Genomic DNA, 52327 nt, shown 5'->3' with positions numbered 1-52327 from the left:
GGTGCGCCGTGCGCACCTTGTGAGTGTTCCGGTGCGCACGGCGCACCCTACGGGGTCGTAGCTTCGTGCATTGAGCGGAGCGATACCCGTCACCCCTAATGCAACGTATTCGAGGAGAGAAGGGCAGATGAGCAAATTCTGGAGCCCCTTCGTCAAGAACCTGGTGCCCTACGTGCCGGGCGAGCAGCCGAAACTGACCAAGCTGGTCAAGCTGAACACCAACGAGAACCCCTATGGCCCGTCGCCGAAAGCGATCGCCGCCATGCAGGCCGAGCTGGGCGACGCCCTGCGCCTGTACCCGGACCCGAACGGCGAGCGCCTCAAGCAGGCGGTCGCCGCGTTCCATGACGTGCGCGCGGAGCAGGTCTTCGTCGGCAACGGTTCCGACGAGGTCCTGGCCCACGCGTTCTACGGGCTGTTCCAGCACGGCCAGCCGCTGCTGTTCCCGGACATCAGCTACAGCTTCTATCCGGTCTATTGCGGCCTCTACGGCATCGATTACCGTACCGTGCCGCTGGATGACGCGTTCCAGATCCGCATCGAGGATTACGCGCAGCCCAACGGCGGCATCGTCTTCCCCAACCCGAACGCGCCGACCGGCTGCCTGCTCGGTCTCGACGCCATCGAGCGACTGCTCGGCGCCAACTCCGACTCGGTGGTGCTGGTCGATGAGGCGTACATCGACTTCGGCGGCGTGAGCGCGGTGAGCCTGGTGGATCGCTACCCGAACCTGCTGGTCTGCCAGACCCTGTCGAAATCGCGCTCGCTGGCCGGGTTGCGCGTCGGCCTGGCGATCGGTCACCCACAGCTGATCGAGGCGCTGGAACGGGTCAAGAACAGCTTCAACTCCTACCCGCTGGATCGCATCGCCATCGCCGGCGCGGCCGCGGCGTTCGAGGATCGGGCGTACTTCGAGCAGACCTGCGCGGCGGTGATCGACAGCCGCGAGAAGCTGGTGGGCGAGCTGAAGGGGCTGGGTTTCGAGGTGCTGCCGTCGGCGGCGAACTTCGTCTTCGCCCGGCATCCGCAGCGCGATGCGGCGCAGCTGGCGGCCGGGGTGCGCGAGCAGGGCGTCATCGTGCGGCACTTCACGGCGCCGCGCATCGCCCAGTTCCTGCGCATCAGCATCGGTACGCCGGAGCAGAACGCGGCGCTGATCGAGGCGCTGTCCGGGCTGGGCCTGCCGCAGGCCTGAGTGAAGCACGGGTAAGAAAAGGCCGGGGCGCGTCGAGCGTCCCGGTCTTTTTCGTTGCGGCGGGCCTACTTCTTGTTCGGCGTCGCGGCCGGGGCAGGGGGCGCCGGGGGCGGGCGCACGCCGACCGGAGCCTTGAAGCTCAGCGGCTTGCCGTTGCGCAGCACGTCGATGGTGACGTTCTCGCCGGGGTGCACGCGGGCGACCTGGTTCATCGCCGCGCGACCGTCCCGCGCGGTCACGCCGTCGATGCTGACGATCACGTCGCCGGGTTGCAGGCCGGCCTTCTGCGCGGGGCCTCCGTTATAGACGCCAGCCACCAGCACGCCGCTGTCCAGCTTGAACGAGGTCGCCAGTTCGGGCGTCAACTGCTGCACCTCGATCCCCAGCCAGCCGCGGATCACCTGGCCGTGTTCGATGATCGCCTCCATCACTTCCTGGGCCAGCTTCACCGGGATGGCGAAGCCGATGCCCAGCGAGCCGCCGCTGGTGCTGTTGGAGAAGATCGCGGTGTTGATGCCGATCAGATTGCCCTGCACGTCGACCAGGGCACCGCCGGAGTTGCCGGGGTTGATCGCGGCGTCGGTCTGGATGAAGTCGGCGTAGGTGTTCAGCTTCTGGTCCTGGTAGCGTCCGGTGGCGCTGATGATGCCCATGGTCACCGTCTGGCCGACGCCGAACGGGTTGCCGATGGCCAGCACTACGTCGCCGACGGCGATGTCGTCGGAGCGGCCGAGGGTGATCGCGGGCAGTTTCGGCAGGTCGATCTTGAGTACCGCGAGGTCGGTTTCCGGGTCGCTGCCGACCACTCGGGCGAGGGCGTCGCGGCCGTCCTTGAGGGCCACGATGATCTGGTCGGCGCCGGCGGTAACGTGGTTGTTGGTCAGCAGGTAGCCTTCGTGGCTCATGATCACCGCGGAGCCGAGGCTCGATTCCATGCGCCGCTGGCGGGGCATGTTGTCACCGAAGAAACGGCGGAACAGCGGGTCATCGAGCAATGGGTTGCTGGCCTTGTTGATCACCTTGGTGGTGTACAGGTTGGCCACCGCCGGCGCCGCGGCGACCACCGCGCTGGCGTAGGACACCGGGCCCTGCCGCTGCGGCAGGATCGAGATCGGCGCCTGCTGCAGGTTGACCTCGTGGCTGGGCATGCCGACCCATTCGGGATAGCGCTGAATGATCAGCATCGCCAGCAGCAAACCCACCACCAGGGGCCAGGCGAAGAAGCGCAGAGCCTTGAGCATCGCAGGAAAGTCTCGTCGGGAAATGGAGCGCGCCGTATCGGCGTCGCGGGTCGTACTGGCAGCGGTGCGGCGCGGATCGGTCCCCGCGCGGCGCCCGAAGTGGCGGCATTATAAGGGCTGTCCTGGTAAAAACGAGGGGCAGCGGTTTCACCTGCTGCCGCGCTTTTCCGTAGTATGGACAGCCCTTGCCGAAGCCTGCCTCCGGGCCGGCTTCTGGTCCCGAACCCTTGTGTGGAGAAGCCCATGGCCGTCGCCCTGAGTGCCCTGGTCGAAGAGGCCGACCGTTACCTGAATGCCGCACGCATCCAGGATTACTGCCCCAATGGCCTGCAGGTCGAAGGGCGACCGCAGGTGCAGCGGATCGTCAGCGGCGTGACCGCGAGCCAGGCCCTGCTGGACGCTGCCGCCGAGGTCGAGGCGGACGTGGTGCTGGTCCATCACGGTTACTTCTGGAAGAGCGAAGATCCCTGCGTGGTCGGCATGAAGCGCCGCCGCCTGAAGACCCTGCTGGCCCACGACATGAGCCTGCTGGCCTATCACCTGCCGCTGGACGTGCATGCCGAGGTCGGCAACAACGTGCAGCTGGCGCGCCAGCTCGACCTGATCGTCGAGGGCCCGCTGGAGCCGGACAATCCGCGCAACGTGGCGCTGGTGGGGTCGCTCGCCGAACCCATGGCGGCGCGCGATTTCGCCCGGCGCGTGCAGAACGTTCTGCTGCGCGAACCGCTGCTGATCGAGGGCGATACGCCGATCCAGCGGGTCGCCTGGTGCACGGGCGGGGCGCAGGGCTACATCGATCAGGCGATCGCCGCCGGCGTCGACCTGTACCTCACCGGCGAGGCGTCGGAGCAGACCTTCCACAGCGCGCGGGAAAATGGCGTGAGCTTCATCGCCGCCGGCCACCACGCCACGGAGCGCTACGGCGTGCAGGCGCTCGGCGATTATCTGGCGCGCCGATTCGCCCTCGAACACCTGTTCATCGATTGCCCCAACCCGATCTGAGCAGGCGTGTCCGAGGGCATAACGCTAGATCGTTTCGATCTAGATGGCTCCCTGAATAGAAGAAGGCGCTGTGCTAGAGTGCGCGCTCGTCCACGGCCCGCTGGCCGTATGTACCCCTATCCGTGAGTAGCCATGGTCGACAAACTGACGCATCTGAAGCAGCTGGAAGCCGAGAGCATCCACATCATTCGCGAGGTCGCCGCCGAGTTCGACAACCCGGTGATGCTGTATTCCATCGGCAAGGATTCCGCCGTGATGCTGCACCTGGCGCGCAAGGCCTTCTTCCCCGGCAAGCTGCCGTTCCCGGTCATGCACGTCGATACGCGCTGGAAATTCCAGGAGATGTACCGATTCCGCGACAAGATGGTCGCCGAGATGGGCCTCGATCTGATCACCCATATCAACCCTGACGGCGTGGCGCAGAACATCAACCCCTTCACCCACGGCAGTGCCAAGCACACCGACGTCATGAAGACCGAAGGGCTGAAGCAGGCGCTCGACAAATACGGTTTCGATGCCGCCTTCGGTGGCGCGCGGCGCGACGAAGAGAAGTCCCGCGCGAAAGAGCGCGTGTATTCCTTCCGCGACAGCAAGCACCGCTGGGACCCGAAGAACCAGCGCCCGGAGCTGTGGAACGTCTACAACGGAAAGGTGAAGAAGGGCGAGTCGATCCGCGTGTTCCCGCTCTCCAACTGGACCGAGCTGGATATCTGGCAGTACATCTATTTGGAACAGATCCCGATCGTGCCGCTGTATTTCGCGGCCGAGCGCGACGTCATCGAGAAGAACGGCACGCTGATCATGATCGACGACGATCGCATCCTCGAGCACCTTTCCGACGAAGAGAAAGCCCGTATCACCAAGAAGATGGTGCGTTTCCGCACCCTCGGCTGCTACCCGCTGACCGGCGCGGTGGAGTCCGAGGCGACCAGCCTCACCGACATCATCCAGGAAATGCTCCTGACCCGGACTTCCGAACGCCAGGGCCGCGTGATCGATCACGACGGCGCGGGCTCCATGGAAGAGAAAAAACGTCAGGGGTACTTTTGATATGTCGCACCAATCCGAGCTGATCAGCGAGGACATCCTCGCCTACCTGGCCCAGCACGAACGCAAGGAGCTGCTGCGCTTCCTCACCTGCGGCAACGTCGACGACGGCAAGAGCACCCTGATCGGGCGCCTGCTGCACGACTCCAAGATGATCTATGAGGACCATCTGGAAGCCATCACCCGCGACTCCAAGAAGGTCGGCACCACTGGTGACGACATCGACCTGGCGCTGCTGGTCGACGGTCTGCAGGCCGAGCGCGAGCAGGGCATCACCATCGATGTCGCCTACCGCTATTTCTCCACCGCCAAGCGCAAGTTCATCATCGCCGATACCCCCGGCCATGAGCAGTACACCCGCAACATGGCCACCGGTGCGTCCACCTGCGACCTGGCGATCATCCTCATCGATGCGCGCTACGGCGTGCAGACGCAGACCAAGCGCCATAGCTTCATCGCCTCCCTGCTGGGTATCCGTCACATCGTCGTGGCGATCAACAAGATGGACATCAACGGTTTCGACCAGTCGGTGTTCGAGCAGATCAAGGCCGATTACCTGGCGTTCGCCGAGCACATCCAGCTCAAGCCGACCACCCTCGAGTTCGTGCCGATGTCGGCGCTCAAGGGCGACAACGTGGTCAACCGCAGCGAGCGCTCGCCCTGGTACACCGGCAAGTCGCTGATGGAAATCCTCGAGACCGTAGAGATCGCCGGCGACCGCAATTTCGACGACATGCGCTTCCCGGTGCAGTACGTCAACCGGCCGAACCTGAACTTCCGCGGCTTCGCCGGCACCCTGGCCAGCGGCGTGGTGCACAAGGGTGACGACGTCGTCGTGCTGCCGTCGGGCAAGGGTAGCCGGGTCAAGTCCATCGTCACCTACGAGGGCGAACTGGAGCAGGCCGGGCCTGGCCAGGCGATCACCCTGACCCTGGAAGACGAGATCGACGTGTCGCGCGGCGACATGCTGGTGCACGCCGACAATCGTCCCCAGGTGGTCGACAGCTTCGACGCCATGCTGGTGTGGATGGCCGAAGAGCCGATGCTGCCGGGCAAGAAATACGACATCAAGCGCGCCACCAGCTACGTGCCGGGCTCGATTGCCAGCCTCGCCCACAAGATCGATATCAACGAACTGCAGGAAGTGCCGGCGAGCACCCTGGCGCTCAACGAGATCGGTAAGGTGCGCATCGCCCTGGATGCCTCCATCGCCCTCGACGGCTACGCGCAAAACCGCACCACCGGCGCCTTCATCGTCATCGACCGGCTCACCAACGGCACTGTCGGCGCCGGCATGATCGTCGCGCAGCCGCTCGGTAGCGGCGCTGGCGGTCATCACGGCGCGCTGGCGCACGTGTCCACCGAGGAGCGCGCCGCACGTTTCGGCCAGCAGCCGGCCACCGTGCTGTTCAGCGGCCTTTCCGGCGCGGGCAAGAGCACCCTGGCCTACGCGGTCGAGCGCAAGCTGTTCGATTCCGGCCGCGCTGTCTATGTGCTGGATGGCCAGAACCTGCGCCAAGACCTGAACAAGGGCCTGCCGCAGGACCGTTCCGGGCGCACCGAGAACTGGCGCCGTGCCGCCCACGTGGCACGCCAGTTCAACGAAGCCGGCCTGCTGACGCTGGCCGCGTTCGTCGCCCCGGACGCCGAAGGGCGCGAGCAGGCGAAGACCCTCATCGGCGCGCAGCGGCTGATCACCGTGCACGTCAAGGCGTCCCTGGACGCCTGCCGCGCGCGCGATCCGCAGGGGTTGTACGCCGCCGGGCAGGGCAACATTCCGGGCGATTCCTTCGCCTACGACGAGCCGCAGGATGCCGACTTGGTCATCGATACCGAACAGGTAACGTTGGAAGAGGGCGTCAGGCAGGTGCTGGAGTTGCTTCGCCAGCGCGGCGCGATCTGACAACTCTGTATACGGCCCCGCGGCGTCTATGGCCGCGGGATCGTCGTATAGGCGTCCGCGCAAAAGCCCCGCATGAGCGTGGTGCTGTTCACTTCAAGGTGGTCCCTGTTGCTCCCCTCGCCGATTTATGGGAGAGGGGCTGGGGAGGGACTGTTCGGGTTCGACCACCGCTACAGTGAACCGCATTACCACTCGGCGGGGCTTTTTCATGCCTGAAATCCACCGGGCGCCGCGCTTCTCACCAAGCCGATAGCGTTCGCGATCAGGCACCCGGCAGGCTTCCGCGGTGCTGGTTCCAGCGCTCGCAGCCAATGAGCCGCCAATAAAAAGCCCCGCATCGGCGGGGCTTTCGTCAACCGGTTTGCGACGTCAATGGCGATTCTTCAGGCCGTAGCCTTCGGCCAGTGTGCCGGCGGTGTCGGCGCTTTTCGGCGCGTAGTCCTTCGGCACTTCGACGCTCGCCGGCGGCGTCAGGCGTTCGCGCGGGCTGTACGCTTCGTCGGCGTGCAGCGCGGCGAGCAGGCGCTGGCGCGTCAGCTCGTCCAGGGCCAGACGGTTGGCGCCGTCGGACAGGTGCTCCTGCACGTCCTGATAGCTTTGGGTGAGTTTCTTCACCAGGCCGGCGGTGGTGTTGAAGTGGGTGACCACTTCGCTCTGATAGGTATCGAAGCGTTCCTGCAGATCGTCGAGTTGACGCTGCGTGCGATTGGGCGCGGCGTGCGGCAGCAGGCGGGCGACCAGAAAACCGATGGCGATGCCGGCGAGCAGGGTGAGGGCCGGTAGCAACCAGGCCGTAAGCGTCTGTTCCACGAGTCCTTCCTCTATAAACGGCTTTGCTTTACGTTACCGGCTCGGGCCTGGGCTGTATACCGCGATGCGTGTCGCCAGGCTTGTCGTCGCGGCTTTCATGACCGCGACGCCGGATGCGATCGAGGGATCTCGCGATCCCTCTGCCCGGTGGTTTTTCGCGCAGTCCGCTGAAATCCGCCGGGGTTCAACCAAGACGAGTCGACCCGCCACGAGGTCACGGAGTTCCCCCTTGCTCACCCGCGAAACCCCCTTGCTGCTCGACGGCCCCTGCGGCCAACTCGAAGCCCTTAACCTCGACCTGCCCGAGGCCCGTGGCCTGGCGCTGGTCTGCCATCCCAATCCGATCCAGGGCGGCACCATGCTGAACAAGGTGGTTTCCACCCTGCAGCGTTCCGCCCGCGATTGTGGCTATACGACGTTGCGTTTCAATTACCGCGGGGTCGGTGCCAGTGCCGGTGCCTCGGACATGCGCGAAGGCGAAGTGGACGATGCCGAGGCCGCGGCCGACTGGCTGCTTGCAAAGCATCCGGGATTGCCGCTGACGCTGCTCGGCTTCTCCTTCGGCGGCTTCGTCGTGGCCAGCCTGGCGGCGCGCCTCGAGGCCCGCGGCATCGCCGTGCAGAAGGTGTTCATGATCGCGCCGGCGGTGATGCGCCTGGGTGCGGACTTCGTCCTGCCGTCGCACGGGCAGATCACCCTGATCCAGCCTGAGCAGGACGAGGTGATCGAGCCGCAGCGGGTGTTCGACTGGAGCGCTGCGCAGGCGCGTGCCCATGAGCTGCTGAAAGTGGCAGAATGCGGCCACTTTTTTCACGGCAAACTGACCGATCTGAAAGATCTGCTGCTGCCTCGCCTCTGACCGAACGCCGCCAACAAGCGAACGCCATGACCACACGCATCCTCACCGGAATCACCACCACCGGCACGCCGCACCTGGGCAACTACGCCGGCGCCATTCGCCCGGCGATCGTCGCCAGCCGCGATCCGCAGGCGGATTCGTTCTATTTCCTCGCCGACTACCACGCGCTGATCAAGTGCGACGACCCGCTGCGCATCCAGCGCTCGCGCCTGGAGATCGCCGCCACCTGGCTGGCCTGCGGGCTGGACCCCGAGCGCGCGACCTTCTACCGGCAGTCGGACATCCCGGAAATCCCCGAGCTGACCTGGCTGCTCACCTGTGTCGCCGGCAAGGGCCTGCTCAACCGGGCGCACGCCTACAAGGCGTCGGTGGACAAGAACCTGGAGAACGGCGAGGACCCGGATGCCGGCGTGACCATGGGCCTGTTCAGCTACCCGATTCTGATGGCCGCCGACATCCTGATGTTCAACGCGCACAAGGTGCCGGTCGGGCGTGACCAGATCCAGCACGTGGAAATGGCTCGTGACATCGGCCAGCGCTTCAACCACCTGTTCGGTGCCGGCAGGGAGCTCTTCACCCTGCCAGAGGCGGTGATCGAAGAGGGCGTGGCGACGCTGCCGGGCCTGGACGGGAGAAAGATGTCGAAGAGTTACGACAACACTATCCCGCTGTTCGGCAGCGCCAGGCAGCTCAAGGATGCCATCGCCCGCATCGTCACCGACTCGCGCGCCCCTGGCGAGCCGAAGGACCCGGACAACTCGCACCTGTTCACCCTCTACCAGGCCTTCGCCACGCCCACCCAGTTGGCGGCTTTCCGCGACGAGCTGCTGAGCGGCCTGGCCTGGGGCGAAGCCAAGCAGCGCCTGTTCCAGCTGCTCGACGACGAGCTCGGCGAGGGGCGCGAACGCTACCACGCCCTGGTCGAGCGTCCGTCCGATCTGGAGGACATCCTCCTTGCCGGCGCCGCCAAGGCGCGCAGGACCGCCACGCCGTTCCTCGAGCAGTTGCGCGAGTCGGTCGGCCTGCGCTCGTTCCGCAGCCAGGCGCAGGGCCCCGCCGGCGGCAAGAAGAAGGCCGCCAAGGGGGCGCGGTTCGTCAGCTTCCGCGAGCGCGACGGCAGCTTCCAGTTCCGCTTTCTCGCCGCCGATGGCGAAGAGCTGCTGCTTTCGCGTGCCTTCGCCGACCCCAAGGCGGCGGGTGCCGCCAGCCAGCGCGTTGTCGAGGAGGGCGCCGACGCGCTCGACCTGCGCGCCGATGCCGATCGCTTCGCGCTGTGGCTCGATGGCGAGCTGCTGGCGCAGAGTCCGGCCTACGCCGACGCGTCGCAGCGTGATGCCGGCATGGCGCGGCTGCGCGAGGCGCTCTCCAGCCTCGTCGCCTGACGGAACATAGTGGCGCGCACGTTCTCCAACGACGTGCGCCACGCAACGCCGCGGTCCTCGCGGCGCCCTCATCGCTGGCAACCGTCCGCCTTATCTGCAACCGTGAGGACAGTGCCTTGAACGACCTCAGCCAATTGCCAACCCCGGAGGCCGCCGCTAAAGTGTCGGCCCCGCTTCACGACCCCGACCCGGCCATGACCCCTCTTGAGCGCTATCAGGCTGACCTGAAACGTCCCGACTTCTTCCACGATGCGGCGCAGGAAACAGCTGTGCGGCACCTGCAACGCCTGTACGACGACCTCGTGGCGGAGCAGAACAAATCCGGCCTGCTGGGCAAGCTGTTCGGCAAGAAGCGCCAGGGGCCGATCAAGGGCCTGTACTTCTGGGGCGGTGTCGGCCGCGGCAAGACCTACCTGGTCGATACCTTCTTCGACGCGTTGCCGTTCAAGGAAAAGACCCGCACGCACTTCCACCGCTTCATGAAGCGCGTGCACGAGGAAATGAAAACCCTCAAGGGCGAGAAGAACCCGCTGACCATCATCGGCAAGCGTTTCGCCGACGAGAGCCGGGTGATCTGCTTCGACGAGTTCTTTGTTTCAGACATCACCGACGCGATGATCCTGGCGACCCTGCTCGAGGAGCTGTTCAAGAATGGCGTGAGCCTGGTGGCGACCTCCAACATCGTTCCCGACGGCCTCTACAAGGACGGCCTGCAGCGCGCGCGCTTCCTGCCCGCCATCGAGCTGTTGAAGAAGCACACCGAGATCGTCAACGTCGACAGCGGCGTCGACTACCGCTTGCGCGCGCTGGAGCAGGCCGAGCTGTTCCACTGGCCGCTTTCCGCCGAGGTCGATGCGCTCATGGCGCAGAGCTTCGTCAGCCTGCTGCACGACTGCGAGCACGCCGAGGACGATGTCGACCTGATGGTCGAGAACCGTGCCATCCATGCGCGCCGTGTCTGCCAGGACGTCGCCTGGTTCGACTTCCGCGATATCTGCGACGGCCCGCGCAGCCAGAACGACTACATCGAGCTTGGCAAGGTCTACCACGCGGTGCTGGTCTCGAATGTCGAGAAGATGGACGCCGCGAAGGACGACATGGCGCGCCGCTTCATCAACCTCGTGGACGAGTTCTACGACCGCAACGTCAAGCTCATCCTCTCCGCCGAGGTCGAGTTGAAGGACCTCTATAGCGGCGGCCGGCTGACCTTCGAGTTCCAGCGCACCCTGAGCCGTTTGCTGGAAATGCAGTCGCACGAGTTCCTCGCGCGTCCGCACCGCCCCTGATCCGCAGCGCGGCGACCGTCCTGGTCGCCGCGCTCGTCGCCCGGCGACCCCAAGCTCTGCGCCCGCTCACATGTCCTTGTGGTGAAACTGCTGCCGATAGCGGTTCGGCGACAGTTCGGTGTGCTGACGGAACAACCGGGCGAAGAAGCTCGCGTCGTCGTAACCCACTTCGTAGCTGATCGTCTTGATGCTCTTGCGCGTCGCCGAGAGCAGGCCCTTGGCCGTCTCGATGCGCAGGCGTTGCAGGTAATGCAGCGGTTTGTCGCCGGTGGCGGCCTGGAAGCGGCGCATGAAATTGCGAATGCTCATGCCGTGTTCGCGGGCGACGTCCTCGAAACGGAACTTGTCGGCGAAGTGCTCCTCCAGCCAGTGCTGGATCTGCAGCACGGCGACGTCCTGGTGCAGCTTCTGCCCGCCGAAGCCGATTCTTCCCGGCGTGTAGCTGCGTTGCACCTCGAAGAGAATATCGCGCGACACGCCCTGCGCCACCGCGGCGCCGCAGAAACGTTCGATCAGGTAGATGTAGAGGTCGCAGGCGGACGTCACGCCGCCGGCGCAGTAGAGGTTGTCGGCGTCGGTGAGGTGCTTGTCCTGGTTCAGCTGCACGCGTGGATAACGGCGGGCGAACTCCTCATGGAAGCGCCAGTAGGTGGTCGCTTCCTTGCCATCGAGCAGCCCGGCTTCGGCCATCCAGAACACTCCGGTGGCCTCGCCGCAGATGGCACCTCCGGCGGTGTGGCAGTCGCGCAACCACTGCAGGACCTGCGGATGTCGCTCGCGCAGCGCATCGAAGTTGCCCCAGAACGCCGGCAGGATGATCGCGTCGGCGGCTTGCAGCCCGCCATTCACCGGGATGCTGACGTCGCTGAAGCTTCGTACCGGGCGGCCGTCGGGGCTCACAAGGTGGATTTCCAGCGTAGGGCCCAGGCCGAGCTGCTTGCCGTGGCGCACGCTGGCCATGTGGAAGAAGTCTTTTGCCTGCATCAGCGTCGAGCCGAAGGAGCCTTCGGTGGCGAGAATGCTGACCCGCAGGGGCACGGAGGTCGCGTTTGGCATGCTCTTGTTCTTATAGGTAAATAGTGGGGTATAAGCGTCAGTTTCCGGCAGGATCGTCTTATTTTTTGTCGCTTGTGTCCAGTGTGTAGCGGGTCGGCGTGGCCTACAGTCTCGGGCTCATGCTGCCTACAACTCCAATAACAGACGCATCCGAAGGTGATCCGATGATTCCCAGAACCCCGTTCAATTCCGACCACGAACTCTTTCGCGACAGCGTGCGCAAGTTCCTCGAGCAGGAAGCGGTGCCGTTCCACGCGCAGTGGGAGAAGGACGGTCACATCGACCGGAACCTCTGGAACAAGGCCGGCGAGGCGGGGATGCTCTGCTCGCATCTGCCGGAGGAATACGGCGGCATGGCGGCGGATTTTCTCTACAGCACCGTGGTGATCGAGGAGGTCGGCCGGCTGGGCCTGACCGGTATCGGCTTCTCGCTGCATTCGGACATCGTCGCGCCTTACATCCTGCATTACGGCAGCGAGACGCTGAAACAGAAGTACCTGCCACGGATGGTGACGGGCGAACTGGTCACGGCGATCGCGATGACCGAGCCGGGAGCGGGGTCCGACCTGCAGGGCGTCAAGACCACCGCAGTGGAGGACGGCGACGAGTACGTCATCAACGGCTCGAAGACCTTCATCACCAACGGTTTTCTCGCCGACCTAGTGATCGTCGTCGCCAAGACCGATCCCAAGGCGGGCGCTAAGGGCACCAGCCTGTTCCTGGTCGAGGCGGGAACGCCCGGCTTTTCCAAGGGCAAGCGCCTGGAGAAGGTTGGCATGAAGGCGCAGGACACCTCCGAACTGTTCTTCCAGGATGTTCGGGTACCGAAGGAAAACCTCCTCGGCCAGGCCGGAATGGGCTTCGCCTATCTGATGCAGGAACTGCCCCAGGAGCGCCTCACCGTCGGCATTGGCGCCATGGCCTCGGCGGAGGCGGCGCTGAAGTGGACGCTGGATTACACCCGCGAGCGCAAGGCGTTCGGCAAGGCCATCGCGGACTTCCAGAACACCCGTTTCAAGCTCGCCGAGATGGCCACGGAAATACAGATCGGTCGGGTGTTTCTTGATCGCTGTCTCGAACTGCACCTGGACGGCAAGCTCGACGTGCCGACGGCGGCGATGCTCAAGTACTGGAGCACCGACCTGCAGTGCAAGGTGCTCGACGAGTGCGTTCAGTTGCATGGCGGTTACGGCTTTATGTGGGAATACCCGGTTGCCCGCGCCTGGGCCGACGCTCGGGTGCAGCGCATCTACGCCGGCACCAACGAGATCATGAAGGAAATCATCGCGCGCACACTCTAGCGAACCCGTCGGCCATGCGCTCGTCCAATCTGGATCACAGAGGAGAAGTGCATGTCCGAGGTCGTCGCTTCGGCGAATCCAGCGTTCCAGGGCTGGGATGGCAGCGTGGCTAATCCCCGGGCCCTGCAGACCAGGCTCGCCGGGCAGGTTCGTATCGTCGATGACTATCCTCCGCTGCGGGTGATCGCCGGTGTCGACGTCGGTTTCGAGGAGGGCGGCGCCGTCACCCGCGCCGCGGCGGTGCTTCTCGATGCGCAGACGCTTCTACCGCTGGCGCAATCGGTGGCTCGAGTTCCCACCTGCATGCCCTATGTGCCGGGCCTGCTGTCCTTCCGCGAGCTGCCGGCGTTGCTGGTGCTGCTGGAATCGCTGCCGCGGCTGCCGGATCTGATCGTCTGCGACGGCCAAGGGATCGCCCATCCTCGTCGCCTGGGAATCGCCTCGCATCTGGGCGTGGTAACGGGGCTACCGACTATTGGCGTGGCGAAGAACATCCTCTGTGGCGAGCACGGCGAGCTGGCCGTCCAGCGAGGCGCGAAGGTGCCGCTCAAGCATCGGGGAGACATGATCGGTTGGGTCCTGCGCAGCAAGGATGGCGTGCGTCCGCTGATCGTTTCTCCGGGGCATCGGGTCTCCATGCAGTCGGCTGTCGAGTTGGTTCTTGGCTGGGGGCGCGGCTATCGATTGCCGGAGCCGACCCGTCTGGCCGACCGCCTGGCGTCCCGCCGAGGACCGATGCCGGGGGCGGAGTTGCGGACGATGGAGCTGTTCTGAAGGCGGAGCCATTGCGCGAAAACGAAAAATCGGGTTGCTATTTCTGCAGTAATCGGCATAATTCCGCGGCTTTCTCGACGGGGATGCCTAGCTCGTTGGGATTGAAGGTGGGGATGCCTAGCCCGCCGAACCCTTTGCCGTAGCGGACGCGCTGACCCGAGCCCCCGATAGCGTCTGTTTCCGGCCGACCCTGATCTTGTCAGGGCAAGCACTATTAAGTAAGATTCGCCGTCTATTTTTCAGGGCGGCCCCTGAGGCTATAACGAATGAAGACTTTTACTGCGAAACCGGAAACCGTTAAGCGCGACTGGTACGTCGTCGACGCTGCCGGCCAGACCCTGGGTCGTCTGGCCACCGAAATTGCCAGCCGCCTGCGTGGCAAGCACAAGCCCGAATACACTCCGCACGTTGATACCGGCGACTACATCGTCGTGATCAATGCCGAGCAGGTTCGTGTTACCGGTGCCAAAACCACCGACAAAATGTACTACTCGCACTCCGGTTTCCCGGGTGGCATCAAGTCGATCAACTTCGAGAAGCTGATCGCCAAAGCCCCTGAGCGTGTGATCGAGACCGCGGTCAAAGGCATGCTGCCGAAGAACCCGCTGGGTCGCGACATGTATCGCAAGCTGAAGGTGTACAAGGGTGCCGCTCACCCGCACACCGCTCAGCAGCCTCAAGAACTGAAGTTTTAACGGGATAGCTCATTATGTCGGCGACTCAAAATTACGGCACTGGCCGTCGTAAGACCGCTACCGCTCGCGTCTTCCTGCGTCCGGGTACTGGCAACATCTCCATCAACAACCGCAGCCTGGACCAGTTCTTCGGTCGCGAAACCGCCCGCATGGTGGTTCGCCAGCCGCTGGAGCTGACCGAGACCGTCGAGAAGTTCGACATCTACGTCACCGTTCTCGGTGGTGGTGTCAGCGGCCAGGCCGGCGCGATTCGCCACGGCATCACCCGTGCCCTGATGGACTACGACGAGTCCCTTCGTCCTGCCCTGCGCAAAGCTGGCTTCGTTACTCGCGATGCCCGTGAAGTCGAACGTAAGAAGGTCGGTCTGCGTAAAGCGCGTAAGCGTCCGCAGTACTCCAAGCGCTAATTCGCTGGACCTCAAAAAAACGCCCATCTCCTTGCGGATCTGGGCGTTTTTTTATGCGCGGTCGCTTTTGGTGTGACAACTTGACGCATCGTTGGAGTCCCCGTCGCACAAGGCGTTCAGCTGATTTGGGTCAGGTAATTACCTTGTCAGAAAAGGGGCTTTTCTTTACCATCTGGCAACTTTTTGCGCGACCCGAAATTTACCTAGTAGATGCCTGAACCAACAGGCCACAAAGCTGATGGGAGACGACTTAATGAGCAATGACGGCGTGAATGCTGGCCGGCGTCGCTTCCTCGTAGCAGCCACCTCCGTGGTGGGTGCTGCAGGAGCGGCGGGTGCCGCGGTCCCGTTTGTGGGATCGTGGTTCCCAAGCGCCAAGGCCAAGGCCGCAGGCGCACCGGTGAAGGTGAACATCAGCAAGATCGAGCCGGGTCAGCAAATGATTGCTGAGTGGCGCGGCCAGCCGGTTTTCATCGTTCGCCGCACCGAGGAGATTCTGAAGAATCTGGACAAGGTGGCTGCCAACGTGGCGGATCCGGAGTCCAAAGCGTCGGTTCAACCGACCTACGTCGATCCGAAACTGCGTTCGATCAAGCCGGAAATTCTCATTCTCGTGGGGCTCTGCACGCACCTTGGGTGCTCCCCGTCGTATCGTCCGGAAGTCGCTCCCGCCGACCTGGGGGCTGAATGGGTCGGTGGTTACTTCTGCCCATGCCATGGTTCCAAATATGACCTGGCCGGTCGCGTCTACAAATCGCAACCTGCTCCCTTGAACCTGCCGGTACCGCCGCATTCCTACGAATCGGATGCAGTGATCGTCGTCGGTGTGGACCAGGAGAAAGCCTGATGAGCAAATTCATGGAATGGGTCGATGCGCGCTTCCCCGCGACCAAGATGTGGGAAGACCATCTGTCCAAGTACTACGCACCGAAGAACTTCAACTTCTTCTATTTCTTTGGCTCCCTGGCGCTGCTGGTGCTGGTCAACCAGATTCTGACCGGTGTCTGGCTGACCATGAGCTTCACGCCGTCCGCCGAGGAAGCCTTCGCTTCCGTCGAATACATCATGCGCGACGTGGAGTACGGCTGGATCATCCGCTACATGCACTCGACGGGTGCCTCGGCGTTTTTCGTGGTGGTCTACCTGCACATGTTTCGCGGCCTGCTTTATGGTTCGTACCAGAAGCCACGCGAGCTGGTCTGGATCTTCGGCATGATGATCTACCTCGCGCTGATGGCCGAGGCCTTCATGGGCTATCTGCTGCCGTGGGGCCAGATGTCGTACTGGGGCGCGCAGGTGATCATTTCGCTGTTCGGTGCCATCCCAGTGATCGGCGATGACCTGACCCAGTGGATTCGCGGCGACTACCTGATCTCCGGCATCACCCTCAACCGCTTCTTCGCGTTGCACGTGATCGCACTGCCGATCGTTCTTCTCGGTCTGGTTGTGCTGCACATCCTGGCGTTGCACGAAGTCGGGTCGAACAACCCGCAGGGTGTGGACATCAAGAAGAAGAAGGACGAGAACGGCATTCCGCTCGACGGGATTCCCTTCCATCCCTACTACACCGTCAAGGACATCGTTGGCGTAGTGGTCTTCCTTTTCGTGTTCTGCGCGGTGATCTTCTTCTTCCCGGAAATGGGCGGGTATTTCCTCGAGAAGCCCAACTTCGAAGTGGCCAACGCCTTCAAGACGCCCGAGCATATCGCTCCGGTGTGGTACTTCACGCCGTTCTACGCGATTCTCCGCGCCGTTCCGGACAAGCTCATGGGCGTTATCGCCATGGGTGCTGCGATTGCCGTGCTGTTCGTGTTGCCCTGGCTCGACCGTAGCCCGGTCAAGTCGATGATGTACAAGGGTTGGTTGAGCAAAGTGTGGCTGGCAGTTTTCTGCATCGCCTTCGTCATTCTGGGCGTGCTTGGCGTGCTGGCTCCGACTCCGGAGCGCACCTTGGTATCTCGGATCTGTACCGTTCTGTATTTCGCGTACTTCATCCTGATGCCGTTCTATACCAAGCTCGAGAAGACCAAACCGGTTCCGGAAAGGGTGAATGGCTGATGAAAAAGCAACTCGCTGCACTGATTTTTGCAATCCTGCCAGTATTCACCTTCGCCGCTGGTGGTCATGGCGTCCATCTGGACAAGGTCGATGTCGACCTGTCCGACAAGGCTGCCATGCAGGACGGTCTGCGCACGTTCGCCAACTACTGCATGGGCTGCCACAGTGCGCAGTTCCAGCGTTACGAGCGCGTGGCCAAGGATCTCGGCATTCCCGAAGAAGTGATGCTGGAGAACGTGGTGCTCACCGGTGCCAAGATCGGCGACCACATGAAGAACGGCATGCATCCGGCCGACGCCAAGGTCTGGTTCGGTGCCGCGCCGCCGGATCTGACGCTGGTCGCCCGTGTTCGTGGCAACGACTGGCTTTACAGCTACCTGCGGGCTTTCTACGAAGACCCGGCTCGTCCTTGGGGTGTGAACAACAAGGTGTTCCCGAACGTTGGCATGCCTAACGTGCTGGGTAAACTGCAGGGCCGCCAGGTGGTGGGTTGCAAGCAGGTCCAACTGGTCGATGACGGCAAGAAGCAGTTCGATCCGCTCACCGGTACGCCGATTACCCACGAGGCGTGCGACCAGCTCACCGTCCTTCCGAATACCGGTGCCCAAACCGAAGAGCAGTTCGATGAAACGGTCAAGAATCTCGTGACCTTCCTCGCTTACTCGGCCAACCCGGTCAAACTGGAAAGCCAGCGTATCGGCACCTACGTGCTGCTGTATCTTGCCTTCTTCTTCGTGTTCGCCTACCTGCTCAAGCGCGAATACTGGAAAGACGTGCATTGATTCGCTGAGCGATTCATCTGATCCAACGCGCGCGCCCTTATTGGGCGCGCTGTGTTTTCTGCCCTTTTTATTTCAAGCGAGGAGGAGCGCCATGAGCGTAACCAATCGGTTGGCTTGCTATTCCGACCCCGCAGACCATTACTGCCATCGCGTGCGCCTGGTGCTTGCGGAGAAGGGAATAGCGGCGGAGATCATCGAGGTTCAGCCCGGGCGCTGCCCGCCACGCTTGGCTGAAGCCAACCCCTATGGCAGTGTGCCGACTCTGGTCGATCGCGATCTGGCCTTGTACGAGTCTACGGTGGTGATGGAATATCTCGAAGAGCGGTATCCTCATCCGCCTTTGATGCCGGTCTATCCAGTCGCACGGGCCAATACCCGGCTGCTGATTCACCGCATCCAGCGTGACTGGTGCGCGCTGGTGGATCGGATACTCGACACGCGCAGCAAGGAGGCAGAGCGTGCACAGGCGCGCAAGGAACTACGCGAGAGCCTGACCGGCGTTTCGCCGCTGTTTGGCGACAAACCGTACTTCCTCAGCGAGGAGATGAGCCTGGTGGATTGCTGCCTGCTTCCGATTCTCTGGCGTTTGCCCCTGTTGGGTATCGAGCTGCCGCGGCCGGCTAAGCCGCTGCTCGACTACATGGAGCGCCAGTTCGCCCGCGAGGCCTTCAAGGCCAGTCTGTCTGCCGTCGAGCGCGACATGCGCTAACAGCAAGGAGCCTTCATGAACTCCAGTCGTCCCTATTTGATTCGCGCGCTTTACGAGTGGATCGTCGATAACCAATGTACGCCGCATCTGCTGGTGAACGCGGAATTCCCCAAGGTGCAGGTGCCTCCTGGCTACGCGGCTGACGGGCAGATCGTGCTCAACGTATCGCCCAGCGCGGTGCGGCACATGCACATGGACAACGAGGCGGTGAGTTTCGAAGGCCGTTTTGGCGGCGTCGCCCACAGCCTGTTCATTCCGGCGGCGGCCGTTCTGGCGATCTACGCGCGCGAGAACGGACAGGGCATGGTCTTCGATCTGGAGCCCACCAGCGCACCGGGTGAAGAGCCCGCAGACGACGGTGACGGTCCGGACGACGAGCCGCCGCGTCCGAGCGGGCGACCGAGCCTCAAGGTGGTGAAATGAAAAAAGGCGACCCTCGGGTCGCCTTTTTCATGCCTGCACCTTGCTAGTCGATGTACTCGAAGAGTTTGACGATCTTCTGCACGCCGGAAACGCTCTGCACCTTGTTGGTGGCCAGGTTGGCTTCCTGGTGGGTCACCAGGCCCAGCAGGTAGACGATGCCGTTTTCGGTGATCACCTTGATTCGCGAGCCGGGGATCACGCTGTCGGTGAGCATCTGCGTCTTGATCTTGGTGGTGAGCCAGGAGTCGTTGCTGCGGGCCAGGGCGGAAGAGGGCGGGAGCACCTGCAGTTCGTTGTGTACGCGCTTGACGCGCTGCACGGCGGCGGCGGATTGCTCGGCAAGGTTCTTCAGGTCGGCTCGGGGCGTTTGCCCGGCCAGCAGGACGACGCCGTTGTAGCTGGCGACGACAATGTGCGAGTTCTGGTCGAGATCGGGGTTGGCCTTGGCGATGTTCACCGCGGCTTTGGTTTCGATCAGCGAGTCATCGATCTTGCTGCCGATGGTGCGCGTACCGCGATCGTCGTCTATAGGCTTGTCGCGGGTGGCCGTGAGTACGGAGCTGCAACCACTCACGCTCAGGCAGAGGGCGATGGCGAGCAGGGAAAGGCGTTGCCGGATCATTCTTCACTCCCGAACAGTTGACTGTCGATCTGGTCGCACAGGCAGTGGATCACCAGCAGGTGGACCTCCTGAATGCGCGCGGTAACTTTCGCCGGTACGCGAATCTCCACGTCTTCCGGCAGTAGTAGCGAGGCCATACCGCCGCCGTCGCGCCCGGTCAGAGCCACGACCTGCATCTCGCGGTCGTGAGCCGCCTGGATCGCCTGGATGACGTTGGCCGAGTTGCCGCTGGTGGAGATTGCCAGGAGCACGTCGCCGGGCTGACCCAGGGCGCGTATCTGCTTGGAGAAAATCTCGTTGTAGCTGTAATCATTGGCTATTGAGGTGATCGTCGAGGTGTCGGTGGTCAGCGCCACCGCCGGAAGGCTGGGGCGCTCGCGCTCGAAACGGTTGAGCAGTTCCGAGGAGAAGTGCTGGGCGTCACCGGCGGAGCCGCCGTTGCCGCAGGTGAGGATCTTCCCCTCGTTGAGCAGGGCGTGAACCATCGCCTGGCTGGCCTGTTCGATGCTCGGAATCAGAACGTCCATGGCCTGCTGCTTGGTCTCAATGCTGGCCTGGAAGTGCTGGCGAATTCGGGATTGCATGTCCATCGGAAAGTGACCTTCAGTTGGCGGCCGTTTCAGGTATCGAAGGCGTTGCGGACCCAGTTCAGATCCGTAGGGAGATTGCTGCCGGCGCGGATGGCGATCACGTCGAAACGACAGGGATGCCTGCTCCAGCGCGACTCCTTTTGCAGGAAGTGCTCGGCTGCACTGACGAGCTTGGCGCGTTTGCGTGCGTCCACGCTCTCCAGTGCGCCGCCCCAGGCGTCGTAACGCCTGTAGCGCACTTCGACGAATACTACTGTATCGCCGTCGAGCATGACCAGATCGAGCTCTCCGCGGCGGCACGACCAGTTCTGCGCCAGCAGCCGCAGGCCCTGGCGTTGCAGGTGCTGGAGCGCTCTGGCTTCGGCGCTGCGGCCGCTGGCCTGGCGATCGGGACCGTCGCTCAATATGTGTCGTCCGGAAGGCGCTGGACGCGGCCGTCGCGGAATTCTGCCCAGGGCAATTGACGTTCGATGCGCTGCTGTGGATTCAGGTGCAGGCGGCCGGACAGGCCGTCGATGCTGCTTTCCGGCAGCGCCTTCAACTGGCCCAGGTGAGGCGCCAGGCGATAGGCGTCGGCGCCCATCGCGTAGAGCCGGCCCAGGCTGCCGGAGGCTTGCGGCCACTGGCTGCTCACCTGCTGGCGGAGTGCGTTGCCGGTATCGAGCAGCCAAGGTGTTTCGCAGAAGCGGATGCCATTCAGGTCCAGGTACTGCGTCTGATCGTTGTTGCCGGAATAGACGTGGGACGTCGCGTATACCGGGACGTCGCCGGCGTACTGGAATGTCAGTGTCGGCTTGATCTGCTGGGCCTGCTGCGGCGTGGCGGCGAGGAAGATGAAGTCTACGTCGGCGCGGCGCGAGGGCTGCGCCGCCACCTCGACGCCCAGTGCGCTCTGCAGGCGCTTGGCCCGCGCTTCGCTCTGCCGAAGCTGGAACAGGTCGGCGATCTGCTGCGCCAACTGCACCGGCTGGTCGACCCGCTCGGCGGCGATCAGGGTGCCACCCGCGGCCTGCCAGCTCTGGCGGAAGGCATCGAGCACGCGATCACCCCACTCCCCGCGCGGCACCAGTGCCACGGCACGGCGCATGCCGTCCTGCCAGGCGCGACGCGAGACTTCGCGGGCTTCATCCTCGGCGGCGAGGCCGAACTGGAACAGCTGCGGCGGGCCTGCCTGGGCAAGGTCGCTGTAGTTGAGCGCGAGGGTGGTCAGCGGCAGTTGCTGGCGTTCGCCCAGTTGCTTGACCAGCGGCTTCTCCAGCGGGCCGATCACCAGCTGCACGCCATCGGCCTGCGCCTGGCGGTAAAACGCATCCATCGAGGTCAGTTGCGCGCTGTCGTAGAAGGTCACCTGGGGCGGATTCTGCCCAGCCTGCTGGGCTTCGAACTGGGCTGCCAGGAAGCCATCGCGCAGCGCGCGGGCCACGGAGGCCAGTTGGCCTTGCTGGGGCAGCAGCAGGGCGACCTTGGTCAGCGGTTGATCGGCCAGTTGCTGCAGCTTGACCAGCGCCTCGGGCAGGTGCTGAGCCGCCGGGTGCTGTGGATGCTGGGCTTGCCAGGCACTGATCGCCGCCTTCTGCTGTTGCAGCGTGCCGGCCGGCTTGGTGGCGCGGACCAATGCCAGCCAGCCGTCGAGATCGGCGTCGGCGGTCGGTTGCAGTTGGTCGTCCGGCAGGCTGGAGACCATTGTCCAGATCGCCTCATGGTTGTCGCTGGCTTGTTGTCCCGACAATAGAGGGGCGATGAACACGCGCTCGCGCGCCGCAGCGAGGACCTGACCATCGGCCTGCAGCGCCTGGGCACGGACCATCTGGGTGCGGGTCTGTTGCTCAACCGGAAGCTCGCCCAGGCGTTGCAGGCTCGGATGCTCGAGGGCTTTGAGCGCCGACTTCGGCTGGCCGCGCGCCAAGGAGAGCTCGGCCGCCAGGGTGCTGGCGTAGATCTGCTGCGCCGGTTTGAGGTTCTCCAACGAAACCTGATCGAGGATCTGTGCGGCGCGCTCGGGGTTGTTCTGTCGGTACGCCAGGTCGGCTGCCGACAGTCTCAGCGAAGCAGCTTCTTCCGGCTTGGCGGAGCCTGCCTGCTGAAGGAGCTGTTCGATGCTGGCCTGCGGTGTGCGTGGCAACTCGCCGAGGTTGGAGGTGGGCTGGCTGGCGCAGGCGGCCAGAAGGGCGGCGATGCAGAGTGCTGAGAGCGGACGCAGGCAGGCAATCATGTAAGCGTTTCCGTTGCTCGTACGAGAGAGGGGCGAATTGTACCCAAGGGCTCCCGGTGGTGCGATGTCGGGTGCCTGAAACGGGCTACAATGCGCGCTTTTGCGCCAATGGCGAGGTGTGTTGTGACAACTTCCGCTGCCCGGGATTCCCAGTTCGGTACGCTCTATGTGGTCGCCACGCCGATCGGCAATCTGGATGACATCAGCGCCCGTGCGTTGGACATCCTGCGTGACGTTGCGCTGATCGCGGCCGAGGACACTCGGCATTCCGCGCGGCTGATGCAACACTTCGGCATCTCCACACCGCTGGCGGCCTGCCACGAGCACAACGAGCGCGAGCATGGGGGGCGCTTCCTCACGCGTTTGCAGGCCGGTGAGGATGTCGCGTTGATCTCCGACGCCGGAACGCCGCTGATTTCCGATCCGGGATTCCACCTGGTGCGCCAGGTGCGTGCGGCGGGAATTGCCGTGGTGCCGGTGCCGGGCGCCTGCGCGCTGATTGCCGGACTGTCCGCGGCGGGACTGCCGTCGGATCGCTTCATCTTCGAGGGTTTCCTGCCGGCCAAAGGGGCCGCCCGGCGCGCGCGCCTTGAGCAGGTCAAGGAAGAGTCGCGCACGCTGATCTTCTACGAGGCGCCGCACCGCATTCTCGAGTGTGTCGAGGACATGCGGGCGGTGTTCGGCGACGAGCGCCAGGCCGTGCTGGCGCGAGAGTTGACCAAGACCTTCGAGACCATCAGGGGGCTGCCGCTGGTCGAATTGCACGAGTGGATCGCGGCGGACAGCAACCAGCAGCGCGGCGAGTGCGTGGTGCTGGTTTCCGGATGGCAAGCGCCGGAAGGTGAGGACGCGGTGAGCGCGGAAGCCTTGCGGGTGCTCGATCTCCTGCTTGGCGAGCTGCCGCTCAAGCGGGCCGCGGCGCTGGCGGCGGAGATCACGGGCGTGCGCAAGAACCTGCTTTACCAGGTCGCGCTCGAGCGCCAGAAGTAAAACTGGGCTTGTTCGTTATCCGGCCTGCAGATACCCTTGCCGGCGGAGAGTCGATCGGACAGTCGCTGTTCCATATTGTTCCGCAATATGGGAGGGAGGAAAGTCCGGGCTCCATAGGGCGGAGTGCCAGGTAACTCCTGGGAGGCGTGAGCCTACGGAAAGTGCCACAGAAAATAACCGCCTAAGCGCTTCGGCGCCGGTAAGGGTGAAAAGGTGCGGTAAGAGCGCACCGCACGGCTGGCAACAGTCCGTGGCTAGGTAAACCCCACTCGGAGCAAGACCAAATAGGGTTCCATTGGCGTGGCCCGCGCTGGAACCGGGTAGGTTGCTAAAGGCGTGCAGCGATGTACGTCGTAGAGGAATGACTGTCCTCGACAGAACCCGGCTTACAGATCGACTCTCCACCTCTTTTTCTGCCGTATTCCCCGCCTGTCAGATCGCCGCAAGAGCCCACTCTTAATAAATCACTTTAAGTTTGAAGTTCAGGTTCTTGCGCGTATTCGCTATTTAAGCCTTATCCCTCTTCCGGGCTCGTCCCAACTCCGACTTCTTATCTCTAAATCACCGACACATAAGGGTTTTTTACCTCTTTGCGTGCCTTGACGGTGGGGTGCGTGCATTTCTATAGTGTGCGGAAGTGGTACGAAGTGGCACGAAGTGGGTTATTTGGGCACGGAAAGCTAATTATTGGGGAAGCGCAACCTTGTTCCGCGGAGCTAACGCCATCAGTCTCGACGCCAAAGGGCGACTCGCGATGCCGAGCCGGTATCGTGACGAGCTCGTTTCGCGTTGCTCTGGCCAGCTCATCGTGACCATCGACGCCGTGGACCCCTGCCTCTGTGTCTACCCCCTTCCCGAATGGGAACTGATCGAAACCAAGCTGCGTGAGCTGCCTTCCCTGCGTGAAGAGAACCGTCGCCTGCAGCGCCTGCTGATTGGTAACGCGGTGGATCTCGAGCTCGATGGCAGCGGTCGCTTCCTGGTTCCGCCGCGTCTGCGCGAGTACGCCAAGCTGGACAAGCGCGCGATGCTGGTGGGTCAACTGAACAAATTCCAGCTGTGGGATGAGGACGCCTGGAACGCGGTTTCCGACGCCGATCTCGCCGCTCTCAAACAACCCGGCGCGCTGCCGGACGAACTGCGTGACCTGATCCTGTGAGCCTGATGACCAGCGACTTTCGCCATATCACCGTACTGCTGCACGAGGCCGTCGACAGCCTCGATGTCCGCGTGGGTGGCTGCTATATCGATGGCACCTTTGGGCGTGGCGGACACAGCCGGCTGATCCTGGAAAAACTCGACTCGAGCGGGCGTCTACTGGGCTTCGATAAGGACCCACTGGCGATCGCCACGGGACAAACGCTAGCGGCCGAAGACGGCCGCTTCGTCGTTGTACAACGCAGCTTTGCCGAAATGGGCGATGAGGTCCGGGCTCGCGGGCTGGACGGCAAGGTCGCCGGCATCCTGCTGGACCTCGGGGTTTCCTCGCCACAACTGGACGACCCGGAGCGTGGTTTCAGCTTTCTGAACGACGGTCCGCTGGACATGCGCATGGACCCGAGCCGCGGCATCAGTGCGGCCCAGTTCATCGCCACCGCCAGCGACGAAGAAATCGCCCGCGTGTTCAAGGACTACGGCGAGGAGCGCTTCGCCAAGCGCATGGCGCGCGCCGTCGTGCAGCGTCGCGAACAGACGCCGTTCACCCGTACCGGGGACCTGGCTGCCGTGCTGACCGAGGCCAACCCAGCCTGGGAGAAGGGCAAGAACCCGGCGACCCGTGCCTTCCAGGGCCTGCGCATCCATATCAACAACGAGCTCGGCGATCTCGAGCGCGGCCTCGACGCAGCGCTGGAAGCCCTCGAAGTCGGCGGCAAGCTGGTGGTGATCAGCTTCCATTCGCTCGAGGACCGCATCGTCAAGCAGTTCATGCGCAAGCACGCCAAGGGCGAAGCGGACAAGCTACCGCGCGACCTGCCGATCATTCCAAAGGCCTTCGAGCCGCGCCTGAAGCTGCTCGGCAAGCCGCAGTACGCTTCCGACGCCGAGACCAAGGCCAACCCGCGCTCCCGCAGCGCGGTGATGCGCGTCGCGGAGAAACTGCGATGAGCCGTTCGTTCTCCAAGCCGTTGCCGACCGGCAGCCTGCTGATGCTGATTCTGTTCATCGGCGTGCTGGTGTCGGCGATCGCGGTGTCCTACAGCGCGCACTGGAATCGCCTGCTGCTCAATTCGCTCTATGCCGAACTCAGCGTTCGCGACAAGGCGCAGGCCGAGTGGGGCCGCCTGATCCTCGAGCAAAGCACCTGGACGGCGCACAACCGTATCGAAACCCTGGCCACCGAACAGCTCAAAATGCGCGTTCCGCAGGCCGCTGAAATCCGTCTGGTGGCGCCATGACCGGCCTCGAAGGCGCGCTCTATCCCTGGCGTTTCCGCCTGGTGCTGGCGCTGCTCGGCCTGATGGTGGCGGCCATCGTCTGGCGCATCGTCGACCTGCACGTGTTCGACCACGACTTCCTCCAGGGGCAGGGCGACGCGCGCAGCGTTCGTACCATGCCGATCCCGGCGCACCGCGGGCTGGTCACCGACCGCAACGGCGAGCCGCTGGCGGTCAGTACGCCAGTAACCACGCTGTGGGCCAACGGCAAGGAACTGCAGGCCGCGCGTGACCAGTGGCCGGCCCTCGCCGCGGCACTCGGCCAGGAGCCGAAGGCGTTCAGCGAGCGCCTGGCGCAGAGTGCCGACCGCGAATTCATGTACCTGGTGCGTGGCCTGACGCCCGAGCAGGGGCAGAGCGTGCTCGACCTCAAGGTGCCGGGCGTCTACTCCATCGAAGAATTCCGCCGCTTCTATCCGGCGGGCGAAGTCACCGCCCACGTGGTCGGCTTCACCGACGTGGATGATCGCGGTCGCGAGGGTGTCGAACTGTCCTTCGATCAATGGCTGGCCGGCGTGCCGGGCAAGCGCCAGGTGCTCAAGGACCGCCGCGGCCACCTGATCCGCGATCTGCAAGTTACCCGCAACGCCAAGGCCGGCAAGGCGCTGTCGTTGTCCATCGACCTGCGTCTGCAGTACCTGGCGCACCGCGAGCTGCGCAATGCGCTGGTCGAGTTCGGCGCCAAGGCCGGCAGCCTGGTGATGGTCGACGTGAAGACCGGCGAAATCCTGGCCATGGTCAACCAGCCCACCTACAACCCGAACAACCGCCGCAACCTGCAGCCGGCCGCCATGCGCAACCGGGCGATGATCGACGTGTTCGAGCCCGGCTCGACGATGAAGCCGCTGTCGATGAGCGCCGCGCTGCAGAGCGGTCGCTGGAAACCCAGCGACACCGTCGACGTCTGGCCGGGATCGCTGCAGATCGGCCGCTACACCATCAAGGACGTGTCGAAGACCGAGGGCCGCACCCTCGACCTGACCGGCATCCTGATCAACTCCAGCAACGTCGGCATGAGCAAGGTCGCCTTCGACATCGGCGGCGAAGCCATCCACGACATGATGCAGAAAGTCGGCTTCGGCCAGGACACCGGCCTCGGGTTCCCCGGCGAGCGCGTCGGCAACCTGCCCAGCCATCGCGAGTGGAAACAGGCCGAGACCGCCACCCTCTCATATGGTTACGGTTTGTCCGTGACGGCGATTCAACTGGTCCACGCCTACGCCACGCTGGCCAACAACGGCCGCATCGTGCCGCTCTCGCTGGCCCGCGTCGACCGCACGCCGGACAGCGCCCAGGTAATCCCCGAGGACGTCGCCAAGACCATGCAGGGCATGCTCCAGCAGGTCATCGAGGCGCCCCGCGGCGTCTATCGCGCGCAGGTGCCGGGCTACCACGTCGCCGGCAAGAGCGGTACCGCGCGCAAGGCCTCGGTCGGCACCAAGGGCTACACCGAGAACGCCTACCGCTCGCTGTTCGCCGGCTTCGGCCCGATGAGCAACCCGCGCATCGCCATGGCCATCGTCATCGACGAACCGAGCAAGAGCGGCTACTTCGGTGGCCTGGTCTCCGCGCCCGTGTTCAGCCGGGTGATGTCCGGCGCGCTGCGTCTGATGAACATCGCTCCGGACAACCTGCCGCCGCCCGCCGAGGTGCAGGCTGCCGATGCGAAGACCGTCCAGGGAGGTCGCGGCTGATGACCATGCCCCTGAACAAGCTGCTGCCCGAAAGCGGCCATCCCGCGATGATCCGCGAGCTGACCCTGGACAGCCGCACCGTGCGCGCCGGCGACCTGTTCCTCGCCGTGCCAGGCCTGAGCCAGGACGGTCGCATCCATATCGCCGACGCCATCGCCCGTGGGGCCGCTGCCGTCGCTTACGAAAGCGAAGGCGCGCCGGCACTGCCCGAGGGCGATGCGGTGCTGTTGCCGGTGAGGAACCTTTCCGCACAGCTCTCGGCCATCGCCGGGCGGTTCTACGGCGAGCCGAGCCGCGCGATGCGCCTGATCGGTGTCACCGGAACCAACGGCAAGACCAGCGTCAGCCAGTTGATCGCCCAGGCGCTGGATCGTCTCGGCGAGCGTTGCGGCATCGTCGGGACCCTCGGCAATGGGTTCCACCACGCCCTGGAAAGCGGTCGCCACACCACGCCCGATCCGGTTTCGGTACAGGCCACCCTGGCCAACCTGAAGCAGGCCGGCGCTCGCGCGGTGGCGATGGAAGTGTCCTCGCACGGGCTGGACCAGGGCCGCGTGGCCGCGCTGGCCTTCGACATCGCGGTGTTCACCAACCTGTCCCGCGATCACCTCGACTACCACGGCACCATGCAGGCCTACGGCGCCGCCAAGGCGCGCCTGTTCGCCTGGCCGGGTCTGCGCTGCCGGGTGCTGAATCTGGACGACGCCTTCGGCCGCGAGCTGGCCGCGCAACCTGGCGAATCGCGCCTGATCGGCTACAGCCTGGACGATGCGTCCGCCTACCTTTATTGCCGCCAGGCGCGTTTCAGCGACGAAGGCGTGCGCGCCGAGCTGGTGACGCCGCACGGCGAAGGCCTGCTGCGCAGCTCGCTGCTTGGCCGTTTCAACCTGAGCAACCTGCTCGCCGTGGTCGGCGCGCTGCTCGGCATGGATTACCCGCTGGACGAAATCCTCGCGGTGATGCCGCATCTGCAAGGTCCGGTAGGGCGCATGCAGCGCCTGGGTGGAGGCTCGCAGCCGCTGCTGGTGGTGGACTACGCGCACACGCCGGATGCGCTGGAAAAAGTGCTCGAAGCGCTGCGCCCGCATGTACAGGGCGAGCTGCTCTGCCTGTTCGGCTGCGGGGGCGATCGCGACCGCGGCAAGCGCCCGCTGATGGCGTCGATCGCCGAGCGCCTGGCCGATCGCGTGGTGGTCACCGACGACAACCCGCGCAACGAAAACCCGGCGGCGATCCTCGACGACATCCGTGCCGGTTTCAGCGCGGCGGATGACGCCGAATTCGTCGAAGGCCGCGGCGCCGCCATCGCTCGTCTGGTCGCCGGCGCCAAGCCGGGCGACGTGGTGCTGCTGGCCGGCAAGGGCCATGAGGATTACCAGGAGATCGCCGGCGTGCGCCAGCCGTTCTCCGACTTGCAGGAAGCCGCCGCTGCGCTGGCCGCCTGGGAGCAGAACCATGCTTAAGCCGCTTTTCCTGAGCGAAGTCGCCGCTGCGCTGAACGCCCGGCTCATCGGCGACGACGTCAGTTTCGCCGCCGTCAGCAGCGACAGCCGCGCGATCCAGCCGGGGCAACTGTTCATCGCCCTGGTCGGACCGAATTTCGACGGCCACGATTACCTCGCCGAAGTTGCCGTCAAAGGCGCGGTCGCCGCCCTCGTGCAGCGCGAAGTGGCCGACGCGCCGCTGCCGCAACTGCTGGTGGCGGATACCCGGCTGGCGCTCGGTTGCCTCGGTGCGCTCAACCGCGATGCCTTCGGCGGCCAGGTCGCGGCAGTCACGGGTTCCAGCGGCAAGACCAGCGTCAAGGAGCTGCTCGCCGCGATCCTTCGCGTGCAGGGGCCGACCCTGGCCACCCGCGGCAACCTGAACAACGACCTCGGCGCGCCGCTGACGCTGCTCGAGTTGGGCGCGGAACACCAGGCGGCAGTGATCGAACTTGGCGCCTCGCGGCTGGGCGAAATCGCCTACACCGTCGGCCTGACCCGCCCGAGCGTGGCGATCATCAACAATGCCGGGCTGGCCCATGTCGGCGAGTTCGGCGGTCCGGACAAGATCGTCGAAGCCAAGGGCGAGATCCTCGAAGGGCTGCCGGCGGACGGTATCGCCGTACTCAACCGCGACGACAAGGCGTTCGCCATCTGGACGGCGCGCGCCGCCGGACGCCGCGTCATCAGCTTCGCACTGAACGACGCCGGCGCCGACTTCCATGCCGACGCGCTGTCGCGCGATGCGCGCGGTTGCCCGGCGTTCACGTTGCGCGGGCCGGCCGGCTCCGCGCGCGTGCAGCTCAACCTGCTCGGCCGGCACAATGTCGCCAACGCCCTGGCCGCCGCCGCCGCCGCGCACGCCCTGGAGATTCCGCTGACGTCGATCGTCGCCGGCCTGCAGAGCGTGCAGCCGGTCAAGGGGCGCGCCGTGGCGCAGTTGGCACCGAACGGCGTGCGCGTGATCGACGACACCTACAACGCCAACCCGGCGTCGATGTTCGCCGCCATCGACATCCTCGCCGGTTTCGCCGGGCGCAAGGTGCTGGCGCTGGGCGACATCGGCGAATTGGGCCAGTGGGCCGAGCAGGGCCACCGCGACGTCGGTGCCTATGCCGCCGGCAAGGCCGACGCCCTCTATGCGGTCGGCCCGAACATGGCCCACGCCGTCGCCGCGTTCGGCACCGCGGGCCGGCATTTCCCCGATCAGGCCAGCCTGATCGAAGCGATCCGCGCCGAGCAGGCCGCGGACACCACCATTCTCATCAAGGGTTCGCGTAGCGCGGCGATGGAAAACGTCGTCCAGGCCCTGTGCGCGACGGAGGCACACTGATCATGCTGCTGCTGCTGGCGGAGTACCTGCAACAGTTCTACAAGGGATTCGCGGTATTCCAGTACCTGACCCTGCGCGGCATCCTGGGCGTGCTCACCGCGCTGTCGCTGGCGCTGTGCCTGGGGCCGTGGATGATCCGCACCCTGCAACTGCGTCAGATCGGCCAGGCGGTGCGCAACGACGGGCCGCAGTCGCACCTGTCGAAGAAGGGCACGCCGACCATGGGCGGTGCGCTGATCCTCTCGGCCATCACCATCAGCACGCTGCTCTGGGCCGACCTGTCGAACCGCTACGTGTGGACCGTGTTGCTGGTGACGCTGGCGTTCGGCGCCATTGGCTGGGTCGACGACTACCGCAAGGTGATCGAGAAGAATTCGCGCGGGCTGCCGAGCCGCTGGAAGTATTTCTGGCAGTCGGTTTTCGGCCTGAGCGCGGCGATCTTCCTTTTCCTCACCGCCAAGGCCCCCGTGGAAACCACGCTGATCCTGCCGATGGTGAAGAGCGTCGGCATTCCGCTGGGCGCCGGTTTCGTCGTGCTGACCTATTTCGTCATCGTCGGCTCGAGCAACGCGGTCAACCTCACCGACGGCCTCGACGGTCTGGCGATCATGCCCACCGTGATGGTCGGCGGCGCGCTTGGCATCTTCTGCTACCTGTCGGGCAACACGAACTTTTCCGAGTACCTGCTGATTCCCTACGTCGCCGGCGCTGGTGAGCTGATCATCTTCTGCGGCGCGCTGATCGGCGCCGGCCTTGGTTTCCTCTGGTTCAACACCTACCCGGCGCAGGTCTTCATGGGCGACGTCGGCGCGCTGGCGCTGGGCGCGGCGCTCGGCACCATCGCCGTGATCGTCCGCCAGGAAGTGGTGCTGTTCGTCATGGGCGGGGTGTTCGTCATGGAAACCCTGTCGGTGATCATCCAGGTCGCCTCCTTCAAATTGACCGGCAAGCGCGTGTTCCGCATGGCGCCCATCCACCACCACTTCGAACTCAAGGGCTGGCCCGAACCGCGCGTGATCGTGCGCTTCTGGATCATCACCGTGATCCTGGTGCTGGTTGGCCTCGCCACCCTGAAGCTGCGTTGAGGAACGAGATACCGATGAGCCTGATCGCTTCCGACCAATTCCGCATCGTTGTCGGCCTCGGCAAGAGCGGCATGTCCCTGGTGCGCTTCCTCGCGCGCCAGGGGGTGCCCTTCGCCGTCGCCGACACGCGCGCGAATCCGCCGGAGCTGGCGACCCTGCAGGCGGAGTATCCGCAGGTTCAAGTGCGCTGCGGCGAGCTCGACGTGGACTTCCTCTGCCGCGCCCAGGAGCTTTACGTGAGCCCCGGCCTGGCTCTCGCCACCCCGGCGCTGCAGGCGGCGAAGGCGCGTGGCGTGTCGCTGTCCGGCGATATCCAGCTGTTCGCCCGGCACGCCAAGGCGCCGATCGTGGCGATCACCGGCTCGAACGCCAAGAGCACCGTGACTACCCTGGTCGGCGAGATGGCCGTGGCGGCCGGCAAGCGCGTCGCCGTCGGCGGCAACCTCGGCCAGCCGGCGCTGGACCTGCTCGACGATGCGGTCGAGCTGTACGTCATCGAGTTGTCCAGCTTCCAGCTGGAAACCACCGAACAACTGAATGCCGAAGTGGCCACCTGCCTCAACGTCAGCGAAGACCACATGGACCGCTACAGCGGGCTGCCGGCCTATCACCTGGCCAAGCACCGGATCTTCCGTGGCGCACGCCAGGTGGTGGTGAACCGCGACGACGCGCTGTCGCGCCCGCTGGTGGCGGACGACCTGCCGCGCCTGACCTTCGGCCTGGGCAAACCGGACATCCGCGGTTTCGGCCTGATCGAGCATGACGGCGAGAAGTGGCTGGCGTTCCAGTTCGAGCCCCTGCTGCCGGCCAGCGCCCTGAAGATCCGCGGCGCGCACAACCAGTCCAACGCGCTGGCGGCGCTGGCCCTCGGTCATGCGGTCAGCCTGCCGATGGAAAGCATGCTCGCGGCGCTGAAAGCCTTCGGCGGTCTGGCGCATCGCTGCCAGTGGGTCGGCGAGCGCGCCGCGGTGAATTACTACGACGATTCCAAGGCGACCAACGTCGGCGCCGCGCTGGCGGCCATCGAAGGCCTGGGCGCGGACATCGACGGCAAGCTGGTGCTGATCGCCGGCGGCGACGGCAAGGGTGCCGATTTCTCCGCGCTGCGCGCGCCGGTGCAACGTTTCTGCCGCGCGGTGGTGCTGCTCGGTCGCGACGCCGAACGCCTCGGCGCCGCGCTGGGCGAAGGTGTGCCGCAGGTACGCGTGGCGAGCCTCGACGAGGCGGTGCGGCGCAGCGCCGAACTGGCCCTGCCGGGTGATGCCGTGCTGCTGTCCCCGGCCTGCGCCAGCCTCGACATGTTCAAGAATTTCGAAGAGCGCGGACGCCTGTTCGCCCAGGCCGTGGGAGGGCTGAGCCAATGAGCCAGGCACTCTTCGGCTTCCTTCGCCCGTACCCATCGCCGCTGGCCAGCCGCCGCGGCATGGACATGGATTTCCCGCTGCTCGCCGGTTGCCTGGCGCTGCTCGGCCTCGGCCTGGTGATGATCACCTCGGCGTCCTCGGAAGTCGCCGCGGCGTCCTCCGGCAACCCGCTCTATCACATGATCCGCCACCTGGTTTACCTCGGTATCGGCTTCGTCGCCTGCGCGGTGGTGATGATGATCCCGCTGGCCACCTGGCAGCGCCTGGGCGGCATGCTGCTGCTCGGCGCCATCGGACTGCTGGTGATGGTGCTTATTCCGGGCATCGGCCGCGAAGTGAACGGCTCGATGCGCTGGATTGGGTTCGGCATGTTCAACGTGCAGCCCTCGGAAATCGCCAAGCTGTTCGTGGTGATCTACCTCGCCGGCTACCTGGTGCGACGCCAGGAAGAGGTTCGCGAGAGCTGGATGGGCTTCTTCAAGCCGTTCATCGTGCTGCTGCCGATGGCCGGCCTGCTGCTGCTGGAACCCGACTTCGGCGCCACCGTGGTGATGATGGGCGCGGCGGCCGGGATGCTCTTTCTCGGCGGCGTCGGGTTGTTCCGCTTCGGCCTGATGGTCGCGCTGGCGGTGGGCGCGGTGTTCGTCCTGGTGCAGGCGCAGCCTTACCGGATGGCGCGCCTGGTGACCTTCACCGATCCCTGGGCCGACCAGTTCGGCTCCGGCTACCAGCTGACCCAGGCGCTGATCGCCTTCGGTCGCGGCGAGTGGCTGGGCGTGGGCCTGGGCAACAGCATCCAGAAGCAGTTCTACCTGCCCGAGGCGCACACCGACTTCGTCTTCTCGGTGCTCGCCGAGGAACTCGGCCTGGTCGGCGCGCTGGCGACCGTCGCGCTGTTCTGCTTCGTCAGCGCCCGCGCGCTGTACATCGGCCTGTGGGCGGAGAAGGCCAAGCAGTTTTTCGCCGCCTACGTGGCCTACGGCCTGGCGTTCCTCTGGATCGGTCAGTTCCTGATCAACATCGGGGTGAACGTCGGCCTGCTGCCGACCAAGGGCCTGACACTGCCGTTCCTCAGCTATGGCGGCAGCTCGCTGGTGATCTGCTGCGTCAGCCTCGGCCTGCTGCTGCGTATCGAGTGGGAGCGGCGCAGCCTGCTCGGCAGCGAGGAAACGGAATTTTCCGAAGCGGATTTCGCCGAGGAGGAGCCATAGCATGGCCGCTAACGTATTGATCATGGCTGGTGGCACCGGCGGACACGTATTCCCCGCGCTGGCCTGCGCCCGCGAATTCCAGGCGCGCGGCTACGCCGTGCACTGGCTCGGCACTCCCAACGGCATCGAGAACGAACTGGTGCCACAGGCCGGCTTGCCGCTGCACCTTATCCAGGTCAGCGGCCTGCGCGGCAAGGGTTTCGCCTCGCTGCTCAAGGCGCCGCTGCAAGTGCTGCGCGCTCTGTGGCAGGCGCGCAAGGTGGTTCGCCAACTGAACCCGGTGTGCGTGCTCGGCCTTGGCGGCTACGTCACCGGACCCGGCGGTCTCGCCGCGCGGCTGAGCGGTTCGCCGCTGATCATCCACGAACAGAACGCCGTCGCCGGAACCGCCAACCGCCTGCTGGCGCCGCTCGCCGTGCGCATCTGCGAGGCCTTTCCGAACACCTTCGGCACCTCCGCCAAACGCCGTACCACCGGCAATCCGGTGCGCGAGGAGTTGTTCCTGGAGACCCCGCGCGACACGCTGGCCGGCCGCAAGCCGCGCCTGCTGGTGCTCGGCGGCAGTCTCGGCGCCGAACCGTTGAACAAACTGCTGCCAGAGGCGCTGGGTTCGGTGGCTACCGAGCTGCGTCCGGAAGTCTTTCATCAGGCGGGCAAGCGTCATGCCGATGTCACCCTCGAGCGCTATCGCGCGGCCGGTGTCGACGCGCAGGTCGCTCCGTTCATCGCCGACATGGCCCGCGCCTACGCCTGGGCCGATTTGGTGATCTGCCGCGCCGGCGCGCTGACCGTCAGCGAACTGGCCGCCGCAGGGCTTCCGGCGTTCCTGATCCCGCTGCCGCACGCGATCGACGACCACCAGAGCCGTAATGCCGACTATCTGGCGAGGGAGGGCGCTGCCGTCCTTTTGCCGCAAGCTACGACCGACGCGGCGAAGCTCGCCGCGCAGCTGACCGAGGTTTTGATGCAACCCGAGAAACTCGAGGCGATGGGCGCGATCGCCCGGCGCCTGGCCAAACCCGACGCCACCCGTGCCGTGGTGGATATCTGCCTGGAGGTGGCCCATGGCTAAGTCCCCCGCAGCGGTCAAGGCCGAAGTCCGGCGCATGCGCCGCATCCGCCGCGTTCACTTCGTCGGCATCGGCGGCGCCGGCATGTGCGGCATCGCCGAAGTGCTGCTCAACCTCGGCTACGAAGTCTCCGGCTCCGACCTCAAAGCCTCGGCCGTCACCGAGCGCCTGCAGAGCTTCGGTGCCGAAATCTTCCTCGGTCACCAGGCGGGCAACGTGGCGGGCGCCGATGTGCTGGTGGTTTCCAGCGCGGTGAACACCAGCAACCCGGAGGTCGCGCTGGCCCTGGAACAGCGTATTCCTGTGGTGCCGCGTGCGGAGATGCTCGCCGAGCTGATGCGCTATCGCCATGGCATCGCGGTCGCCGGCACCCACGGCAAGACCACCACCACCAGCCTGCTGGCCTCGGTGTTCGCCGCTGCCGGTCTGGATCCGACCTTCGTCATCGGTGGCCGCCTGAACGCCGCCGGCACCAATGCCCAGCTTGGCAGCAGCCGCTACCTGATCGCCGAGGCCGACGAGAGCGACGCCAGCTTCCTGCACCTGCAGCCGATGGTCGCGGTGGTCACCAACATCGACGCCGATCACATGGCGACCTACGAAGGCGACTTCAACAAGCTGAAGAAGACCTTCGTCGAGTTCCTCCACAACCTGCCGTTCTACGGCCTCGCCGTGGTCTGCAACGACGACCCGGTGGTGCGCGAAATCCTCCCGCAGATCGCCCGTCCGACGGTGACCTACGGCTTCGGCGATGCGGCCGACGTGCGTGCGATCGACGTTCGCCAGGAAGGCATGCGGACCCATTTCACCGTGCTGCGCCCGGATCACGAACCGCTGGCCGTTTCGGTCAACATGCCCGGCAAGCACAACGTGCTCAACGCCCTGGCGACCATCGCCATCGCCGGCGACGAGGGCATCGACGACGACGCCATCGTGCGCGGTCTGTCCGACTTCCAGGGCGTAGGCCGGCGCTTCCAGGTCTACGGCGAACTGCCGGTGGACGGCGGCAGCGTGATGCTGGTCGACGACTACGGCCACCACCCGCGCGAAGTCGCCGCGGTGATCGCCGCGGTACGCGACGGCTGGCCCGAGCGCCGCCTGGTGATGGTCTACCAGCCGCACCGCTATACCCGCACCCGCGACCTCTACGACGACTTCGTCCAGGTACTCGGCGACGCCAATGTCCTGTTGCTGATGGAAATCTACCCGGCCGGCGAAGAACCGATTCCCGGTGCCGATGCGCGCAACCTGTGCCACAGCATCCGCCAGCGCGGCCGTCTGGACCCGATCTACATCGAGCGCGGCGTCGAGTTGGCGCCGCTGGTCAAGCCGCTGCTGCGCGCGGGCGACATCCTGCTTTGCCAAGGCGCCGGCGACATTGGCGGGCTGGCCCCGCAACTGCTGAAAAGCCCCCTGTTCGCCGCCGAGAGGACCTCGAAATGAACCGCGTCGATCCCAAAGCCTTTGGCCGTGTCGCCGTGCTGTTCGGGGGCCAGAGCGCCGAGCGCGAGGTATCGTTGAAATCCGGGGCGATGGTGCTCGGCGCCCTGCAGGCGGCTGGTGTCGACGCCTTCGGCATCGATGTCGGCGCCGATTTCGTGCAGCGCCTGGCGCAGGAAAAGATCGACCGCGCCTTCATCATCCTCCATGGCCGCGGCGGCGAAGATGGCGCCATGCAGGGCCTGCTGGAGTGCGCCGGAATCCCCTATACCGGCAGCGGCATCCTCGCCTCCGCGCTGGCGATGGACAAGCTGCGCACCAAGCAGGTGTGGACCAGCCTTGGCTTGCCGACGCCGCATCACGCGATTTTGCGCGACGAATCCGACTGCCGGTCGGCGGCCAAGGAACTGGGCTTCCCTTTGATCGTCAAACCCGCGCATGAAGGTTCAAGTATCGGCATGGCCAAGGTGAACGACATCGATGCATTGATCGATGCCTGGCAGGCCGCCAAACAGTTCGATTCGCAGGTTCTCGTCGAACAGTGGATCCACGGTCCGGAGTTCACCATCGCCGTGTTGCGCGGTGAGGTTCTGCCGCCGATCGCCCTCGGCACCCCGCACTCTTTCTACGACTACGACGCCAAGTACCTGGCGTCCGACACCCAGTACCGGATTCCCTGCGGCCTCGACGCGGCCAAGGAAGAGGAGCTCAAGACCCTCACCGCGAAGGCCTGCGAAGCCGTCGGCACCCAGGGTTGGGCGCGCGTCGACGTGATGCAGGACGAGGATGGCCAGTTCTGGCTGCTCGAAGTGAACACAGCTCCCGGCATGACCGACCACAGCCTGGTTCCGATGGCCGCCCGCGCGGCTGGACTGGATTTCCAGCAACTGGTGCTGTCGATCCTCGCCGACAGCTTCGAGGCGAGGTACTGACATGCACGGCGTCTTGCTGCGTCATCCCCATCAGCCCATCGGTCGCGCGCCTCTGCGCGGCAAGGCGCCGCCGCGTGGCGCCAGCCGAATGGTGGCCAAGCAGCCGCTGTCCGAGCGTTTGCCGAAGCCGAACTTCAGCCTGGTCAAGCGCCTCGGCTGGCCGTTGCTGCTGATCGGCCTGGGCTTCGGTGCCTACGAGCTGTCGCAGAAACTGCTGCCATACGCCGACCGGCCGATCGCCAAGATCAGCGTCGAAGGCGACCTCAGCTACATCAGCCAGCAGGCCGTGCAACAGCGCATCGCGCCGTTCATTTCGGCGAGCTTCTTCACCGTCGATCTCGCCGGTATGCGTGGCGAACTGGAGCGGATGCCCTGGATCGCCCACGCCGAAGTGCGCCGCGTCTGGCCGGATCAGGTGCTGGTGCGCCTCGACGAGCAACTGCCGATCGCCCGCTGGGGCGAGGGCGCCTTGCTGAACAACGCCGGTGAGGCGTTCGAGCCACGCGAACTGGCCAACTACGAACACCTGCCGCAGTTGTCCGGGCCGCAGCGCGCCCAGCAGCAGGTCATGCAGCAGTATCAGGTGATCAGCCAGCTGTTGCGTCCGCTGGGCTTCTCGGTACAGCGCCTGGAGCTGCGCGAGCGTGGCAGCTGGTTCGTCTCCATGGCCGTGAACGACGGCGGCGAGCACATCGAGCTGTTCGTGGGCCGCGATAACATGGTTGAAAAAATACGTCGCTTCACCGCCATCTACGAGAAGGCGCTGAAGCCGGAACTAGCGAATATCAAGAGCATCGACCTGCGTTACTCCAACGGCCTCGCCGTGGCGTGGCGCGAGCCGGCGCCGGACACGGCGGCAGCAGCCAAGCCGGTCGTGAATTGAGGAGAAGACAATAGCCATGGCAAGCGTGCAAAGCGGCAAGATGATCGTCGGCCTCGACATCGGTACCTCCAAGGTGGTGGCGCTGGTGGGTGAGGTGTCGGCCGATGGCCAACTGGAAATCGTCGGCATCGGTACGCATCCGTCGCGCGGCCTGAAGAAAGGCGTCGTGGTGAACATCGAGTCCACCGTGCAATCGATCCAGCGGGCCATCGAAGAAGCCCAGCTGATGGCCGGTTGCCGCATCCACTCGGCCTTCGTCGGCGTCGCCGGCAGCCACATCCGCAGCCTGAATTCCCACGGCATCGTCGCCATCCGCGATCGTGAAGTCAGCCCCGCCGACCTGGAGCGCGTACTCGACGCCGCCCAGGCCGTGGCGATCCCCGCCGACCAGCGCGTGCTGCACACGCTGCCGCAGGACTACGTGATCGACAACCAGGAAGGCGTGCGCGAGCCGCTGGGCATGTCCGGCGTGCGCCTGGAAGCCAAGGTGCACGTGGTGACCTGTGCGGTGAACGCGGCGCAGAACATCGAGAAGTGCGTGCGTCGCTGCGGTCTCGAGGTCGACGACATCATCCTCGAGCAACTGGCCTCGGCCTACTCGGTGCTCACCGACGACGAGAAGGAGCTGGGCGTCTGCCTGGTCGACATCGGCGGCGGCACCACCGACATCGCCATCTTCACCGAAGGTGCGATCCGCCACACCGCGGTGATCCCGATCGCCGGCGACCAGGTCACCAACGACATCGCGATGGCGCTGCGCACACCGACGCAGTATGCCGAGGAGATCAAGATTCGATATGCTTGCGCCCTGGCCAAACTGGCTGGCGCCGGTGAGACCATCAAGGTCCCCAGCGTGGGCGACCGCCCACCCCGGGAACTCTCCCGACAAGCTCTGGCCGAAGTGGTCGAACCCCGTTATGACGAGCTTTTCACCTTGATCCAGGCCGAGCTGCGACGCAGTGGTTACGAGGACTTGATCCCCGCAGGGATCGTTCTGACCGGCGGCACGGCGAAGATGGAAGGCGCGGTCGAACTGGCCGAGGAAATCTTCCACATGCCGGTTCGGCTGGGTGTTCCGCACACCGTCAAGGGCCTCGCGGATGTCGTCCGCAACCCCATCTATTCCACAGGCGTGGGCCTGCTGCTTTACGGTCTGCAAAAGCAGAACGATGGTATTTCCATGTCCAGCGTCGGTAACTACGGCGAAGAAACCAAGACACCTGTTCTGGAGCGGCTCAAGCGCTGGGTCCAGGGCAATTTCTGAAATTAAGTGTGCTGTTGGCAATACAACTAGAAAATGAAAGGAGAGGGGACCATGTTCGAGCTCGTAGACAACATCCCGCAAAGCGCAGTAATCAAGGTCATCGGTGTCGGTGGTGGCGGTGGTAACGCCGTCAATCACATGGCGAAGAACAACATCGAAGGCGTCGAATTCATCTGCGCCAACACCGACGCACAGGCGCTTAAGAACATTTCCGCGCGCACCGTGCTGCAACTCGGCCCAGGCGTGACCAAGGGTCTGGGCGCGGGCGCCAACCCGGAAGTCGGCCGTCAGGCCGCTATGGAAGACCGCGAGCGCATCGCCGAAGTGCTGCAGGGCACCGACATGGTGTTCATCACCACCGGCATGGGCGGCGGTACCGGTACCGGCGCCGCCCCGGTGATCGCCCAGGTCGCCAAGGAAATGGGCATCCTCACCGTGGCCGTGGTCACGCGTCCGTTCCCGTTCGAAGGTCGCAAGCGCATGCAGATCGCCGACGAAGGTATCCGCGCGCTGTCTGACAGCGTCGACTCGCTGATCACCATCCCCAACGAGAAGCTGCTGACCATCCTCGGCAAGGACGCCAGCCTGCTGTCCGCCTTCGCCAAGGCCGATGACGTGCTGTCCGGCGCCGTTCGCGGTATCTCCGACATCATCAAGCGTCCCGGCATGATCAACGTCGACTTCGCCGACGTGAAAACCGTGATGAGCGAGATGGGCATGGCGATGATGGGCACCGGTTGTGCCAGCGGCCCGAACCGCGCTCGCGAAGCCACCGAAGCGGCGATCCGCAACCCGCTGCTGGAAGACGTCAACCTGCAGGGCGCCCGCGGCATCCTGGTCAACATCACCGCAGGTCCCGACCTCTCGCTGGGCGAGTACTCCGACGTCGGTAACATCATCGAGCAGTTCGCGTCCGAACACGCCACCGTCAAGGTCGGTACCGTCATCGATCCGGACATGCGCGACGAGCTGCACGTCACCGTGGTCGCGACCGGTCTGGGCGCGAAGATCGAGAAGCCGGTCAAGGTCATCGACAACACCGTGCAGCCCGCTGCAGCCGCTGCCCAGCCCGCTCCGGCGCGCCAGGAAGCCGCCGTCAACTACCGCGATCTGGATCGTCCTACCGTCATGCGCCAGAACCACGGCAGCGCCACCGCCGCCAAGCTCAACCCGCATGACGACCTGGATTATCTGGATATTCCGGCGTTCCTGCGTCGCCAGGCTGATTAATGGAATGTATCAGGCGCATTGTGGTGATTGGTGTTCAGCAAAGGCCGGTTCTGCTAACATTCCCGGCCATTGTTGACAACAATTCTCGATAGCGCAAAAGCGGCCAAAGCCATGATCAAACAACGCACCCTGAAGAACACCATCCGTGCCACGGGCGTCGGCTTGCACTCCGGGGAAAAGGTTTACCTGACCCTGAAACCGGCCCCTGTGGATACCGGAATCGTGTTCTGTCGCACCGATCTCAACCCGACCGTGGAAATCCCCGCACGGGCCGAGAACGTGGGCGAAACCACCATGTCGACCACCCTGTTCAAGGGGGAGACCAAGGTGGACACCGTGGAGCACCTGCTTTCGGCCATGGCCGGCCTGGGCATCGATAACGCCTATGTGGAACTGTCCGCCTCGGAAGTTCCGATCATGGACGGCAGCGCCGGTCCGTTCGTGTTCCTGATCCAGTCCGCGGGGCTGCAGGAACAGGAAGCGGCGAAGAAATTCATCCGCATCAAACGTGAAGTAACCGTGGAAGAAGGCGACAAGCGCGCCACCTTCGTGCCCTTCGACGGGTTCAAGGTGAGTTTCGAGATCGACTTCGACCATCCGGTGTTCCGTAACCGCACCCAGACCGCGAGCGTGGATTTTTCCAGCACCTCGTTCGTCAAGGAAGTCAGCCGGGCGCGGACATTCGGCTTCATGCGTGACATCGAGTACCTGCGTTCGCAGAACCTGGCACTCGGCGGCAGCGTGGAAAATGCCATCGTGGTCGACGAGAACCGCGTGTTGAACGAGGACGGCCTGCGTTACGAGGACGAGTTCGTCAAACACAAGATTCTCGATGCCATCGGCGATCTCTACCTGCTGGGCAACAGCCTGATTGGCGAGTTTCAAGGCTTCAAATCGGGTCATGCACTGAACAACCTCCTGCTGCGCACGCTGATCGCGCAAAAGGATGCGTGGGAAGTGGTGACGTTCGAAGACGCCCAGAGCGCGCCGATTTCCTACATGCGTCCCGTCGCGGCGGTGTAGGGCAACACTCTCCCTTTCGTTTTTCTTGAGGCCACCTTCGGGTGGCCTTTTTTTATCCGGGATTCAGGCGGGAAGAGGCTGCCGCAGCGCGTCGGCCGACGCGTGCGGCGCTGCGCTCAGAGAGCGCCGAAGACCTTCTTCGCCAGGCTGGTGGCTGCTGCTGCGGGGTTGTCGCGGATGCTGGCTTCCTGCTTGGCGATCATCTCGAACAGGCCGTTGAGTGCCTGCTCGGTGACATAGCTTTCGATGTTTGCGCTCTTCGCGTCGACCACGCCGAAGGTGGCGGCCTGTCCGGCGAAGCTGTTGTACTGCTTGGCCAGGCCGACCTGGTCGGTGGCCTGCTTGACGATGGGCAGGAACTTGGCGCGGATCTGCTCGCGGCTGGTCTTGTCCAGGTAGGTCGTCGCCGAGTCCTTCGGGCCGGCGAGGATGCTCTTGGCGTCGGTCACGGTCATCTTCTTCACCGCATCCACCAGCAGCGCCTGGGCTTGCGGCACGGCAGCCTCGGCGGCCTTGTTCATGCTGGTTTCCAGCGCGTCGACCTGGGCGCCCATGCCCATCATCTTCATGGTCTTGGCGGCCTTGCCGAGCTTGCCCGGCAGCTCGATGCGCACCTCGTCGTTGTTACTGAAACCGCCCGGCTTGCCGAGCTGCTGTACGGCGACCTTGGCACCCTGGGCGAGGGCGTCCTTGAGTCCGCCGCTGGCATCGGTCTGCGACAGGTCGGAGAGCGAGAGGGCGAGCACCTGGCTGGACAGTACCAGGCCGGCGAGCAGGGTAGTCAGGCGGAACATGGCGATATCCTTCTGGTGGGGTGGAGGGAAGCATAGCCCGGAACGCCTGCGGCGGGCCGGGCTGCGGGATCAAGCGATGCCCGCTTCTTCGTTGCGGTCCTGCGCGACCTGGCGGATCGACAGGCGGATTTCCGGCGGCAGCACCCGTTTCGCGGCGCCTTCCACCAGTTCCCCGAGCATCGGGTGGTGGCTGAGCTTGCCGACGTCGTCCTTGCGCAGGACGCCCTGGTCGAGCAGCGACTGGATGAAGTGGCGGAACAGGCTCTTGTCGAAGAATTCCGGCGCGTTCAGCCCGTGCAGGATCGACAGGCGCTGGGCCATGACCGTGCAGAGGTTCTCCAGCTCTTCGGCCGACAGGGTGTTCTGCGGGTGGTTGAGCAGCAGGGCGATGGCCATGTAAAAGCGCTGCAGGGTCTGCATGATGGCGCGCGCCAGCAGCGTCAGCAGGACGAAGTGCCGCGAACTCGGCGCCGGACGCACGTATACGTCCTCTTCCCGGCGCAGCAGGCCCTGTTCGACGAAGGCGCCGAGCCATTCTTCCACCACCGCGTCCAGCTGCTCCGGCGTGTAGCGGATGAACAGTTCCGATTGCAGGTACGGGTAGAGCGCGTGGGTAAAACGCAGGATCTGCTCGCGGTTCATCCGCGGGCTGCTCTGGAAGAAGCTGGCGAGCAGCGCCGGCAAGGCGAAGATGTGCAGGACGTTGTTGCGGTAGTAGGTCATCAGGACGGCGTTCTGCTCGTCCAGATAGAGGATCTTGCCCAGCGAGTCCTTCTGTTCGGCGAGCAGCTGCATGCCCTGCACGTACTCGATGAGGCTGTTGCCGTCGCCCTCCGGCAGCGTGGTGTGCTCGGAATAGGGCACTCGCCGCAGCAGCGCCAGGTACATGTCGAGGATGCGCGCCAGGCCGCGTTCGTCCAGCGCCAGTTTGGTAGTGGAGAGCATCGCCAGCGCCACCAGGTTGACCGGGTTCACCGCCGCCGCCTCGTTCAAGTGCCGCGCGACCCGCTCGGAAAGCGCGTGAGTGGCCTTGTTAAGCCAGTCCGGGCGGTAGTCCGGTCCCAGCTCCTGCTGGCGCCAGTCCGGCTGCTGCTGGTCCAGGAACTCGGCCAGGCGGATCGGCTCCCCGAAGTTGACCCAGACGCTGCCGAAACGCTGCTTGAGCGCGCCGATGACCTTGAAGATGTCGAAGATCGATTCCTTCTTCTTGGTCGCGCCGCGCAGTTCGCCCAGGTAGGTGCGGCCTTCGAGCACGCGCTCGTAGCCGATGTAGACCGGCACGAAGAGGATCGGCAGGCGGTGTGTGCGCAGGAAGCTGCGCAGGGTGATGGCGAGCATCCCGGTGCGCGGTTGCAGCATGCGCCCGGTACGCGAGCGCCCGCCTTCGACGAAGTACTCGACCGGAAAGCCCTTGCTGAACAGCGTGTGCAGGTATTCGTTGAACACTGCGGTGTACAGCGGGTTGCCCTTGAAGGTGCGGCGCATGAAGAACGCCCCGCCGCGGCGCAGCAGGCCGCCGATCACCGGCATGTTCAGGTTGATCCCGGCGGCGATGTGCGGTGGCGTCAGGCCGTTGCGGAACAGCAGGTAGGAGAGCAGCAGGTAGTCGATGTGACTGCGGTGGCAGGGCACATAGATCACCTCGTGGCCGTTGACCACCTCCTGCACGCGCTCGATGTGATGGACCTTGATGCCGTCGTAGATCTTGTTCCAGAACCACGAGAGGATGATTTCGAGGAAGCGGATCGCGCTGTAGGTGTAGTCCGAGGCGATCTCGTTGCCGTACTTCAGCGCCTGCGCTTCGGCGCGCTCGACGGAGATCTTCTCGCGCTCGGCCTCGTCGAGAATCGCCTGGCGGACCTGCGGGCCATGCACCAGGCCTTTCACCAGGTTGCGCCGGTGTGACACGTCCGGGCCGATCACCGCGGCTTTCTGGTTGCGGAAGTGCACGCGCAGGATGCGGTGGACCATGCGCAGCGTGCGCTCGCTGCCCTTGCCCTGTTCGACCAGCTCGCGCAGCTGGATAGGCGCGGCGAACTGCACGCTGGTCTTGCGCCCGAGGGCGAGGATGCTTACCAGCTTGCGCAGACGCCCGGTGACCGCCCAGCTGTCGGCGAACAGCAGTTTCCATGGGCTGGTCTCGCGATCGGGCGACTGCCCCCAGAATACGCTCACCGGAATGATCTGGACGTCCTCGGCGGCGTTGTGGCCGATGGCGTTGACCAGCCGCACTAGCGTCGGCGAGGCGACGCGCTTGTCCTGGCGGCCGAGCCAGTCGGGCTCCTGCATCAGGTAGAAGAACGCCGCCGGCTCGAGCAGTTCGCCCACTGCCACCGGCAGCACCGGACGCGGTAGGCCGACCTTGACGCACTCGTGGTCCACCACGGCGAGGTCGCTGATCGACGCCTGGCGCAGCGCGTAGACCACCGGTTTGCCGCGATCGAGCTTGAGTGGAAAGGCCGACTGGTTGATGGTTTCCGAGCGAACCCAGAGGTAGAGCAGGCGACGCAGGGTGCCGAAGATCAGGCGGCGAAAGGGAGAGCGGGTCATACAGGTCTTACGGTTGCAGGGCTTCGGCCCGGGGCGGCTAGTGTGACGTATCCGCCGCTGCCCGGCAAAAGCGCGGGCCTCGGGGATGAGGCGTCGGTCGCTGCGCGTCGCTGACCGCCCGGTGGACGCAGCCCCCGTCCTCGAAATCCGGGCAACTGGTGGTTCGCGGCATATTCTGGTGCTGCACGAAGCACCTTTTCGGCCCACGCATCATGGCGCTGCCGCAGCCTCCAGATGACTTGCCGAAGTCCGACGAAAACAGCTGCAGCCCAGCGTTTATGGGCCTTTGGCGGTCACCTAAAAAAAATCTTTGCAGAGCCTGCGCTTCCTCTTAGACTCCGACGTGGCCCATTCAGGAACGCTTTTCGATAGCCTGCTCCCGCCCGTTTTCGGTCTGGTTGTAAGCGATAGAAAGAACGTTTTTGCGGAACCGTAGAGGCCTTTCCACAGACGGGGAGGCGAACAGAATAATGTGAGTTGGGAGTGTGGTAATGGCTGATCGTGAGCACGGCACCGTCAAGTGGTTCAATGACGCTAAGGGCTATGGGTTCATCCAACGTGATAGCGGGGCGGACGTGTTCGTTCATTACCGCGCGATCCGTGGCGAAGGTCACCGCTCTCTGGTCGAAGGCCAGAAAGTCGAATTTTCCGTGACCCAGGGCCAGAAAGGCCTGCAGGCGGAAGACGTGGCACGCGTCTGAGCCTTGCGGCAACGAAAAAGCCCGCCCTCAGGCGGGCTTTTTCTTGGCGGTTGGATTGTCTCTCGCAGGCCTCGGCCATCACGTAGACGTAGGGTGCGCCATGCGCACCGAAACGCGCGGCGCACCCTGCGGCGGCAACGTGCGTTGGCCCTCGCTCAGTCGGTGCGCCAGACGATTTCCTGCTCGCCTTCGGCATCGACCTTTATCCAGCGCTCGCCTTCTTCCAGGCTCTCTTCTTCCTGCCAGCTACCGGGTGCGCAGCGCACCTGCACGCCGAGCGCGGCGAAGGCGTCTCGGGCGCAGGCAATGTCGTCGTCCCATGGCGTGGCATCGCTTTCCAGCATCAGGCTGTGCCATTTGCCGACCGCTTTCGGGACCCAGGTGACGGGAATCCCGGCGGCTTCGCATTTGAAGGTCTGGCCCTTCTGGCGCCAGGCGCTGCAGGGGCCGATGGCCTGTTCCAGCCAGGCGGCGACTCTCTGCTGGTCGGCATCCTTCAGGTAGATCTCGATATCCGGTTGGCGCATGGTTTTCTCGGCAGTGGCGTGGGCGGCCCGCTACAGGTCGCGTTCGATCCAATCGTAACGTATGCCGACGCCGACCTCTAAGGGTGCGGCGATCACCGCCTCGCGGCGTTCGGCGCTGGCGCGCCAGCCGTGCGGGGTCATCGCCAGCAGGTCGGCGCGGGCCTCGGGGCTGTCCAGGCGCAGGCTGAATTCCAGCGTCTCGCTGTGCGCCAGGTGCATGCCCTCGGGGATCAGCGCCAGGTGTTTCTCGTCGTCGTAATCGCGCACTTCATCGTAGAGCTTGCCGCGCAGCGCCATCAGGTGCCCGCTGCTCGGCCCCATGCGCAGCAGCGCGCCGCCGGGTGCCAGCAGACGCCGCGCTTCCTGCCAGTCGAGCGGGCTGAACACGCTGGTCAGCACCTGGCAACTGGCGTCGGCCAGCGGCACCCGTGCCATGCTCGCCACCAGCCAGTGCAGGCGCGGATCTCGGCGGCAGGCGCGCTTGATCGCCTCGCGGGAGATGTCCAGCGCATAGCCTTCGCTGCGCGGCAGCGCGGCGCCGATCTGCGCGGTGTAGTAGCCCTCGCCGCAGCCGATGTCCAGCCAGCGCTGTGGCGTGCGTTCGGCGACCAGCTCGGCCAGGCGGCGCGCCAGCGGAGCATAGTGCCCGCCATCGAGAAAGCGCCGGCGCGCCTCGACCATCGCCGCGTTGTCGCCGGGATCGCGGCTGTTCTTGTGCTGTACCGGCAGCAGGTTCAGGTAGCCCTGGCGCGCACGGTCGAAACGGTGCCCGGCCGGGCAGGCGACGCCGTTGTCGGCGTCGTGCAGCGGGCCTGAGCAGAGCGGGCAGATCAGCATCAGGCGAGCAGCTCGACGAGGGTCTGGTAGTAGATGTCGGTTAGGCGGTCGAGGTCGCTGGCAAGGATGCGCTCGTCGATCTGGTGGATGGTGGCATTCACCGGGCCGAGCTCTACCACTTGGGTGCCGAGGGTGGCGATGAAGCGTCCGTCCGAGGTGCCGCCGGTTGTCGAGGGACGGGTTTCGCGGCCGGTCACCGCGCGGATGCCGCTGGCCACGGCGTCGAGCAGCGCGCCGGGTTCGGTGAGGAACGGCAGGCCGGACAGCGCCCAGTCGATGTGCCAGTCCAGGCCGTGCCTGTCGAGAATGGCGGCCACGCGCTGCTGCAACCTCTCCACCGTGGATTCGGTGGAGAAACGGAAGTTGAACATAGCCGTCAGCTCGCCAGGGATCACGTTGCTGGCGCCGGTGCCGGCGTTCAGGTTGGAAATCTGGAAGCTGGTCGGCGGGAAGAACGCGTTGCCCTCGTCCCAGTGTTCGGCGGCCAGTTCGGCCAGTGCCGGAGCGGCCAGGTGGATCGGGTTCTTCGCCAGTTGCGGGTAGGCGACATGCCCCTGCTTGCCACGCACCGTGAGCAGCGCGCCCAGCGAGCCGCGCCGGCCGTTCTTCACCACGTCGCCGAGCAGCGTGCTGCTCGAGGGTTCGCCGACGATGCACCAGTCAAGGCGCTCGCCGCGCGCGCGCAGGCGTTCGACCACCGCGCGGGTGCCGTGCTGCGCCGGGCCTTCCTCGTCGCTGGTGATGAGGAAGGCGATGGCGCCCGTATGATTCGGGTGCATGACGACAAAGCGTTCCACCGCGACGATCATCGACGCCAGGCTGCCTTTCATGTCCGCCGCGCCGCGTCCGCAGAGCATGCCGTCCCCGTCGATGTGCGCCTCGAAGGGCGGGTGCTGCCAGCCGTGCAGCGGGCCGGTGGGCACCACGTCGGTATGCCCGGCGAAGCACAACACGGGGCCTTCGCCGCCGCGGCGCGCCCAGAAGTTGTCCACCTCGCCGATGCGCATCGGCTCCAGATCGAAGCCGAGCGCCGCCAAGCGCCGCATCATCAGTTCCTGGCAACCTTCGTCGACCGGCGTCACCGAGGGGCGGCGGATCAGCTCGCAGGCGAGTTCCAGGGTGGCGGAAAGGGGGGCGGAAGGGGCCGTCATGCTGGAACTCCGAAAGGCGGGACAGGCTGCGTCAAAGGGGCGCTATGGTAGCAAAAACGGCGGCCCGAAGGCCGCCGTCAGGGCGTCGCTGCGCGTTCCGCGTCAGGCCGGAACCTCGTCGGGCTGCGCCTGGGGCGGTTTCGGCAGGGACGAGAGCAGCGCCATGATCAGCGCCGCCAGGTAGGGCAGCGACTGCACCAGCAGCATCGCGACCCAGAACTTCACGTCGTTGCTCGGTAGGCCCTGGACGATGGCGATGCCCAGCGCCGCGCCCCACAGCAGCAGCATCACGAACACCTCTTCGCGGGCTTCCGCCAGCGCCACCAGGATGCCGTGGTTGGAGGCCATCTTCGGGGTGCGGAAGAACGGGATGCTCTTGGTGAAGAACCCGTAGAGCACCGCCTTGGCGATGGTGTGCGACAGCGCCAGGCCGGCGACCGCCGCGCAGAACGCATCCTTCAGGTTGACCCCCACGGCGCGTCGATAGAGGAAGATGATCTTGCCCACTTTGAAGAAGAACAGTGCCAGCGGCGGCAGGGCGAAGATCAGCAGCGGCGGATCGACCCGCGTCGGCACGATGATCATCGCGGCCGACCAGAGCAGCGCGCCGAGGGTGAAGAAGATGTTCATGCCGTCGGCGACCCAGGGCAGCCAGCCGGCGATGAAGTGGTAGCGCTGGCCGCGCTTGAGCTCCGAGCCCTTGCCCAGCAGCAGCGCGCGGGCATGGCCCTTCATGATCTGGATGGCGCCGTAGGCCCAGCGGAAACGCTGCTTCTTGAAGTCGATGAAGGTGTCCGGCATCAGCCCCTTGCCGAAGCTGTCGTGGGCGTAGGCGGCCGAATAGCCCTTCTCGAACACGCGCAGGCCCAGCTCGGCATCCTCGCAGATGGTCCAGTCGGCCCAGCGCAGTTCATCCATCACCGTGCGGCGGATCATTGTCATGGTGCCGTGCTGGATGATCGCATCGCGGTCGTTGCGGGTGACCATGCCGATGTGGAAGAAGCCCTTGTACTCGGAATAGCAGAGCTTCTTGAACAGGCTTTCGTTTTCGTCGCGATAGTCCTGCGGCGACTGCACGACGGCGATGCGCGGGTCGGCGAAGTGCGGGACCATGTGCTTGAGCCAGTTGCGGTCGACGCAGTAGTCCGAGTCGATCACCGCGACGATTTCGGCGTCGGGCGCGGTGTGCGGCAGGATGTAGTTCAGCGCACCGCCCTTGAAACCGTGCAGCGGCGCGACGTGGAAGAAGCGGAATCGCGGGCCGAGCTGCTCGCAGTAGTCGCGTACCGGCTCCCACACCGCCGGGTTCTTGGTGTTGTTGTCGATGATCAGGACTTCGAAGTCCGGGTAATCGAGGTTGGCCAGGGCGTCGAGTGTCTGTTTGACCATCTCCGGCGGCTCGTTGTAGCAGGGCACGTGCACCGAGACCTTGGGCCGGAAGCTGCTGTCGCCGACCACCGGGATGAACGGCCGGCGGCGCTTGTGCACCCAGACCACCTCGGCCAGTTCGTGGGCTTCGGTGAGCAGCACGATGAACACGCCGAGGGCGCCGATGCCGAGCAGCGCGCCCACCGTCAGGCTGAACCAGGTCGCGTACTGCTGGCTGTAGTCGTAGCCGATCCACACCAGCGCCGAACCGCCGACGAAGGCGACGAAGGTCAGGAAGGTGCGGCCACGCTGGCGCAGCGCGCTACCGTCGATCAGCAGCAGGGCCAGCGACAGCAGCGCCATCACCACCGAGGCGACCGCCAGCAGGCGCCATTGCGGGATCGCCACGACCGGGCCTTCGAAAGCGAACTTGGCCTGCCGATTCAGGTTGTAGACCCCCCAGTAGGCGCCCACCGAACCCTCGTCGCTGGCTTTCCACGGCTGGTCGAAGGCCTCGATGACGAAGTAGTTGTAGCCCTGGCTGTTCAGCTTGTTGACCAGCGTGCGCAGGTATACGGCCTGGTCGGCCTGGGTGGCGTCGGCGCCGCCGCGCATGCGCCCGTTGCTCGGCCAGCCGACCTCGGAGATCAGCAGCGGCTTTTTCGGGAACAGCTTGCGCAGGTCGCGCGCGCGGTCGAGGACGAACTGTCCGGCGTCCTCCATCGGGATGAATTCCCAGTACGGCAGCACGTGCGCGGCGATCAGGTCGGCGTGCTTCGCCAGCTCCGGGTGCTCCTCCCAGATGTGCCACTGCTCGGACGTGGACACCGGCACCTTCACCGCCGCGCGCACGCGATCCATGAAGGCGATCAGTTGCTCGGCGGTGACTTCCTCGCGGAACAGCGCCTCGTTGCCCACGGTGACGCGAACCACGCTGCGCGAGTGGTTGGCCAGATCGATGGCTTTGGCGATCTCGCGCTCGTTGCGTTCCTGGTCCTTGCTGATCCAGATACCCAGGGTCACGCGCAGGCCGAATTCCTCGGCGATCGCCGGAATGTTGGCCAGCGCGCCGTCCACCGAGTAGGTGCGGATGTTGTCGGTGTGCTTGCTCAGCAGCTCCAGGTCCTGGCGGATTTCCTCATCGCTCGGGTACACGCCCTGTTGCGGGCTCTGGCCCTGGCGGAACGGCGAATAGGAGAAGCCGGAGATCTGCGCGGGCCAGTCCGGCGCGCTCACCGGGCGGTTATAGAGCGCCCAGAAACCGGTGAACAGCGCCGCGATGGCCAGGAAGACCACCAGGTTGAGACCAAATTTTCGCGATGACATAGGTGCTTTCAGGTTCCGATGCGTGGAACGGGGGAGGGCGGCGAGCGCTGTCGGCGCGCATCCTACTCTGGCGTCCGCGCCAGTGTACAGGCGCGCTGCGGAGCGATCCGGGCCGCTGTTCGCAGCCTACAGCCTTGGGCCTTGCGGGGGTGAAGAAGTTCGCCGCATGCCCCGCGCTCCGGGCGCTGCGCCCACTGCCGGGCCGCGCCGAAAAGGACGCGGCTCGGCGGCGGCGGTTTTCCTGCGGAAGGTCGCCGCGTGGCGGTCCGGGCTTTATCTACGCGGCGCACGGTCCAATAATGCGCACCGGTTTTTCTTCCGAGGTGAGCATGAGTACAGACGATCAGCGTTTCGGTGGCATCGCCCGGCTCTATGGCCGCGATGGACTCGAACGCCTGGCCGCGGCGCACGTGGCGGTGGTCGGTATCGGCGGCGTCGGCTCGTGGGCGGCGGAAGCGCTGGTGCGCTCCGGCGTCGGCGAGATTTCCCTGTTCGACCTCGACGACGTCTGCGTCAGCAACACCAACCGCCAGGCGCATGCGCTGCTGGACACCGTAGGCCGGGCCAAGGTCGAGGTGATGGCCGAGCGTCTGCTGGCGATCAATCCGGCGTGCCGCGTACACGCCGTGGCGGACTTCGTCACCCGCGAGAGCATGGCCGAGCACATCACCGGGCACCTCGACTGCGTGCTCGACTGCATCGACAGCGTCGCCGCCAAGGCCGCGCTGATCGCCTGGTGCAAGCGACGCAAGATCCAGGTCGTCACCACCGGCGGCGCCGGCGGGCAGATCGACCCGACGCAGATCCAGGTCGCCGACCTGAACAAGACCTTCAACGATCCGCTGGCGGCCAAGGTGCGCTCGACCCTGCGCCGCGACTACGCCTTCTCGCGCACGCCGGGACGCAACTACAGCGTGCCCTGCGTGTTCTCCACCGAGCAGTTGCGCTACCCGGCGCCGGACGGCACGGTCTGCCAGTCCAAGGCGTTCGTCGGCGAGGGCGTGAAGCTCGACTGCGCCGGCGGTTTCGGTGCGGTGATGATGGTCACCGCCAGCTTCGGCATGGCCGCCGCGGCCAAGGCGGTGGACAAGCTGGTGGCCGGCGCGCGGCGCCCCGCCGAGCGGCAGACGCGCCTCGAATGAGCCTTCTCGGCGCCGACCGCGCCGCGGCCGTATAATCGTCGGCCTTTTCGCTTCACTACCGCGCCGTGCCTGCGGCGCGGGCGTCCACGCGCCCCCGGCGATGATGAATAACGATGTGCTGCGCAGCCTGCGCTACATA

At 65.1% G+C, this 52327-nt stretch carries 48 protein-coding genes and 1 other RNA gene; 36 read left to right on the top strand and 13 right to left on the bottom strand.

Translation table 11 applies throughout. The annotated features are described in order from the left end of the window. Nucleotides 1-127: 127 nt before the first annotated feature. A complete protein-coding gene (hisC, locus tag QMX85_RS14485) occupies nt 128-1195 on the top strand; it encodes a histidinol-phosphate transaminase (RefSeq protein ID WP_282341977.1) in 1068 nt (355 codons plus the stop codon). 65 nt (nt 1196-1260) lie between these two features. On the opposite strand, the gene algW is transcribed toward hisC, so the two are convergent. Beyond that, nucleotides 1261-2436: a Do family serine endopeptidase AlgW gene (gene algW, locus QMX85_RS14480; RefSeq protein WP_273232564.1), complete on the bottom strand. Its 1176-nt coding sequence runs from the start codon at nt 2434-2436 to the stop codon at nt 1261-1263. A 243-nt stretch (nt 2437-2679) separates the two neighbouring features. Between algW and QMX85_RS14475 the strand changes: the two genes are divergently transcribed. From QMX85_RS14475 to cysN, 3 genes are all read left to right on the top strand, one after another. Continuing rightward, on the top strand, nt 2680-3438 hold the full coding sequence (locus tag QMX85_RS14475; RefSeq protein ID WP_282341975.1) for a Nif3-like dinuclear metal center hexameric protein: 759 nt from the start codon (nt 2680-2682) through the stop codon (nt 3436-3438). 132 nt (nt 3439-3570) lie between these two features. Then, nucleotides 3571-4488, top strand: coding sequence for a sulfate adenylyltransferase subunit CysD (gene cysD, locus QMX85_RS14470; protein ID WP_282341973.1), 918 nt, complete (start codon nt 3571-3573; stop codon nt 4486-4488). Nucleotide 4489: 1 nt separating this feature from the next. Continuing rightward, nucleotides 4490-6388, top strand: coding sequence for a sulfate adenylyltransferase subunit CysN (cysN, locus tag QMX85_RS14465; RefSeq protein ID WP_282341971.1), 1899 nt, complete (start codon nt 4490-4492; stop codon nt 6386-6388). A 369-nt stretch (nt 6389-6757) separates the two neighbouring features. Here cysN and QMX85_RS14460 read toward each other — a convergent pair whose 3' ends face one another. Then, the gene (locus QMX85_RS14460) at nt 6758-7198 is read right to left on the bottom strand and encodes a DUF1043 family protein (protein WP_090226492.1); all 441 of its coding nucleotides are present in this window, start codon (nt 7196-7198) and stop codon (nt 6758-6760) included. 229 nt (nt 7199-7427) lie between these two features. Here QMX85_RS14460 and QMX85_RS14455 point away from each other — a divergent pair, with 229 nt between their 5' ends. From QMX85_RS14455 to zapE, 3 genes are all read left to right on the top strand, one after another. Beyond that, nucleotides 7428-8057, top strand: coding sequence for an alpha/beta fold hydrolase (locus QMX85_RS14455; RefSeq protein WP_282341968.1), 630 nt, complete (start codon nt 7428-7430; stop codon nt 8055-8057). Nucleotides 8058-8083: 26 nt separating this feature from the next. Beyond that, nucleotides 8084-9439, top strand: coding sequence for a tryptophan--tRNA ligase (locus tag QMX85_RS14450; RefSeq protein ID WP_282341967.1), 1356 nt, complete (start codon nt 8084-8086; stop codon nt 9437-9439). Between the two features lie 194 nt (nt 9440-9633). Then, on the top strand, nt 9634-10725 hold the full coding sequence (gene zapE / locus QMX85_RS14445; protein ID WP_282341981.1) for a cell division protein ZapE: 1092 nt from the start codon (nt 9634-9636) through the stop codon (nt 10723-10725). Nucleotides 10726-10791: 66 nt separating this feature from the next. Here the strand turns inward: zapE and QMX85_RS14440 are convergent, their stop codons facing one another. Continuing rightward, entirely contained in the window at nt 10792-11685 is an 894-nt protein-coding gene (locus tag QMX85_RS14440; protein ID WP_282341979.1) for a GlxA family transcriptional regulator, read from the bottom strand. Nucleotides 11686-11945: 260 nt separating this feature from the next. Between QMX85_RS14440 and QMX85_RS14435 the strand changes: the two genes are divergently transcribed. From QMX85_RS14435 to QMX85_RS14395, 9 genes are all read left to right on the top strand, one after another. After that, nucleotides 11946-13082 carry an acyl-CoA dehydrogenase family protein gene (locus QMX85_RS14435; protein WP_282341966.1) on the top strand — a complete coding sequence of 379 codons (1137 nt, stop codon included), beginning with the start codon at nt 11946-11948 and terminating at the stop codon, nt 13080-13082. Between the two features lie 51 nt (nt 13083-13133). Beyond that, on the top strand, nt 13134-13856 hold the full coding sequence (gene nfi, locus QMX85_RS14430) for a deoxyribonuclease V (RefSeq protein ID WP_282341964.1): 723 nt from the start codon (nt 13134-13136) through the stop codon (nt 13854-13856). A gap of 266 nt (nt 13857-14122) precedes the next feature. Beyond that, nucleotides 14123-14551, top strand: coding sequence for a 50S ribosomal protein L13 (gene rplM / locus QMX85_RS14425; RefSeq protein WP_090226511.1), 429 nt, complete (start codon nt 14123-14125; stop codon nt 14549-14551). Nucleotides 14552-14565: 14 nt separating this feature from the next. Further along, nucleotides 14566-14958, top strand: a complete 393-nt coding sequence (gene rpsI / locus QMX85_RS14420; protein ID WP_090226514.1) for a 30S ribosomal protein S9 — start codon at nt 14566-14568, stop codon at nt 14956-14958. 253 nt (nt 14959-15211) lie between these two features. Next, on the top strand, nt 15212-15805 hold the full coding sequence (gene petA, locus QMX85_RS14415) for a ubiquinol-cytochrome c reductase iron-sulfur subunit (protein ID WP_273232586.1): 594 nt from the start codon (nt 15212-15214) through the stop codon (nt 15803-15805). Further along, a complete protein-coding gene (locus QMX85_RS14410; RefSeq protein WP_273232588.1) occupies nt 15805-17016 on the top strand; it encodes a cytochrome bc complex cytochrome b subunit in 1212 nt (403 codons plus the stop codon). The genes petA and QMX85_RS14410 overlap by 1 nt, the downstream gene beginning before the upstream one ends. Continuing rightward, nucleotides 17016-17798 carry a cytochrome c1 gene (locus QMX85_RS14405; RefSeq protein WP_282341958.1) on the top strand — a complete coding sequence of 261 codons (783 nt, stop codon included), beginning with the start codon at nt 17016-17018 and terminating at the stop codon, nt 17796-17798. The genes QMX85_RS14410 and QMX85_RS14405 overlap by 1 nt, the downstream gene beginning before the upstream one ends. A 91-nt stretch (nt 17799-17889) precedes the next feature. After that, on the top strand, nt 17890-18507 hold the full coding sequence (locus QMX85_RS14400) for a glutathione S-transferase N-terminal domain-containing protein (protein WP_282341956.1): 618 nt from the start codon (nt 17890-17892) through the stop codon (nt 18505-18507). A 15-nt stretch (nt 18508-18522) separates the two neighbouring features. After that, nucleotides 18523-18930, top strand: a complete 408-nt coding sequence (locus QMX85_RS14395) for a ClpXP protease specificity-enhancing factor (protein WP_090226526.1) — start codon at nt 18523-18525, stop codon at nt 18928-18930. 43 nt (nt 18931-18973) lie between these two features. On the opposite strand, the gene QMX85_RS14390 is transcribed toward QMX85_RS14395, so the two are convergent. The 4 genes from QMX85_RS14390 to QMX85_RS14375 are packed head-to-tail and all read right to left on the bottom strand — an operon-like array spanning nt 18974 to nt 22354. Next, complete coding sequence (locus QMX85_RS14390; RefSeq protein WP_090226527.1) at nt 18974-19552, bottom strand: BON domain-containing protein; 579 nt, start codon at nt 19550-19552, stop codon at nt 18974-18976. Further along, complete coding sequence (locus QMX85_RS14385) at nt 19549-20142, bottom strand: phosphoheptose isomerase (protein ID WP_090226530.1); 594 nt, start codon at nt 20140-20142, stop codon at nt 19549-19551. The genes QMX85_RS14390 and QMX85_RS14385 overlap by 4 nt, the downstream gene beginning before the upstream one ends. A gap of 29 nt (nt 20143-20171) precedes the next feature. Beyond that, on the bottom strand, nt 20172-20546 hold the full coding sequence (locus QMX85_RS14380; protein WP_282341953.1) for a YraN family protein: 375 nt from the start codon (nt 20544-20546) through the stop codon (nt 20172-20174). Next, on the bottom strand, nt 20543-22354 hold the full coding sequence (locus tag QMX85_RS14375; protein ID WP_282341951.1) for a penicillin-binding protein activator: 1812 nt from the start codon (nt 22352-22354) through the stop codon (nt 20543-20545). The genes QMX85_RS14380 and QMX85_RS14375 overlap by 4 nt, the downstream gene beginning before the upstream one ends. A 123-nt stretch (nt 22355-22477) precedes the next feature. Here QMX85_RS14375 and rsmI point away from each other — a divergent pair, with 123 nt between their 5' ends. From rsmI to lpxC, 18 genes are all read left to right on the top strand, one after another. Continuing rightward, the gene (rsmI, locus tag QMX85_RS14370; RefSeq protein ID WP_282341949.1) at nt 22478-23344 is read left to right on the top strand and encodes a 16S rRNA (cytidine(1402)-2'-O)-methyltransferase; all 867 of its coding nucleotides are present in this window, start codon (nt 22478-22480) and stop codon (nt 23342-23344) included. 46 nt (nt 23345-23390) lie between these two features. Then, nucleotides 23391-23749: RNase P RNA component class A (rnpB, locus tag QMX85_RS14365), an RNA gene on the top strand. Nucleotides 23750-24047: 298 nt separating this feature from the next. Continuing rightward, entirely contained in the window at nt 24048-24503 is a 456-nt protein-coding gene (gene mraZ / locus QMX85_RS14360) for a division/cell wall cluster transcriptional repressor MraZ (protein ID WP_090226541.1), read from the top strand. Nucleotides 24504-24508: 5 nt separating this feature from the next. Further along, nucleotides 24509-25450 carry a 16S rRNA (cytosine(1402)-N(4))-methyltransferase RsmH gene (rsmH, locus tag QMX85_RS14355; protein WP_282341947.1) on the top strand — a complete coding sequence of 314 codons (942 nt, stop codon included), beginning with the start codon at nt 24509-24511 and terminating at the stop codon, nt 25448-25450. Beyond that, nucleotides 25447-25740 carry a cell division protein FtsL gene (gene ftsL, locus QMX85_RS14350; RefSeq protein ID WP_090226546.1) on the top strand — a complete coding sequence of 98 codons (294 nt, stop codon included), beginning with the start codon at nt 25447-25449 and terminating at the stop codon, nt 25738-25740. The genes rsmH and ftsL overlap by 4 nt, the downstream gene beginning before the upstream one ends. Next, nucleotides 25737-27473 (top strand): penicillin-binding protein 2, encoded by a 1737-nt coding sequence (locus tag QMX85_RS14345; RefSeq protein ID WP_282341944.1) that lies wholly within the window; start codon nt 25737-25739, stop codon nt 27471-27473. The genes ftsL and QMX85_RS14345 overlap by 4 nt, the downstream gene beginning before the upstream one ends. Further along, a complete protein-coding gene (locus QMX85_RS14340; RefSeq protein WP_282341942.1) occupies nt 27473-28936 on the top strand; it encodes a UDP-N-acetylmuramoyl-L-alanyl-D-glutamate--2,6-diaminopimelate ligase in 1464 nt (487 codons plus the stop codon). Before QMX85_RS14345 ends, QMX85_RS14340 begins: the two co-directional genes overlap by 1 nt. After that, nucleotides 28929-30290: a UDP-N-acetylmuramoyl-tripeptide--D-alanyl-D-alanine ligase gene (gene murF, locus QMX85_RS14335; RefSeq protein WP_282341940.1), complete on the top strand. Its 1362-nt coding sequence runs from the start codon at nt 28929-28931 to the stop codon at nt 30288-30290. The genes QMX85_RS14340 and murF overlap by 8 nt, the downstream gene beginning before the upstream one ends. Nucleotides 30291-30292: 2 nt before the next feature. Then, the gene (gene mraY / locus QMX85_RS14330) at nt 30293-31375 is read left to right on the top strand and encodes a phospho-N-acetylmuramoyl-pentapeptide-transferase (protein ID WP_282341938.1); all 1083 of its coding nucleotides are present in this window, start codon (nt 30293-30295) and stop codon (nt 31373-31375) included. Between the two features lie 14 nt (nt 31376-31389). Further along, entirely contained in the window at nt 31390-32739 is a 1350-nt protein-coding gene (gene murD / locus QMX85_RS14325; protein ID WP_282341936.1) for a UDP-N-acetylmuramoyl-L-alanine--D-glutamate ligase, read from the top strand. Next, nucleotides 32736-33950 (top strand): putative lipid II flippase FtsW, encoded by a 1215-nt coding sequence (gene ftsW / locus QMX85_RS14320; protein ID WP_282341934.1) that lies wholly within the window; start codon nt 32736-32738, stop codon nt 33948-33950. The genes murD and ftsW overlap by 4 nt, the downstream gene beginning before the upstream one ends. Nucleotide 33951: 1 nt before the next feature. Beyond that, nucleotides 33952-35022, top strand: a complete 1071-nt coding sequence (murG, locus tag QMX85_RS14315) for an undecaprenyldiphospho-muramoylpentapeptide beta-N-acetylglucosaminyltransferase (protein ID WP_282341932.1) — start codon at nt 33952-33954, stop codon at nt 35020-35022. Next, nucleotides 35015-36463: a UDP-N-acetylmuramate--L-alanine ligase gene (murC, locus tag QMX85_RS14310; protein ID WP_282341931.1), complete on the top strand. Its 1449-nt coding sequence runs from the start codon at nt 35015-35017 to the stop codon at nt 36461-36463. Before murG ends, murC begins: the two co-directional genes overlap by 8 nt. After that, the gene (locus tag QMX85_RS14305; protein WP_282341930.1) at nt 36460-37392 is read left to right on the top strand and encodes a D-alanine--D-alanine ligase; all 933 of its coding nucleotides are present in this window, start codon (nt 36460-36462) and stop codon (nt 37390-37392) included. Before murC ends, QMX85_RS14305 begins: the two co-directional genes overlap by 4 nt. 1 nt (nt 37393) lies before the next feature. Next, nucleotides 37394-38275 (top strand): cell division protein FtsQ/DivIB, encoded by an 882-nt coding sequence (locus tag QMX85_RS14300; protein WP_090226572.1) that lies wholly within the window; start codon nt 37394-37396, stop codon nt 38273-38275. Between the two features lie 16 nt (nt 38276-38291). Continuing rightward, entirely contained in the window at nt 38292-39539 is a 1248-nt protein-coding gene (ftsA, locus tag QMX85_RS14295; protein WP_282341927.1) for a cell division protein FtsA, read from the top strand. A gap of 51 nt (nt 39540-39590) precedes the next feature. Then, nucleotides 39591-40769 carry a cell division protein FtsZ gene (gene ftsZ / locus QMX85_RS14290; RefSeq protein ID WP_090226578.1) on the top strand — a complete coding sequence of 393 codons (1179 nt, stop codon included), beginning with the start codon at nt 39591-39593 and terminating at the stop codon, nt 40767-40769. A gap of 111 nt (nt 40770-40880) precedes the next feature. Continuing rightward, the gene (gene lpxC, locus QMX85_RS14285; RefSeq protein ID WP_090226580.1) at nt 40881-41792 is read left to right on the top strand and encodes a UDP-3-O-acyl-N-acetylglucosamine deacetylase; all 912 of its coding nucleotides are present in this window, start codon (nt 40881-40883) and stop codon (nt 41790-41792) included. A gap of 116 nt (nt 41793-41908) precedes the next feature. On the opposite strand, the gene QMX85_RS14280 is transcribed toward lpxC, so the two are convergent. Then, on the bottom strand, nt 41909-42586 hold the full coding sequence (locus tag QMX85_RS14280; protein ID WP_282341923.1) for a DUF4197 domain-containing protein: 678 nt from the start codon (nt 42584-42586) through the stop codon (nt 41909-41911). Between the two features lie 69 nt (nt 42587-42655). Next, nucleotides 42656-45136 (bottom strand): glycerol-3-phosphate 1-O-acyltransferase PlsB, encoded by a 2481-nt coding sequence (plsB, locus tag QMX85_RS14275; RefSeq protein ID WP_282341921.1) that lies wholly within the window; start codon nt 45134-45136, stop codon nt 42656-42658. A gap of 491 nt (nt 45137-45627) precedes the next feature. On the opposite strand from plsB, the gene QMX85_RS14270 reads away from it, so the two are divergent. Continuing rightward, on the top strand, nt 45628-45837 hold the full coding sequence (locus QMX85_RS14270; protein WP_090226589.1) for a cold-shock protein: 210 nt from the start codon (nt 45628-45630) through the stop codon (nt 45835-45837). A 155-nt stretch (nt 45838-45992) separates the two neighbouring features. Here QMX85_RS14270 and QMX85_RS14265 read toward each other — a convergent pair whose 3' ends face one another. The 4 genes from QMX85_RS14265 to QMX85_RS14250 all read right to left on the bottom strand — a co-directional run bounded on the left by QMX85_RS14265 (nt 45993) and on the right by QMX85_RS14250 (nt 51046). Then, nucleotides 45993-46364: a hypothetical protein gene (locus QMX85_RS14265; protein WP_282341919.1), complete on the bottom strand. Its 372-nt coding sequence runs from the start codon at nt 46362-46364 to the stop codon at nt 45993-45995. Nucleotides 46365-46394: 30 nt separating this feature from the next. After that, complete coding sequence (locus QMX85_RS14260) at nt 46395-47201, bottom strand: putative RNA methyltransferase (protein ID WP_282341917.1); 807 nt, start codon at nt 47199-47201, stop codon at nt 46395-46397. Then, nucleotides 47201-48352 (bottom strand): succinyl-diaminopimelate desuccinylase, encoded by a 1152-nt coding sequence (gene dapE, locus QMX85_RS14255; protein WP_282341916.1) that lies wholly within the window; start codon nt 48350-48352, stop codon nt 47201-47203. The genes QMX85_RS14260 and dapE overlap by 1 nt, the downstream gene beginning before the upstream one ends. 102 nt (nt 48353-48454) lie before the next feature. Beyond that, the gene (locus QMX85_RS14250) at nt 48455-51046 is read right to left on the bottom strand and encodes a glycosyltransferase (RefSeq protein WP_282341913.1); all 2592 of its coding nucleotides are present in this window, start codon (nt 51044-51046) and stop codon (nt 48455-48457) included. Between the two features lie 329 nt (nt 51047-51375). On the opposite strand from QMX85_RS14250, the gene tcdA reads away from it, so the two are divergent. Next, nucleotides 51376-52188, top strand: coding sequence for a tRNA cyclic N6-threonylcarbamoyladenosine(37) synthase TcdA (gene tcdA / locus QMX85_RS14245; RefSeq protein ID WP_282341911.1), 813 nt, complete (start codon nt 51376-51378; stop codon nt 52186-52188). The last annotated feature ends 139 nt before the right edge of the window (nt 52189-52327 follow it).

This window comes from Pseudomonas sp. PS02288, assembly GCF_029959715.1.
Lineage (GTDB): Bacteria > Pseudomonadota > Gammaproteobacteria > Pseudomonadales > Pseudomonadaceae > Pseudomonas_O > Pseudomonas_O kuykendallii.
The sequence above is the reverse complement of the archived record's forward strand: the minus strand, read 5'-3'. Positions and strand labels throughout refer to the sequence as shown.

What these genes read in the sequence shown, in the direction of transcription:
- murG (WP_282341932.1), top strand. Translation starts at nt 33,952, where the DNA reads ATGGCCGCTAACGTATTGATCATGGCTGGTGGCACCGGCGGACACGTA.
- QMX85_RS14300 (WP_090226572.1), top strand. Translation starts at nt 37,394, where the DNA reads ATGCACGGCGTCTTGCTGCGTCATCCCCATCAGCCCATCGGTCGCGCG.
- cysN (WP_282341971.1), top strand. Translation starts at nt 4,490, where the DNA reads ATGTCGCACCAATCCGAGCTGATCAGCGAGGACATCCTCGCCTACCTG.
- tcdA (WP_282341911.1), top strand. Translation starts at nt 51,376, where the DNA reads ATGAGTACAGACGATCAGCGTTTCGGTGGCATCGCCCGGCTCTATGGC.
- QMX85_RS14250 (WP_282341913.1), bottom strand. Translation starts at nt 51,046, where the DNA reads ATGTCATCGCGAAAATTTGGTCTCAACCTGGTGGTCTTCCTGGCCATC.
- QMX85_RS14400 (WP_282341956.1), top strand. Translation starts at nt 17,890, where the DNA reads ATGAGCGTAACCAATCGGTTGGCTTGCTATTCCGACCCCGCAGACCAT.
- mraY (WP_282341938.1), top strand. Translation starts at nt 30,293, where the DNA reads ATGCTGCTGCTGCTGGCGGAGTACCTGCAACAGTTCTACAAGGGATTC.
- rpsI (WP_090226514.1), top strand. Translation starts at nt 14,566, where the DNA reads ATGTCGGCGACTCAAAATTACGGCACTGGCCGTCGTAAGACCGCTACC.
- ftsZ (WP_090226578.1), top strand. Translation starts at nt 39,591, where the DNA reads ATGTTCGAGCTCGTAGACAACATCCCGCAAAGCGCAGTAATCAAGGTC.
- QMX85_RS14405 (WP_282341958.1), top strand. Translation starts at nt 17,016, where the DNA reads ATGAAAAAGCAACTCGCTGCACTGATTTTTGCAATCCTGCCAGTATTC.
- QMX85_RS14340 (WP_282341942.1), top strand. Translation starts at nt 27,473, where the DNA reads ATGACCATGCCCCTGAACAAGCTGCTGCCCGAAAGCGGCCATCCCGCG.
- ftsA (WP_282341927.1), top strand. Translation starts at nt 38,292, where the DNA reads ATGGCAAGCGTGCAAAGCGGCAAGATGATCGTCGGCCTCGACATCGGT.
- QMX85_RS14265 (WP_282341919.1), bottom strand. Translation starts at nt 46,364, where the DNA reads ATGCGCCAACCGGATATCGAGATCTACCTGAAGGATGCCGACCAGCAG.
- rplM (WP_090226511.1), top strand. Translation starts at nt 14,123, where the DNA reads ATGAAGACTTTTACTGCGAAACCGGAAACCGTTAAGCGCGACTGGTAC.
- nfi (WP_282341964.1), top strand. Translation starts at nt 13,134, where the DNA reads ATGTCCGAGGTCGTCGCTTCGGCGAATCCAGCGTTCCAGGGCTGGGAT.
- QMX85_RS14345 (WP_282341944.1), top strand. Translation starts at nt 25,737, where the DNA reads ATGACCGGCCTCGAAGGCGCGCTCTATCCCTGGCGTTTCCGCCTGGTG.
- cysD (WP_282341973.1), top strand. Translation starts at nt 3,571, where the DNA reads ATGGTCGACAAACTGACGCATCTGAAGCAGCTGGAAGCCGAGAGCATC.
- zapE (WP_282341981.1), top strand. Translation starts at nt 9,634, where the DNA reads ATGACCCCTCTTGAGCGCTATCAGGCTGACCTGAAACGTCCCGACTTC.
- murF (WP_282341940.1), top strand. Translation starts at nt 28,929, where the DNA reads ATGCTTAAGCCGCTTTTCCTGAGCGAAGTCGCCGCTGCGCTGAACGCC.
- petA (WP_273232586.1), top strand. Translation starts at nt 15,212, where the DNA reads ATGAGCAATGACGGCGTGAATGCTGGCCGGCGTCGCTTCCTCGTAGCA.
- QMX85_RS14475 (WP_282341975.1), top strand. Translation starts at nt 2,680, where the DNA reads ATGGCCGTCGCCCTGAGTGCCCTGGTCGAAGAGGCCGACCGTTACCTG.
- QMX85_RS14305 (WP_282341930.1), top strand. Translation starts at nt 36,460, where the DNA reads ATGAACCGCGTCGATCCCAAAGCCTTTGGCCGTGTCGCCGTGCTGTTC.
- murC (WP_282341931.1), top strand. Translation starts at nt 35,015, where the DNA reads ATGGCTAAGTCCCCCGCAGCGGTCAAGGCCGAAGTCCGGCGCATGCGC.
- QMX85_RS14440 (WP_282341979.1), bottom strand. Translation starts at nt 11,685, where the DNA reads ATGGCCAGCGTGCGCCACGGCAAGCAGCTCGGCCTGGGCCCTACGCTG.
- QMX85_RS14280 (WP_282341923.1), bottom strand. Translation starts at nt 42,586, where the DNA reads ATGTTCCGCCTGACTACCCTGCTCGCCGGCCTGGTACTGTCCAGCCAG.
- lpxC (WP_090226580.1), top strand. Translation starts at nt 40,881, where the DNA reads ATGATCAAACAACGCACCCTGAAGAACACCATCCGTGCCACGGGCGTC.
- QMX85_RS14395 (WP_090226526.1), top strand. Translation starts at nt 18,523, where the DNA reads ATGAACTCCAGTCGTCCCTATTTGATTCGCGCGCTTTACGAGTGGATC.
- rsmH (WP_282341947.1), top strand. Translation starts at nt 24,509, where the DNA reads ATGACCAGCGACTTTCGCCATATCACCGTACTGCTGCACGAGGCCGTC.
- QMX85_RS14450 (WP_282341967.1), top strand. Translation starts at nt 8,084, where the DNA reads ATGACCACACGCATCCTCACCGGAATCACCACCACCGGCACGCCGCAC.
- ftsL (WP_090226546.1), top strand. Translation starts at nt 25,447, where the DNA reads ATGAGCCGTTCGTTCTCCAAGCCGTTGCCGACCGGCAGCCTGCTGATG.
- QMX85_RS14375 (WP_282341951.1), bottom strand. Translation starts at nt 22,354, where the DNA reads ATGATTGCCTGCCTGCGTCCGCTCTCAGCACTCTGCATCGCCGCCCTT.
- ftsW (WP_282341934.1), top strand. Translation starts at nt 32,736, where the DNA reads ATGAGCCAGGCACTCTTCGGCTTCCTTCGCCCGTACCCATCGCCGCTG.
- algW (WP_273232564.1), bottom strand. Translation starts at nt 2,436, where the DNA reads ATGCTCAAGGCTCTGCGCTTCTTCGCCTGGCCCCTGGTGGTGGGTTTG.
- QMX85_RS14385 (WP_090226530.1), bottom strand. Translation starts at nt 20,142, where the DNA reads ATGGACATGCAATCCCGAATTCGCCAGCACTTCCAGGCCAGCATTGAG.
- dapE (WP_282341916.1), bottom strand. Translation starts at nt 48,352, where the DNA reads ATGACGGCCCCTTCCGCCCCCCTTTCCGCCACCCTGGAACTCGCCTGC.
- plsB (WP_282341921.1), bottom strand. Translation starts at nt 45,136, where the DNA reads ATGACCCGCTCTCCCTTTCGCCGCCTGATCTTCGGCACCCTGCGTCGC.
- hisC (WP_282341977.1), top strand. Translation starts at nt 128, where the DNA reads ATGAGCAAATTCTGGAGCCCCTTCGTCAAGAACCTGGTGCCCTACGTG.
- murD (WP_282341936.1), top strand. Translation starts at nt 31,390, where the DNA reads ATGAGCCTGATCGCTTCCGACCAATTCCGCATCGTTGTCGGCCTCGGC.
- QMX85_RS14410 (WP_273232588.1), top strand. Translation starts at nt 15,805, where the DNA reads ATGAGCAAATTCATGGAATGGGTCGATGCGCGCTTCCCCGCGACCAAG.
- QMX85_RS14260 (WP_282341917.1), bottom strand. Translation starts at nt 47,201, where the DNA reads ATGCTGATCTGCCCGCTCTGCTCAGGCCCGCTGCACGACGCCGACAAC.
- QMX85_RS14270 (WP_090226589.1), top strand. Translation starts at nt 45,628, where the DNA reads ATGGCTGATCGTGAGCACGGCACCGTCAAGTGGTTCAATGACGCTAAG.
- QMX85_RS14390 (WP_090226527.1), bottom strand. Translation starts at nt 19,552, where the DNA reads ATGATCCGGCAACGCCTTTCCCTGCTCGCCATCGCCCTCTGCCTGAGC.
- QMX85_RS14435 (WP_282341966.1), top strand. Translation starts at nt 11,946, where the DNA reads ATGATTCCCAGAACCCCGTTCAATTCCGACCACGAACTCTTTCGCGAC.